The organism is Nocardia sp. SYP-A9097 (assembly GCF_009649815.1).
In the GTDB taxonomy this organism is placed as follows: Bacteria; Actinomycetota; Actinomycetes; order Mycobacteriales; family Mycobacteriaceae; genus Nocardia.
In genome coordinates, this window is sequence record NZ_WJIC01000043.1 from 1 (window position 1) to 44,534 (window position 44,534).

Sequence of the window (44,534 nt, forward strand, 5' to 3'; positions counted from 1 at the left end):
ACCCCAAATGTGTTGTGATATAAAGTGATTCAGAATATCGGGCCGTTCGGTTCGATCCCTTTGTCTCTGCGAGCTTTCCGGTCTCTTATTCTTGTTTTTTCATGTTTTGTCTGTGAACGTAACCACAGCCTGCCAGCCAGGCTGGAACGAGAGATGACGGCACCCAATGGGGGAGCTAAAGCCGGGTATGGCACCCAGGGTTCCCACACCTCTTCTTTGTCGCATGCACGCCACAACCGAACACAGTCCAGATCGCACCACGCCATTGGTTCGGCCACCCCCGGCAAATGCCCGACTAGCGGTGCGCGCGCGGGTCCGCCAGCAGATATTGAGCAGCCGCATAAGTCCCGAGAATGAAACCTTCGGTAACACGGCGCGACCGATCACTCCGGGCAAATATCTTACGCAACACAATAAGCCCATCGGAAACGGTGAACAGCAGAGCACCGAGACCCAGCCGACTGCGTGGATCACTACCCGGAATATTCAGCCCCGCAATGTTTTTCGCACCAGGCGCAATGCCCGGATCGGAGGCGAGCGTCGCAGCCGTCCCCAGCGTCGCGCCATAGACGGTGAGCGGCAACGCGACTGCGGGAGCCTTGGCCCGCATGAGTACGGCCGCACCCAGCCAGGCGACGAGACGCTGCCCGGCGATGGCAGGCTGCGGTCGTCCACCGCGCCGCCACCACAGCCAGGAGTACCCCGTCTGCATCACGGCGAAAGATGATGCGCCAGCGATCAATCGGCGGTCGTTATCCGGTTCGATGAGCAGGATGTCGCCCACCGTCGCAGCGGCCAGCGCGCCGAGAAGTACTGTGCGATCCGCGGATTCGAGGCCGTCGTCATTCAGAGCCACGTCCGCCGCCAGCAGCGGCATCATGAAAGGCTTTGCGGCCCATTGCAATTTGTCGCGGCCGGTGACAGCGCCGAAGACTGTCACGGCCGCCGCGCCGACGAATGCGGCGCGGAAGGGCCGCGGCATCAGAAGGAGGGTTCGGCCGGGGCGGGCGGGAGCACCGCGACCTGACCGGCGTAGGACAGGCCCGCGCCGAAGCCGAGCAGCAGCGCCAGTTGGCCGCCCTTGGCCTTACCGGTCACCAGCATTTCCTCGATGGCGAGCGGGATGGACGCCGCCGAGGTGTTACCGGTGTTCTCGATGTCATTGGCCATGGGGAGATCGTCGGGCAGGCCGAGGTTCTTCTTCATGAGCTCGTTGATGCGGGCATTGGCCTGGTGCGGGACGAACACCTCGATGTCCTCCTTGGCCACACCGGAGAGCTCGATGGCGTTCGACAGCGCGCGCGGCAAGGTGACCGCGGCCCAGCGAAAGACCTTGGGGCCCTCCATATGCAGGGAGATGCGGCCGATCGGCTCCTCCGCGTGCTGCAGCTCCTGCGCACGGTTCATGAAGGCGAGGAAGTCGATGTCCTGGACGATGGCTTCGGCGTTCTCGCCGTCACTGCCCCACACTGTCGGCGAGATGCCGTTCTCCTCGCTGGGGCCGATCACGACCGCGCCCGCACCGTCGCCGAAGATCATGGCGGTGCCGCGATCCTTCGGGTTCAGGCCGACGGTCATCGTCTCGGCGCCGATGACCAGGATGTACTCGGCCGAACCGGCGCGAATCATATCGGCGGCCACACCGAGGCCATAGCAGAAGCCGCCGCAGCCGGAGACCAGGTCGAACGCCGGAATGCCGTTCATCCCCAGATCCGATGCGATGGTCGGCGCGCCGTGCGGGGTGAGCTTGAGCCAGCTGGAGGTGCAGAGCACCAGCGCGCCGATCTTGGAGCGATCGATGCCGGTGTTCTTCAGCGCGCGTTCGCCCGCCGCCACCGACATCGATCGGATCGTCTCGTCGCCGCTGATCCAGCGCCGGTTGTGGATACCGGTGCGGTCGTAGATCCACTCGGGAGTGGAGTCGAGGACCTCGCACACCTCGGCATTGCTGACGATTCGTTCGGGCCGGTAGGCGCCGATGCCGAGCATCGCAATATTTTGAGAACCCTTGTTGATTGCAATGCTCACCACAGGTGACTCACACGACCCTTCACAACAGCACTTCGACAACGTTGTCGGACATGAAACCAGCCCCCAGGCTAACCCAGGGCACCGGTTCAGCCCAGCGCCAGATCCTTCAGTCCCAGAATCGAGCGGTACTCCAGTCCCTCGGCCGCGATCACACCGTCCGCACCGGTTTCCCGATCGACGACGGTGGCCACGCCGACCACGATCGCGCCCGCTTCGCGCAGTGCGCGCACCGCGGTGACCGGTGAATTACCGGTCGTGGTGGTGTCCTCCACCACCAGCACTCGCTTGCCCACGATGTCGGGGCCCTCGATCTGGCGCTGCATACCGTGCGACTTGGCGGCCTTGCGGACCACGAACGCGTTGATCGGTCGCCCGGGCGCGTGCATGACCGCGGCTGCCACCGGGTCCGCGCCCATGGTGAGCCCGCCGACGGAGTCGAAATCCCAGTCCGCCACGAGTTCGCGCAGCAGTTTGCCGATGAGCGGCGCCGCCTCGTGTTGCAGCGTGGCCCGGCGCAGGTCCACGTAGTAGTCGGCTTCCTTGCCCGAGGACAGGGTGACCTTGCCGTGCACGACAGCGAGTTGGCGTACCAGTTCGGCCAGTCTGTCCCGATCGGTCGTTGTTACCTGCATTGCTGTGTCTATATCCTTCCGCGTGCGTTGAAAAGGCCCCGATTCAAGCGGGTCACCAGGGACCGCGGGATCAGTCCGGCGACCGCGGCGATCGCTTTGTACTGCATGCCGGGCACGCTGATCACCCGGTTCTTCTCCAGATCCGCCAGCGAGCCGGCGACCACCTCGTCCACGGTCAGCCATAGCGGCCGCGGCAGCGAATCGGTCGGCAGACCGGCCCGCTCATGGAATTCGGTGTGTACGAAACCCGGGCACAGGGCCTGCACTCGGACTCCGGTCCCGGCCAGCCCACTCGCCAGCCCTTGTGAGAAGGATACGACGTATGCCTTGGAGGCCGAATAGGTCGAGCCCCTTCCGGGTATCAACCCGGCCATGCTGGCGACATTCACCACGGTGCCGTTGGCGGCGTGCAGCATGGGCGGCACGGCCGCGCGGGCCAATCGCACGACCGCGGTGACGTTCACATCCAGCTGGGCTTGCAGGGTGTCCGGCGGGGTCTCCCAGAATTCCCCGGAAAGCCCGAATCCCGCGTTGTTGACCAGGAATTCGACGCCTTCGGTGAGCCGGGCGGCCACCTTCTCGCGATCCCGGGCGAGCGCCAGATCGGCGGGCAGCACCTGCGACCGCGCCCCGAATCGCACCTCGAAATCGTGTGCCAGCGCCGTGAGCCGGGGCACGTCACGCGCCACCAATACGAGGTCGTAGCCGAGAGCGGCGAGCCTGGTGGCGTACGCCTTACCGATACCGGAGGTCGGCCCGGTGACCAACGCCACCGGCCGGATGGCACCGGGCAGGCGGACGGTCGCATGATCAGCAGAGCTCTCGCTCATCGACAACCCATCACTCGCACAACTGGGAAACGGTCGGCGATGACCGGGACTGCGCCACCATTCTGGACCCTCGCGCCCCCGGGTGCGGGCAGTACACGCACAAACGGCGTGCCCATACCGCCGCCGCGCCGCACGAGACCGGACACGCCGGATACCGCGGCCCTCAGGGCGCTGAGATTCACCTCGGTGTCGGCCCCTGATACGGCCGGAAGCCGGGGTGGAAGGGGCCGCCGGGCGGGGCACTACGGCCCTGGTCCTTGCGCCAGCTCTCCTCGGGCTCCTCGTCGCGGGGGTTCTCGGGTTCGCCGTCGGCGGGGCCGGGCGGGCCGTCCTGCTCCTCGTCCCAGTCGGCGTCCTCGTCGGCGGGCGGCCAGTTGCGGCGCGGGCGGTTACGCGGGTCGGGGACGACTTTCAGTGCGGGACGCCAGTTTTCGGGCTCTTCCTCGCCCTCGCCGTCGGCGTTATCGCCGAGTACGGGATTGAATTCGTCATCCTCGTCGGCGGCGGGGCGGGCCCGTTCGGGCTCGTAGTCGCCGTCCTCGTCGTAGCCGTCGTAGTCGTCATCCTCCGGAACCGGGTGCGAGCGACCGGGTTCGGGCAGCTCGTCGCGACCACGCTCGGAATTGATCACCGGTGGCAGCACGTGCAGCAGCCCGGACAGGCGCAGCACGGCGTCGATCGCCATCTCCCAATCCTTGGCCACCGAACCGACATGCAGCATGCCGAGCGTCCAGTTGCCCTCACTCCAGAGCTGCTGCACGGTATCGGGCAGCGACTCGATGAAGGCCACCATGCGCTGATCCACCGCATGCCGGGCGATATCGGGATTGGTCGCGAAGACCACCCGATCACCAATGGCGCCAAGCATTTCCAGATCGTGGTCCTTGGGCGGGGCCGCGGTCTTCATGCGCAGATCGATATCGATGTCCGAGCCGATCTGACGGCGCACCGCGACCAGGGTGGCGGCATCCTCCAGATCGAAGAGCACAAACTTCTCGCCCTTGCGATTACCGGACACCACATCCACCGCGGACAGGTAGCCGAGCTTGGCGAGCGCGCCCCGCCGCCAGGTGGAGGCCAGCGCCGGTTCCACCGAAACATAGGTGTACCCCTGGGATTTCGCCCAGACCTGGCGCACATGCCCCGTACGCTGCCGTTGCAGTCGATCGAAATACAGCAGCACGATCGCACCCACCAGCGCGATCGCCGCCAACCCGAACCATATAGCCGTCATCGCCGCCTACCCTATCCAGCCGGGCGCGCACATGCCCGGTGCCGTGTCTAATTTGCCCTCCGCTTCGCTACGGGCGGGTTCGCGGCCCTGAGAGATGTTGTCTCTCATCGATTTCCGCCGGGTAGCGAGGTGCTGATGATGAGCTTGGCTTGGATCGAGCCATCGGCGGATTTATCGCCCTGCACCATCACCATTTCACCCACCGGCAGATCCGCCACCTTCGTGCTGCCCAGCGAAATCACCTGTGTCCGTTCGTCGGTGTGCACGGTCACCGTAGTGCCGGAGAGGTTGGTCATGGTCAGGGTGGTGCCGTCATTGCTCGCGAGGGTGCCCATATTCGCACCGAGCGAGTCGATATCGCCGAGGCCCGGGATCTCCGGGATCCCGCTGGGTAGCGGAGATACGGAGGTGTTTCCGGGCAGGCCGGGGAGAGCTGGTCCGGTATGGGTGATGGTGCCGGCGGCGGTGGTGTCGGACGAATCCTTGTTCGCCAGTAGCACTCCCGCCAATATCCCGGCTAGGGCGACCAGGACGAAGGCCGCGAGGCCGACGCCGATCCACATGCCGGTCTTGCGCGGTGGCTGCGGGAGGCCGGGCTGCTGTGGGAAGCCGCCGGGCTGATAGCCGCCGGGGCCGCCGGTCGGCCCGTAGCTCAGGCCGCTGTCGTTCCCGGGCATCTGCCCGTATCCGGCGGCGCCGCTCGGTGTGTAGCCCTGTGGATAACTCGCGGTCGGCGGCGCGTACCCGCCGCCACTCTCGTACCCGCCCCAGCTCGCGTCGTACGGCGGCAGCACCCGGGTGGCCTCGGGCCCCTGCTGGTGCGCGAAGTACTCGGTGGGGGAAATGGTTTCGGCAGGTCCGTGCGGATCGGCGACTTCCGAGGGGTACCCGACCTGCTCGGTGGGGTGCGCGACCTGTTCTGTCGGACCCTCTCCCGGTTCGGGTTCGGGCCGCCGCGACCACGGATCGCTCGGGTTGGTCATGGCCTCCAGCCTAAGCTGCCGGACTCCCACGAGGCTTGAACTCGACCGAGCGGTTCCGAATCGGCCATCGACCGGCAAATGAAAATGCCGCACTTCCCGGATCGAGAAGTGCGGCATTTCCGGTGGACTACGGCCTACCGGCCGACGATCAGCGAGTCACCGTCCGCGGTGACATTCACCTTCACCGTGTCGCCATCCTGCACCTCACCGGCCAGCAGTTCCTTGGCGAGGGTGTCGCCGATGGCCTGCTGGATCAGCCTGCGCAGCGGACGCGCGCCGTACGCCGGATCGTAGCCACGCACCGCGAGCCAGAACCGGGCCGAATCGGAGACCTCCAGCTTCAGGCGACGCTGCTGGAGCCGCTTCTGCAACTGGTGCAGCTGGATGTCGACGATCTCCTCCAACTGCTCCTCATCGAGCGGATGGAACATGACCACATCGTCGAGCCGGTTCAGGAACTCCGGTTTGAAGGCCGCGCGCACGGCATTCATGACCATCTCGTGCGAGCCGCCCGCACCCAGATTCGAGGTGAGAATCAGGATGGTATTGCGGAAATCGACCGTGCGGCCCTGACTGTCGGTGAGCCTGCCCTCGTCGAGCACCTGCAGCAGGATGTCGAACACATCCGGGTGTGCCTTCTCGATCTCGTCGAAGAGCACCACCGTGTACGGCCGCCTGCGCACCGCCTCGGTGAGCTGACCACCCTGGTCGTATCCGACATAGCCGGGGGGCGCACCGACCAGGCGGGCCACCGAATGCTTCTCGCTGTACTCGCTCATATCGATGCGGACCATGGCGCGTTCATCGTCGAACAGGAAGTCCGCCAACGCCTTTGCCAGTTCGGTCTTACCGACGCCGGTGGGTCCGACGAACAGGAAGGAACCGGTGGGCCGATTCGGGTCGGCCACGCCCGCGCGGGCGCGGCGCACCGCGTCGGAGACCGCCTGCACCGGAGCCTTCTGGCCGACGACGCGGCTGCCCAGTTCGTCCTCCATACGGAGCAATTTCTGAGTCTCGCCCTCCATCATGCGGCCGACCGGAACACCGGTCCACGCGGAGACGACCTCGGCGATATCGTCGGGGCCGACCTCCTCCTTGAGCATGAGGTCACCGTCGGAGGAGCCCTTGGCCTTGGCTTCGGCCTCGGCGAGTTCCTTCTCCAGCTTGGGGATTCGCCCGTACCGGAGTTCGGCGGCCTTGCCCAGATCGCCGTCGCGCTCGGCGCGCTCGGATTCCCCGCGCAGGCTTTCCAACTGTTCCTTGACCGCGCTCACCGAGTCGATGGCCTGCTTCTCGTTCTGCCAGCGGGTCATCAATTGATTGAGTTGTTCGCGGTCGTCGGCGAGTTCGGAGCGCAGTTTCTCCAGGCGCGCCTTGGAAGCCTCGTCGGTCTCCTTGGCGAGCGCGACCTCCTCGATCTCGAGCCGGCGCACGGCCCGCTCCACCTGATCGATCTCCACCGGACGGGAGTCGATCTCCATGCGCAGCCGGGACGACGCCTCGTCGACCAGGTCGATGGCCTTGTCCGGCAGGAACCGGGAGGTGATGTAGCGGTCCGAGAGCGTGGCCGCGGCGACCAGCGCGGAGTCGGTGATGCGCACGTGATGGTGGTTCTCGTAGCGCTCCTTGAGCCCGCGCAGAATGCCGACGGTGTCCTCGACGGAGGGCTCGCCGACCAGCACCTGCTGGAAGCGGCGCTCCAGCGCCGGATCCTTCTCGATGTGCTGACGGTATTCGTCCAGGGTGGTCGCGCCGACCAGGCGCAGTTCACCGCGGGCCAGCATGGGCTTGATCATGTTTCCGGCGTCCATCGCGGATTCGCCGGTCGCGCCCGCACCCACAATGGTGTGCAGTTCGTCGATGAACGTAATGATCTGTCCCGCACTGGATTTGATCTCTTCGAGCACAGCCTTGAGCCGCTCCTCGAATTCGCCGCGGTACTTGGCACCGGCGACCATGGCACCGAGGTCGAGCGAGACGAGCTTCTTGCCGCGCAACGACTCCGGGACATCGCCCTCGATAATGCGCTGGGCCAGGCCCTCCACGATGGCGGTCTTGCCTACGCCGGGTTCGCCGATGAGTACCGGATTGTTCTTGGTGCGCCGGGACAGCACCTGCACGACGCGTCGAATCTCGGTGTCGCGCCCGATAACCGGGTCCAATTTGCCGTCGCGGGCGGCGGCGGTGAGATCGGTGGAGTACTTGTCCAGGGCCTGATAGCTGCCTTCGGGATCGGGATTGGTGACCCGGGTATTGCCACGCACAGCCGTGAACGCCTCACGCAGGGCGTCGGCGGTCGCGCCGTACTTCAACAGGAGCTGCGAGACGTCCGAGTCTCCGGCGGCGAGGCCGACCATGAGGTGTTCGGTGGAGACATATTCGTCGCCCATCTCGGTGGCCAGATGCTGTGAGGCGGTAATGGCCGCGAGCGCTTCCCGTCCGAGTTGGGGTTGGGTGGTCGCTCCGGTGGCGCGGGGCAGCCGGTCGACCATGTCCTGGGCCTCGCGCCGGACCGTCGCCGGATCGGATGCGACGGCCTTCAACAGGGGTGCGGCGATGCCGTCGGTCTGATCCAGCAACGCCACCAGCAAGTGCGCCGGACGGATCTCCGGGTTTCCCGCGGCGGAGGCCGCCTGGAGTGCGGCGGTCAGGGCCGCCTGGGTCTTGGTGGTGGGATTGAACGAGTCCACGTTCACCTTCCTACTAGTCGCTTATTCGATCCAACGCGACGAGAGTTGAGTCTGTTCCGCTCAAGTCTGACGAATTTCCGGCGCGACCACCAGTGCCGAAGGTCCCCGGTAAGGCTACTCGCCACGGACAAAACCGAATGGCCTGAATGACACCGGTTTCGAGGCCCTTCTGCCTACGATGAGGCGGGTTCGTTGACGCATCACCCGCTCATCCCAAGCTCGGACATCCGGACGAATGGAGCAGCAATGCGTGCGATCGTGGTTCGAGAATTCGGGGGACATCCCCAGGCGGCCGATATGCCCACCCCCGAGGCCGGACCCGGCATGCTGAAGATCGAAATCGAAGCCGCGGGCGTCAACCCCTTCGACCAGCGCATAATCGACGGCTTCCTGGACGGCAAGCTGCAACACGACTTTCCGCTCATTCCGGGCGTGGACGGTGCGGGCCGGGTGGTCGGCATCGGACCCGATGTCACCGATATGGAGTACGGCGAACGCGTGGTCGGCAAATTCCTCAATCCACCGCTCGGGCACGGCACCTTCGCCGAGTACATCGTGGTGCCCGCGACCTCGATCATCGCCCGGATTCCGGACGAGGTGACCGCCATCCAGGCCGCCGCACTGCCCACCGCGGGGATCACCGCGCTCGATCTCATCCACGCCGCGAAGGTGGGCGCCGGGCAGCACGTACTGATCGTGGGCGCTTCGGGTGGAGTCGGCTCATACCTCGTGCAGTTGGCCGCGCTCGCGGGCGCACATGTCATCGCCACCGCGCGACCGGACGACACCGACCGGATGATCCGGCTGGGCGCCACCGAAGTGGTCAACTACGGACGGATACCCGTCACCGATTCGCCCACCCACGCCGAGAGCTCACTGCTCACCGTCGCCGATTCGGTGCGGATCACCCTGCCCGCCGGAGTCGACGTGCTCTTCGATCTGGTCAGTCCACCGCCTGCGTTCGCCGACAACGCGAGCGTGGTCAAGGCCGGCGGCGCGGCGTACACCACCACCTGGGCCGCCGACGAGGAGACCTTGAAAATGCGCGGCATCCGCGGCGGAAACTTCGAATCCACCGGCGGCGCACCGGAATTGCGAGAACTGCTGCGCGATGTCGGCAATGGCGATCTGGTGGTCCCGATCGACAACACCCCGCCCCTGGAAGCGGCCGCCGATGTCATCGGCGCGTCCGGCGCACGTGGCAAGACGGTGCTGGTTATCTGAACCGCCGTTTACGTAAATCCACCGGCTCCGGCTATATCCGTGCGACCACCGGTTTTTCAGGGATACTTGACGCGGAGGACCGCCTGGAACCGGGCGCGTCCGGGGTAGTAGCAAGGAAAGGAAAGCTCGACGTCGTGGATGCGCGTTCAGCAGCGCTGGTCCGCGCAAACTTCCGGACAGTCGTCGAAGCCCCGCACGGGCCGGAACGACTGATCAGCGCGTTCTACGGACATCTTTTCGCGGAGATCCCCGCCCTGCGGGAACTCTTCCCCTCGGCCATGGATATGCAGCCCAAGCGGCTGGTCACGGCCGTGCAGTTCGTGCTCGACAATCTGGAGGATTGGGACCGAGCGCAGCGATTTCTGGAGCAGCTCGCGCGCGATCACCGCAAGTACGGAGTAGAGGCGGCGCACTACGACATTGCCGGTCGTGCGCTACTGGCCGCCTTCCACTCGTACAACGGTGTCGGCAGTTGGAGCCGTGAGCTGGAGGCGGGGTGGCGCGATATCACCATCCTGATCTCGGCATCCATGGCCATCGGCGCGAATTCCGATACGTCGCAACCGTATTGGGAGGCAACCGTGGTCGGGCACCGGCGGGTGGTCGACGATCTGGCGATCGTACGACTGCAGTCGGATACGCCGATTCCCTATCAGGCCGGGCAGTACGTGCCGGTGGCGATTCCGCAGCGGCCGAAGATGTGGCGGTATCTCTCACCCGCGATTCCCGCCAATCAGTACGGCGAGATCGAATTCCATGTCCGCAAGGTGCGCACCGGCTGGGTGAGCCCCGGCATCATCAATGAGACCAAGGTCGGCGACCGCTGGATGATCGCGTCGCCACTGGGTGGGCTGCACGTGGATCTGCGCAGTCGCCGGGATGTGCTCATGATCAGCTCCGGTACCGGGATCGCGCCGATTCGTTCCCAGCTGATCGAGATGGGGCGGCGCGGTATCAATCCGCGCGTGCACCTGTTCATGGGTGGGCGCTATCCGTGTGATCTGTACGACGTGGAGAACATGTGGCAGCTGTCGCAGAGTAATCCGTGGTTGACGGTGATTCCGGTGTGCGAGAACGAAACCAACCCGTGGTGGCATCCGTACCCGCCCGCCGATCCGCCCTTCGGCATGCACCGGCGATTGATCGGCAACCTGGGCGCGGTGGTGGCCAGCTTCGGCGCGTGGGAGGACCGGCAGATCCAGATCGCCGGCTCGGCCCGCATGATCGCCGACACCAGACGCGCATTGCTCGCGGTCGGCACCCCGGAGTCGGCCATCAACTCGGACCCGGTGTGAACCCTCGCCATCCGGGCTGACCAGGGCTGTTGTGGACAGCTAGTAACGTTGCAGAGCAAGGTTTTTCGATGAGCAGGAGTGTGGTGTGACTCTCGACCCCGATCAGACCGGGCCGATTCGGATCGGCGAGTCGAACGAGTGGCCCGCCACGGTGGTCGGGGCACATCGGCTGCGGGAGGATCTCACCGTGGTGCGGTTGATCGGTGAGTTCGTGCCGTTCGCGCCCGGGCAGTCGGTGGAGGTGCGCACGCCGCAGCATCCGAATATGGTGCGGCGCTTGTATCCCGCGCTGCCCCCGTCACTGGATGGCAAGCTGGAGTTCCATATTCGAACCGTGCCCGGCGGTTGGTGCAGCGGTTCCATGGTGGCCGACACCCGCACCGGCGACGAGTGGAAGATCCGCAATCCTGCGGGCTGGCTGGCGGTCGACGAGGACGCCACCGAGGTGGTGATGATCGCCGACGGTATCGGCCTGGCCCCGTTACGCGCTCAGCTGCTCGACCTTTCGCGTCGCGAGCAGCCCCCACGCACCCATCTGTTCGTAGCGGGCCGCTACCCGCGCGACCTCTACGCCGCGGACATGCTCGCCCTGCTCGGCAATGAAATGCCGTGGCTCACAATAATTCCCGTGGTCCTGGACGAGGAAGATCCGGACTGGGCCGACGACTGGTACGAATCGTGCCGAGTCGAAATCGGCTTCCACCCAGAGGAATTGATCCAGGGCACCCTCCCCGAGGTGGTCAGCCGCTTCACCCCGCTCGACCACCAGAACATTCTGGTCTGTGGTGCCGCGGCCACGGTCCACAACACCGTGGAGATGCTGGTGGCCACCGGCACCCCGCCGGAACTCATTCGCTACGAAGGGTTTTGAGCCGACTGGTTCGCGCCCGGCGAGGTAGATCGTTTGGTGCCCCGCGCCGCTGCCGAGCGACAGGCAGCGGCGCGGGGGTCTGCGGGGTGGGTCAGAAGAGCGGGTCGTGGCGGATATTCGCGGTGGGTGTACCCGCCGCCATGAGGCGGAACTTGGTGGTCTGCACCATCGAAGGGGAGCCGACGATTTGGACGTCGCGGTCGTCCCAGGGGCCGAAACCCGCTACCACCTTGCCGATTTGGCCGACCAGGCGGGGTTGCAGGCCCGGATGTTCTTTGGGCTCACCGGAATTGGTGAGTTGCCACCAGGGGTCCTCATTGCTCTCGGTGACCGGGGTGATGGTGAGCCACTTGTTGGCCAGGGCGAGTTGGCTGAGGATCTCCAAATCGTAGAGGTCACAAGGGTAGTGGCCACCGACGAAGAGATCGACCTTCGGGTTGGAGCGGCGCTGGGTCATGGCCATGAGCTGGGCGCGCAGGGGGGCGATGCCGGTGCCGCAGCCGATCATGAGGAGTTTGCGCCGGGTATTGCGGGGCACGCCGAGGCCGCCGAGGGCTGAGCCGATCAGCCACTGTTCGCCAACCTTGGTGTGCCCCACCATGGCCGGGCTGACCCAGCCGCCGGTGACGCCGCGAATATGGAATTCGATCTCACCGCTGGGATTGGCGGGGATGGCCGGGGACAGATAGCGCCACATGCGCGGGCGGGACGGGATCTGCACGCTCATGTACTGGCCGGCCGCGTACTGGATGGGCTGGTCGAGTTTGAGTCGCACGATGGCGAGATTGCGCAGTACCTCGCGGTGTTCGATGACGGTGCCGGTCCACACCGGCGGGGTGGTCTCCTGATCGGCGGCGTCCATCATGGTGCCGGCGATGACGGCCAGGCCCTCGTCCCAGGCGCGGCCGATCTCATCGGTCCAGAGTTCGGTGCCGGCGTATGCCTCGAGCGCGGCCTTCAGCGATTTGCCCACGGCCGCATAGTGTTCGGCGACCACACCGTATTTGCGGTGATCGCGGCCGAGCTGGGCGAGGAAGGGTAGCAGCTTCTCCGGTTCCTCCAGCCGGTCGACCACGTAGGCGATGGCCTTCACCAGCCGATCACGCTGGGCATCCAGGGCGGCGGGGAAGAAGTCGCGAACCTGCGGGTACTCCGTGAAGAGGATGGCGTAGAACGAACGAGCGAGTTTTTCGGGGCCACCGTCTTCTGCAGCAACCGACTTGAACGTCGTTCTAATCAATGCGACGGTCCGCGAATCCATTTGTGTCACAACCCCATTTCGCACTCGAACACAGGCAGATCGGCGAGTGCAGTGCTGCGGGACACTCGACAGCGGCCGTTGGTGAGCAACTATAGGCGAGGTTTGCCAGCAACGGAACGGGACCTTTCAACAACACGCCTACAATTCCCTGAAAACGAGCACACAGCAAGCAATCACCCCCGAAAACAGACTGCTCAACCGGGAAACACCGGGCGAGACCGGGTCCAGCCCGGCGATCTTGGGTAATTCGTTTTGCAAGCTTCAGATATCGAGCGACTCTGCCGCAACCCTGACGGGGTGTGAATTCCCTTGGCACATAAGGACAAAACTCTCAATCGGCAAATAATTCTACCGAGCGGTCTGTATGTAATTCATGATCGACCCCACCGCGGAATCATTGCTTCGCATAATGAAACGCAGCACATACCCTGCAACAACGAAAGCAGCGCCCCGGAAACCGGAGCGCTGCTTGTCGTTTCACCTACCGACGGGACCTACTGCGTCCTGCGGTGCCGCGGCTGCCAGACCACGAGCGCCGTACTGCGCTGCGGCGGAGTCAGATCCGGGCGGTACCCCGCACGGAGCCGATCCACCTCACCGGCCAGTTCGGCCACCCGCTGCTGTAGCTCCTCGACCTGATTGGTGAGTTCGATGATCCGTTTGATGCCCGCCAGATTGACGCCCTCGTCCTGGGACAGTCGCTGCACCTCACGGAGCAGCTCCACATCCCGGTCCGAGTAGCGCCGTCCGCCGCCCGAAGTACGTTGCGGCGAAACCAGACCCAGCCGGTCATAGGTGCGCAGCGTCTGGGCGTGCATGCCCGCCAGCTGCGCCGCCACCGAGATCAGGAAGTACTGGGCCTCGGCGGCTTTCTTCGGATCGGAACTCATCACGCACCTGCCCAGCCGGCACGCGGATCGAAGCCACTGGTCTTCTCGGCCTCCGCATAGCGCCGCAGCGCTTCGGCGGCATTGTCGTCCAGCTTCTGCGGGATCGCGACCTTGACGGTGACGAGCAGATCGCCCGCGCCGCCGTCGCGCTTGGGAACACCGCGCCCGCGTACCCGCAGGGTGCGGCCGTCGGCGGTACCCGGGGGCACCTTGACGCCGACGCGTCCTTCGAGGGTGGGCACGGAAACTGTTGTACCCAAAACCAGTTCGCTGTAACTCACCGGCAGTACCAGGGTCAGATCGTCACCATTGCGGCCGAAGACCTTGTCCTGGCTGACGTGCACGGTGACGAACAGATCGCCGGGCGGTGCGCCCCGCAGACCCGCTTCACCCTGCCCCGCCAACCGGATTCGCTGACCGTCCCGCACGCCCGGGGGAATGCGCACGGTAATCGTGCGGGTCCGATTCTGGATACCCGAGCCGTGGCAGTCGACGCACGGGTCGTCGATGATCGACCCGGTGCCCCGGCAGTCCTCGCACGGCTCACTGAAACCGAACGCGCCCTGATTCCGGCTGACCACGCCGGAACCGTTGCAGTACGGGCACACTCGCGGTGAGGTGCCCGGCTTGGCACCGCTGCCGTGGCAGGTGGTGCAGGCGGCCGGGCTGGTCATACGCAGTGGAACGGTCACGCCCTGGGCGGCCTCACGGAAGCCGAGGGTCGTCTCGGTCTCCACATCGCTGCCGCGCCGCGGCCGCGAGGAGGTGCGGGTGCCACCGCGGTTGAACAATCCGCCGAGCAGATCGCCGAGCCCGCCGTCACCGGCGTTGGCCTGCTGCCCGCCGAAGATGTCACCCAGGTTGAAATCGCCGGAGAAGCCACCACCGGGCTGGCCGTAGCCCGCCCCTGGGGTGAAGCCGCCGCGGCCGAAACCGCCGCCCGCGAAGAGCTTTCGCGCCTCGTCGTACTCCTTGCGCTTCTCCGGATCGGAGAGTACGGCGTGCGCTTCGCTGACGAGCTTGAAGCGCTCCTCGGCCTTGGCGTCGCCGGGGTTCTTGTCCGGATGCAGATCGCGGGCGAGTTTGCGGTACGCCTTCTTGATCTCGTCCTGGCCGACGCTGGAGGTGATACCCAGCTCCTTGTAGAAGTCCTTTTCGAGCCACTCCCGATTCACCGGGCATCTCCTCCTCTCGAATTGTTCAGCGCCGCGGCCTCATTCGAGACCGCCCGATCGGCCCCGGTAGGGGCCATCGGGGTGTTACCCGTTACCAGCGGCATCGGGGTCGGCGTTCGTCGTCTCTGATGCGGCCGAGCCATCCAGATCCTCTGTCCGATCGGTGACTCCGACCAGCGCGTGCCGCAGCACGCGATCGCCGAAGCGGTACCCCTTGCGCATGACCATGCCGATGACCGGATCGTGTCCGGAGCCTTCGTGTTGCACGGCCTCGTGCAGTGTCGGGTCGAACGGGTCTCCCGCCGAACCGAATTCCTCCAGGCCCTGCTTCTGCAGAGCGGTGGCGAGCTTGTCGGCGACCGCCTTGAGCGGTCCCTCCAGGTCGCCGTGTGCGCGGGCGCGGTCGAGATCGTCGAGCACACCGAGCAATTCGCTGACGACCGTCGCCTTGGCATTGTCGATGGTGGCCTTGCGGTCCCGTTCGACACGGCGGCGGTAGTTGGCGTATTCGGCGGTGAGCCGCTGCAGATCCGAGGTGCGCTCGGCGAGTTCGGCGGTGATGGCATCCGCGAGCGAATCCTCGCTCAGGATGTCTGCGGCCGAAGCCGCGGCGAAATCCTCCACCGCGGCCTCGCCGACGTCACCCGTGACCGGTTCCTGTTCCGGGTTCGGGTTCGTCACTTCTTCTCCGGCTCCTCGACGACCTCGGCGTCGACAACGGTGTCATCGGCGTCGGGCGCGGCCTGGCCGTTGCCCGAGGCAGCCGATTCGGCGGCCGACGCGTCGTAGATGGCCTGGCCCAGCGCCTGCGACTCGGTGGCGAGCTTCTCCACCGCGGTCTTGATGACGGCGATATCGGCGCCCTTGAGGGCCTCGTTCGCCTCGGCGATGGCCGCCTCGACCTTCTCCTTGATGTCCGCCGGGACCTTGTCCTCGTTGTCCTTGATGAACTTCTCGGTCTGGTGCACCAGCGATTCGGCCTGGTTGCGGGTCTCGGCCTCTTCGCGACGGGCCTTGTCCTCCGAGGCGTGCGCCTCGGCGTCCTTGACCATGCGATCGATCTCCTCCTTGGACAGGCCGGAGCCGTCCTGGATCTTGATCGTGTTCTCCTTGCCGGTGCCCTTGTCCTTCGCGGTCACGTGCACGATGCCATTGGCGTCGATGTCGAAGGTGACCTCGATCTGCGGCACGCCGCGCGGAGCCGGCGGGATGCCGGTCAGCTCGAAGGAGCCGAGCAGCTTGTTGTGCGAAGCGATTTCGCGCTCACCCTGGAAGACCTGGATCTGCACGGACGGCTGATTGTCATCTGCCGTGGTGAAGGTCTCGGACCGCTTGGTCGGGATGGTGGTGTTGCGCTCGATGAGCTTGGTCATCACGCCACCCTTGGTCTCGATACCCAGCGACAGCGGGGTGACATCGAGCAGCAGGACGTCCTTGACCTCACCCTTGAGCACACCGGCCTGCAGGGCGGCGCCGACGGCGACGACCTCGTCCGGGTTCACGCCCTTGTTGGGCTCACGGCCACCGGTCAGTTCCTTGACCAGGTCCGAGACGGCGGGCATACGGGTCGAACCACCAACGAGGACAACGTGATCGATGTCGCCGACGGCGATGCCCGCGTCCTTGATGACGGACTGGAAGGGCTTGCGGGTGCGGTCCAGCAGATCGGAGGTGATCTTCTGGAACTCCGCGCGGGTGAGCTGCTCATCGAGGAAGAGCGGGTTCTTGTCCGCGTCGACCGTGATGTAGGGCAGGTTGATCGAGGTCGACTGCGAGGACGACAGTTCGATCTTGGCCTTCTCGGCGGCCTCGCGCAGACGCTGCATGGCCATCTTGTCCTTGGTCAGGTCGATGCCCGAGGACGCCTTGAACTTGTCGACCAGCCAAGCGACGACGCGCTCGTCCCAGTCGTCGCCACCGAGGTGGTTGTCACCGGAGGTCGCGCGGACCTCGACAACGCCCTCACCGATCTCCAGCAGCGACACGTCGAAGGTGCCGCCGCCGAGGTCGAAGACCAGAATGGTCTGTTCCTTGTCGCCCTTGTCCAGGCCGTACGCCAGCGCGGCCGCGGTGGGCTCGTTGACGATGCGCAGCACGTTCAGGCCCGCGATCTGCCCGGCCTCCTTGGTGGCCTGGCGCTGCGCGTCCTCGAAGTAGGCGGGGACGGTGATGACCGCGTCGGTGATCTCCTCACCGAGGTACGCCTCGGCATCGCGCTTGAGCTTCATGAGCGTGCGCGCGGAGATTTCCTGCGGGGTGTACTTCTTGCCGTCGATCTCCACGGACCAGTCCTCGCCCATGTGGCGCTTGACGGACCGGATGGTGCGATCGACATTGGTGACCGCCTGGTTCTTCGCGGGCTGACCCACGAGAACCTCGCCGTTCTTGGCGAAGGCGACGACGGACGGGGTAGTGCGCGAGCCCTCCGAATTGGCGACGACGACCGGCTCACCGCCTTCGAGAACGGCGATGACCGAGTTCGTGGTCCCGAGGTCGATACCGACCGCACGAGCCATGGTGATTCCTCCTGGTTGACGTACTTATGTGTCCTAGCGGCGGGATCCTGCCCCGAGCGGGGGCAGGATCCTCAGCAACACTGAGCGGGGTCGGCTCAATCCTGCACCCGTTATCCGATCGATGCAACTTTAACTTGAGTCGAACTCGCTCAACCTTGTCTGACATGCACCAACGGGCGACTCACGACATCTATTCCAGGGAGCGCAAAAAATTTCCCGAGTGCGAGGTTACTGCGGCAGGTTGAGCTCCACGGGCTCACCCTTTGCCGTGACGGCCAGGCGTCCACTCTTGGGGCCGTTGTCCACATAGATGCTGACAACCGGATCCTGGCCGGGCTTGCACTCGATATTGATATGGGTGATCTTGCCGCCGGGCAGATGCAGGGTCTGCGGCGCGCCCGCCAACAACCCTGCCAATTTCGGCAGGTCGAGCTTCGACAGGTCCACCTGCTCATTGCCGGAGCTGCGCGAGGTATCCGAAAGTCGCTGGAAAGAACCGTCGTAGTGCAGGTAGTCGTCGCGTTGCGCTCCGGCCACGCGCCGATCGACCACCACGTACTTGGGGAACGCCGACACCTGATCGGCGAGGCTATCGCCGTAGTGATCCTGGTATGCCGCAATGAAACTCGCCAGCCCGGCGCCGGTCGTCGGGTCCGGGATATCGGGTTTGGACACCGTATTGCGGGCGATGCAGCCGCCCAGCGCGCCGACCAGAGCCGCGATCGATACTGCGGCGATCACGATTCGCCAGCGCCGCAGTTCATTTCGCCGCTGCGGGCGCAATAGCGGGGTGCCGACGAGGTTCTTGGGAATCTGCAGATCACCGATGAGCTTGTCGAGATCACCGAAGGTGCGCGCGGTCATCGCCGACGCGGTGCGCCCGGCGTGCTCGGCCTCGGTCAATTCGCCTGTGGCGCGGGCATTGTCGAGCATGGTGCAGGCGTCGACGCGATCCGCGTCGCGGGCCCGCAGCCCTTGGTTCCGGAAGTCCGCCATATCCGTCCTATCCGCCGAACGGGTATGTGCGCGTGACCACGCCCGCCGGGGTCAGCTCGAGGAAGCCACTCTCACTGGCCTTGTTGGTCACATAGATTCGCACAATCGGCACGCCCGGGAGACCGCGCGCGGCCGCTATGGCATCGGTCTCGAACATGACGTGGCTGATGGTTCCCTGCTCGACCTTCAGGGTGGTCGGGGCGCTCGCGAGCAGCCGCCCGAGCGCCGCCAGATCGACCGTGCCCAAATCGAATACGGGCAGATCCTGCTTGCGCGTGGTGGGTTCGCGATCGCTCTTGAAGCCGCCGCGATAGGTGTAGTCGACCTGGCGATTCGCCTGCCCCGGCACCGCCCGCGTCAAACTGGCGTATTTGCCGTACAGGGTCAGCTCGTCGACCAGGACATCACCGAACTTGGCGCGATACAGGTCCAGGAAGACCGAAATCCCCTCCGCGGTAAAGAGATCCGGCGTCGGGACGACAATCGGCTCGACCACACCATTCAGCACCACCGGCGCCCCGGCCGGAATAGCGGGCGGCCGATCGACCGCGATGAACCCGCCCGCGAACACCGCCGCACACGCCGCCAGCACCGCGATCCCGAACCCCCGCCCCCGATGCGCCTGCCGCGGCGGCTGTGCCACCCCGGGCGCATCGGCTGCTCGCTGCAGATCGGCGGTGATATCCGCCAGCTCCCCCAAAGTCCGTGCTTCCCCGGCCAATTCGGTGAGGGCGTGATGATCCGCCTCGCTCAACTGCCCGTCGGCGAGACCAGCATCGAGTAGCAGGCAGGTTGCCGACCGATCCCCATCCCGCGCCCGAGTCCCCGCCGGATACCGACTGACCTCCGCCTGACTGGTAGTCGGCGCGGCAACCTCCACCGCCACCTTCCCCGGCTGCAAATCCCCCACCAGCCCCGCCAGCTCCCCCAGCGTCCGCGCCCCCTGCGCCCGCTCCGACCGCTGCTCATACTCGTCAGCCCCCAACTGACCTTCCTCATAAGCAGCATCGATCCGAGCCCGGGCATTGACACGATCGATATCCCGCGCTCGCATCCGCCCGGCGCTCCCACTCCCCGCCGCATCGGACGATCTCCCACTCACACGCGGATCGTATCCGCCCGGCGACCGCCCGGACGGATGAAGCGGACATACCGCATGAAAGACTATTCGCTGCATATTTGCCAAAGGAATTTTTACCGAGTGGCGGCCGGTGCACGCGAGGCCCGACGGCGGTGATATCACCGCACTGGATCTGCCGACCGGCTCTGGACGGGTATTGATGGATATCGGGGGCACCGCGCATAGCGCGGCCTACGAGTCCCGTTATGCGGTGGCCTTCGACGTGCCCTGAGCGGTAGGCAAGACCGGCGGTGATCGGGGTCCCTGGACACGCTTGATGTCCGAAATAACCGGTTATTGCTGGTTGGCGGGCCAAGATCGAGGTCTTGGACCCTGCGGCTGAGGAGGCTTGATGGGAGTGCGATTCGGCATCTCGATTCCGCCCACCGCGGCGGCACTGGAAGACGTGCTGGATATGACGAAGGCCGCCGAGGATGAGGGCCTCGATCTGGTGGGGATTCAGGATCATCCGTATGCGCCGGAGTTCGGGGATACCTTCGCGGTGCTCGGGGCCTGTTTGAGCGCGACCGATCGGATCAGTGTTTATCCGGGGGTGGCGAATATGCCGTTGCGGCGGCCGTCGATGCTCGCCAAGCAGGCCGCCACCTTCGATCTGTTGAGTGGGGGCCGATTCGAACTCGGGGTGGGGGCGGGGGCTTTCGAGGACGGCATCGTCGCCATGGGCGGACCCGTATTGAAAGGCCGTGCGGCGCTGTGCGCGCTCGAAGAGGGGATCGAGATCATTCGCGCCGAATGGCGGCCGGGCCGACTGGTCTCGGTGCAGGGGGACGAATACACCGTGCAGGGCATCGCGGGTGGTCCCGCGCCCGCCCACGAGATCGGCATCTGGATCGGGGCCATGGGGCCGCACGCCCTCGACCTCATCGGCCGGGCCGGCGACGGATGGGTTGCGCCACTACCGAATTGGCTGCCCTGGGAACAATGGCACGGCGCACAGGACCGCATCGACACCGCCGCCCGCGCCGAAGGCCGCGACCCGCGCACCATCACCCGCATGGCCGCACTGCCCGGTGTGATCAGCGATCAATCCCTGCGACCCCGGCCGCGCGGCAGCGACCCCATCAACGGCTCCGCCCGGGAGTGGGCGGAAATCATTGCGGCCCTGCACAGGAACGCCCGCTTCGACACCTTCATCTACTGGCCGCCCGGCTTCGACGTGGACCAGGTGCAACGCTTCGCCCGCCGCGTCGTGCCCGCCGCACGCGAACTACTGGACGCGACCTGACACCGAGGCCGGCTACATACCGCTCAATCCCCGGTCACCCCCGGCGCGAACCCTCTCGTGACGGGCCGGGGTGCGAGGGGTTCAGTCGAGCAGTGGGAAACGGCCGGAGGCGATGATTCCGGCGATGGCGTCCATTTTCGCTTGTGGCGCAGCGTAATCCGGGTGTGCGCCGAGTACGGCCGCGGCATCGTGTAGCCGAACCATCTGCCGTTCCGCCGCTACCACGCCGCGCCCGCCGAGGGTGACGGGGTGCGTGGCGAAGGCCGGGCGGTTCGGATCGATCCGGCCGAGTTCGACAGCCTTGTCCACCCGCCGCGAGCAGCGGCAGAACGCCTGCGGGTTCGCCAGTCCGCAGCTGGTGGTCAGGAAGTTGCCGAGCCGTTTCTTGGCTCGCTCCAACCGTTTCCGGTAGGCGGCCGGAGTGACACCGGCGATCCACGCCGCCTCGGGCGAACTGAGCTCGAAGATATCGGAGAGCACGAAGGCGATGCGCTCCTCCCGCGCCAGGCACTGCAGCATGGCCTGGCTGCAATTGAGTCGCGTCTCCTGGGTGAGCAGCTCGGCTTCCGGACCGCGGTAATCCGCGTCGGCCAGACCGTCTTTCAAGCCCCGCGAGTATTCGTCGAGACTGAGCTGCTGCTGCTCCTGCGGCGTCTGGCGGCGCAGATTCAGCAGATAGTTCACTCCGATCCGGTAGGCCCACGTGAGCAATTTGGCTTCACCGCGCCAGGACCCGAGCCGGCCGAGCACCCGCAGCAGAATCTCCTGGGTGGCATCCTCGGCGTCCGCGGGCCGCCATACCATGCGCAGCGCCAGCCGGTAGATCGGATCCTGTAGTAGCCGAATCACTTCGGCGACGGCCGCGGGTTCGCCGGCGACGGCGCGCGCGACCAGCGCCAGTTCGTTCATGTCCGGACCGCGCGGCGCGGTGGCGCGATCCACAGGAGACTCGGTCCGGGTATACGGCGGGTGATCGGGTGCGGCGGAACCCGCGTCGATCTGCATGCCCGACAGCTTGGGCCTCGTGACGGCGAGACGCAACCGCTGCCGGAGATCACGGGGCGCGCCCACACCCCGTGATCGTTCCTGCCACAGCGAATTCAGGCGACCGCGCGGGCGGTGGTGAGGGCGTGGCGGCGAATCCAGTCGGCGACGGCGGAGCCGATGGCGTCGGGCTGATCCTCGGGGCAGTGGTGTCCGGCGGGGCCGATATTCGCGATTTCGGTGGCGGCGAAGGTTTTCGCCGCCCACTCCATCGCCTCGGGCGAGCCGAGGCCGACACCGTTCCGCACGGCCATGACGAGCTTGGGCACCTCCGGGCTGCCGGCCATCCAGCGGTCGTAGTTCTCGATAATGGCGACCACATCGGCGGGTTCGCCGTCGAGCGGGAATTCGCGCGGCCACACCAGCATCGGCTTACGGGATGCCGGGGTCGGGTAGGGCGCACGGTAGGCGTCCAGGGCTTCGGGGGTGAGGTTGTGGGTGGAGGCGGGCAGGTTGAATTCGATGAACATGTTCTGCTCCAGCACCATCTGCTCGCCTTCGGGTGACCGGAAGCGGCGGAAGAGTTCCGCGCCCTGCGGCGGCATCTCGGCCCAGTGCATGGGCCGCAGGAAGGTCTCGACCACGGCGATACCGCGCACGCGTCCGGGATGCCGTGCCGCCCAATGCATTCCGAGCGCACCGCCCCAGTCGTGGCCGACGATGACGACCTGCTCCGGTTCGAGTGCGTCGAACCAGGCGTCGAGGTAGCGGGCGTGGTCGACGAACCGGTAGTCGCTGTCCGGCTTCCCGGAGGCCCCCATTCCGATGAGATCCGGTGCCAGCACCCGGGTTTCGCCGCTGACATACGGAATCACATTGCGCCAGATGTAGCTGGAGGTCGGGTTGCCGTGCAGGAACACCACGGGGATGTCCCCGGTCCCGGTGTCGCTGTAGTTGATGAACGAGTCGAGTACGTCGATGGTCGCCATGGCGATTGTCCTTCCGGGTGTTTTGCCTTCACCCGGTTGGACACGCTCCGGCACGCCCCTGTGACTACCCGGCAGAGTGATCCCCCTCACATGCCGCGGCCGTACCGGGCTGGGCGGTGAGACCGGGGTGAATGCCGGGAGTGAGTCCGCTGCCGACGGCGGCCCGCTGCAGTAACCGGACGATGACGGCCCGTTCGTCGTCATTCAGCGCGGACAGTATTTCCGCGTCCAGCCCCCGGGCCAAGGCGGTCGCCTCGGTGAGCAGTTCCCGGGCGGCCGGGAGCAGGTGCACGGCGTGCGCGCGCCGGTCGACGGGATGTCTGCGCCGTTCGACGAGTCCGCGTTTCTCCAGGTCGTCGACCAGTCCGACCATCACATTGCGGTGGATGCCGAGCGCCTCGCACAGCTGTTGCTGGGAGCGTCCGTCATTGGCTTCGAGAATGCGCAGGGTGCCGAACTGCGGGGGTTTGATGCCGAGCGGCGCCAGCAGTTCGGCGAAGCGGTATGCGGAGTGGGATCCCAACTGCCCCAACAGGAATGCGGGGGAATCGAACAGCCGCGGGTATTGGAGTTCGGCATCGCTCACCTCCCCAGAGTACATCAAGGCATAAATCATGATTGCCCTCTTGATTGATAATCACTTCAAGTGCATAGTTTGAGGTGTCGCACCTCCCCCACCGAATCGAAGAGAGCTCGCCGTGGAACCCGACACCGTGCCCCCCGATACCGTCCTCGACCCCCGCCGCTGGATCGCCTTCGCCGTCGTCCTGGCCGCCGGATTCATGGACCTGCTCGACGTGACCATCGTGAATGTCGCCGTCCCGAGCATTCAGAACGATCTGCGGGCCGAGTACTCGCAGATCGAATGGATCATCGCCGCCTACGTCCTGTCCTTCGCCGCGGTACTCATCACCGGTGGCCGGCTCGGCGATATCTACGGCCGCAAACGCCTGTTCCTGATCGGCATGACCGGTTTCACCCTCGCCTCCGCGGCCTGCGGTATCGCCTCGGATCCGAGCGTGCTCATCGGTTCCCGTTTCGTCCAGGGCGCCATGGCCGGGTTGATGGTGCCGCAGATCCTGGCGATCATTCGCGTCACCTTCCCGAAAGAGGAGCGCACCAAGGCGATTGCCATCTACAGCGGTGTCGGCGGCTCCGCCTCCGCGGTCGGACTGTCCCTGGGCGGACTGCTGGTGCAGTGGAATCTCTTCGATCTGGGCTGGCGGCCGATCTTCCTGGTCAATATTCCGGTCGGTATCGCCGCGCTCATCGCGGCGAGCATTGTCATGCGGGATTCGCGTTCCGCGCACGCGCCGAAGCTGGACATCATCGGTATGGTGCTGGCCATATCGGCCGTGGTGCTGCTGGCGTACCCGCTCACCGAGGGCCGTCAAAAGGATTGGCCGGCTTGGACATTCATCATGATGGGGGCGGCGGCGGTCGCGTTCGCCGCATTCGTGTTCTACGAGCGCCGGCGGGCGCGCACCGTCGGCTCACCGCTCGTCGATCTGGATCTGTTCCGCTCCCGCGCGTTCACCGTCGGCCTGGCGAGTTGGCTGCTGTTCTGGATCGGCATGGGCGGTTTCTTCCTGATCTGGACGCTGTTCATGCAGGCCGGTCTCGGCTGGTCGCCCATGCGGGCCGGACTCACCTCGGCGTTCTTCGCGGTCGGCGCGGGTATCGGCGCGGGCACCTCGGCGAGCGTGCTGGCCCCGAAACTCGGCCGCTGGGTGCTCATGGCGGGCGCGCTCGTCACCGGTGCGGGATTCGGTTTGTACGGCTGGCTGGCCACGCATTACGGCAGCGATTTCGCGTCCTGGCAGATGGTGTTGCCGCTCATTGTCACCGGCACCGGTTTCGGAATTGTGGTCGCGCCGACCATCGATATGCTGCTCGGTCAGATCCCGGAGCGGGAGGCTGGCGCGGCCTCGGGGCTGCTCAATACCGGGCAGCAGCTGGGTATCGCACTGGGTGTGGCCCTGGTCGGCATCATCTTCTTCGCGCAGCTGGATCATGATTCGGCGCGCGGGGTGGACGCGGTGGCGGCGCAGACCCGCACCGAACTCGCCGCGACCGGACTGCCGGGTCCGGCACAGGATGGGATTCTCGCGAATTTCCGTGCCTGCGTACAGGATCGGTCCGCCGCGGTGGATCCGTCGGCGGTGCCGGACAGCTGCCGTAGCACCGGCGGCGATGCGACCGTCGCGGCCACGCTCGGCGCCGCCGGCAAGGAAGCCAATGCGGTCAACTTCGCGCACACCTTCAACTACACGCTCACCTGGGGTATCGGGCTGATGATGCTGGTCTGCCTCGGCTTCGCCGCCCTGCCCAGGGACGTGAAACTGGAGCAGCACGAGTTGCCGGACCTGGACGACGAACTGGTACAGGTCTGATCGATACGCCCGCGCGGCCCACGGGTCCGGCCGAAACGCCGGGTCTATGGGCCGTTTTCATTCCTGCGCCGCCGCGGGCGAGAACAATCGGACACTGTCATCGTCTTTCGACAGGAGTGAACCATGCGGGCGGCCACGGTTACCAAGGGCGAATTCCGAGTGCGCGAACTACCCGACCCCACTCCCGGACCGGGGCAGCTGGTGGTGAATGTGCTGCGCTGCGGCATCTGCGGATCCGATCTGCACGCGCGCGTGCACTGCGACGAACTCGCCGATATGGCGGCGGCCACCGGGTACGAGCACTTCATGCGCTCGGATCAGAGCGTGGTCATGGGGCACGAATTCTCCGGCGAGGTGGTCGATTACGGGTCGGGCACCCGCCGCCGGTGGAAGCCCGGCACACCGGTGGTGGCGCTGCCCATCCTGCGCAGCGGCCGGGAACCGCATTTGACGGGACTGTCCGTGCAGGCGCCCGGCGGTTACGCGGAGCAGGTGGTGGTACAGGAATCCATGACCTTCCCCATCCCCAATGGGTTGTCCGCCGAGCATGCCGCGCTGACCGAACCGATGGCGGTGGGCTGGCACGCGGTGCGCCGAGGCCGGGTCGGGAAAGGCCAGACGGCCTTCGTAATCGGTTGCGGCCCCATCGGTCTCGCGGTCATCTCCATGTTGAAGGCGTCCGGTGTGCGATTGGTTATCGCCAGTGACTTCTCTCCGCGCCGCCGCGAACTCGCCGCCGCGTGTGGCGCGGATGTGGTGGTCGATCCGGCCGTGGACGCACCGTGGACGGCGTCCCCGAAGAAGTCCCGTATCACCGGTGCCGCCGATGTGCTCAACCTCGGCTTCGACGCCATGGAACGCCTGCGCCGGCTACCGAATATCCCGTGGTGGTACGTCTTCCGGCTCGCGCACACCCTGAACAAGGGCCCGGCCGGACCGGTCATCTTCGAATGTGTCGGTGTACCGGGCATTCTCGACCAGCTGCTGACCGCCGCCCCGCCCATGTCCCGCATTGTCGTGGTCGGGGTGTGTATGGAATCCGATCGGATCCACCCCGCCACCGCCATCAACAAGGAGATCGAACTGCGCTTCGTCCTCGGCTACGATCCGGGCGAATTCCGCGACACCCTGCATATGATCGCCGATGGCAAAGTCGACCCGAGTCCCCTGATCACCGGCACCGTCGGCCTGGACGGTATCGACACCGCCTACACCACTCTCGCCTCCCCCGACCGGCACGCCAAAATCCTCATCGACCCGCGCAGCCTCGCCACCACGCCCTGATCACGCACGGGTGATTCGGGCGAAGGGAGTGGTGGGGGGTTCGTGCAGGATTTCCAGGAGACCCTCGGCGCTGCGAGCGGCGGTGTGGCAGGCGCTCGCGGTGAATTGGTCGGCGAGGGGGTGACGGGCGCGGGTGCGCCATTTGTTGACGGCCGCCAGGGCCACCTCGCGCTGGGTGGCGATATCGGTATGTGAGGGCAGGCCGAGGCGGCGGTGGGTGGCCACGCCCGTGCCACCGACCAGGCGTTGCAGTTCGGCCAGATCGGTTGGGGGCAGCGGGGGTTCGTCGGCGCGCAGGTGGCCGAGCAGGCGGAGTTCGGTGAAACCGTGCACGTCCGAGAGCAGGGTTCGCACCCGGGGTAGCAGGTTGTCGGCCTCGGTGCCTGGGTTGGCGACGAGAATGCGCGCCAGTGCGGTGAGCGCGGAGTGTGCCTTCAATTCCTCTGCGCGCTGGGCGAATTGGATATCGAGGACGGCGCGCAATTCATCCAGGCCGCTGCGCCGGGTAAGTTCGGCCGCGAGCGTGGCGGAATCGCGGACGCCGAGTCGAATCAGGGTGACGGCCAGGCGAATACCGAACAGGCCGAAGCGGCCCGCGAGATGGGCGCGCAACTCCGGAGGGACCGGTAGCGGCAGCTCGGGGCGGGCGAAACGATCCGCCGACAGCAGGGCGGCGGAGAGCGTATCCGTCGGCACACCGGCGAGCGCCTCGAACGCCTGATATTCGCGCTGGCGCAGGGTGGCGGCGGCGAAGGCGAGCAGACCCGCCACCGGAATCACCGACTGGCACAGCCCCGTTCGCTCCAGCTCCCCCGCGAACCGGGACGCCACATCGCGCGCGGAGTGCAGTGCGTCGATCCGGCCCGCGCCTATCTCGTCGGCGCGCGAGACCACTCCGATCACGCCGAGCGGTCCACCGGCCCCACCCGGATTACCGTGCCGCGCACCGGCCTCCGAGGTACCCGCCGCGCCGCCGATCTGTTCGAGGAAGTCCACATCCGCGGTATCCAAGCGCCGCAGCAGGTACACCACCGCATCGGCATTGGGCAGCTCGACACCGTTCCCGCCGGGCGCGAGCAGGCGTGAGGTACGCGCCGACACATCCCGCGACAGGGAGGAGATTCCCGGCGTATCGATAATCGTGGTCTGCGCCAATTCCGGCGAAGGCCACTCCACTTCCAGATGCTCGACCTCCCGGGGCGCACCCGAATTCCAGCGCAGCGCCGACAGATCGAAGGTCAGCCCGTGCGCGCCCGGCGGGCCCTCGGCGCCACGCCCGCGCCGCACCACCACATCGGCGCGCGCGCCGTCCCCGGCGAAGGCGGTCACCCGGGGCGCGGCCCCGCCGCGGTACCAGGTCACCAATCGCGTGCACTCGGTGGCGTCGGTGGGCGCGATGTCCTGCCCCACGAGCGCGTTCAACAGTGTCGACTTGCCCGCCTTGAGCTGGCCGGCCAAGGCCACCCGCAATGGCTGATCCAACCGCCGCGCGCACTCCTGCACCTGCTCCCGCACCCGCGCATGCTGCGCGAAGGTCCGCCGCGCGGCCGCCAAAAGCCCGCGAGTCTCGGCCCCCACCCCGTATCCGGCCGCGCTCACGTCGTACCTCACCGGTCCGAGTTCCGGAACCACTTCGCACCTCCAAGCATCGCCAACTCTTCGCCCGAACAGCGGCGCGCGTTAGCACCCGGGCATTTCCGGCGACCGTGCAACGGTGGCGGCAACACCCCGACACCCCGACAGCCACCGCCACCGGTGCATACTCGTCGATCAGTGTGCGGGGAGGGCGGGCTGGGCAGGGGCGGGGGTGAGGATCAGGGTGGCGCGGCGGCGGAGGTCGGCCAGGATGTGCAGGCGGCGTTCCAGGACCGCGGTGCGTTCGGCGCGGCGGGTGGATTCGAGGGTGGCGGCCTCCTGTGCGGCGCGCAGGGATTCGTCGAGGGAGCGCAGGGTGCGTTCGGCTACGGCGGTGAAATGGTCGCGGAGCAGGCGGTGGATGCGGTGCAGGCGATCCTTGGTCTCCTTGCCGGTGTGGAAGGCGATATCGTCGAGGTAGCGGCGGACGGCCATCTTGGCGTCGGCGCGGCGTTTGGCCAGGCGGGCCTGTTTATCGTCGCGGAATGCCTTGCCGCCCAGCAGCACTCCCGCACCGAGCGAGAGCGGGTTGATCAGCGACAGGCCCGCGAGCGTGCCCACCATGCCCGCCATGATCACGCCGCCGTAGGAACCGCGCACACCCACCAGCAGTTTGTGGCCGAGGCCGAGGTCCGGTTCCAGATCCGACAGGGTGCAGGAACCGGCGCGAGAACCATTGCCGTCCAGGCTTTCCCGCACATCCGGTAGGTCGACCGCACCCAATTCGGTGAAGTGCGTCGCCACCTTCTCGGCGAGTTTCACCGCGCGGGTGCGAGTCCACAGCAGGTTGTCGCCGACGGCGGTGCCGACGGTGCCGGTCAGCCACTCCTCCATACGCTCCCAGTGCCGCCCGGGGTCGTTCTCGTCGATCCACTCCTCGGCGGTGCGGGAGATATCGCGCAGTCGATCACGCAGGTCATGGTCGACATCACCGACCAGATCGGTAATGCCGTCACTCAGCGTCTGCTGCCACACCGAGGTCCGTCGATGCAATTGCTCGGCGGCCGTTCTGGCGGACTGCAATTCGCGTACCGCGGCGGCGGCGCGCTCCGGATCCTTCAGTGCCACCAGCTCACTACCCAGTGCGAGTGCCAAATGCTCTGCGGCGGAGCCGATATCGACGGCGACGGCGCGCTGTACGGCCACCTGATCCCGGGCCACCACATGATCCCGCAGGAATTGGAAGACCCCGCCGAAACCGGATTCCTGCCCGAGTTGGGCGTCCTGTAAGCGCAGCGCATGCGACCGCAGCACCGAGGAGACCGCGAGCATCGGCACCTCGATGCCCGCCCGCCGCAGATGCTCCGCATTCGCCTCGAACACCTGCCGCCAGTGCGGATACAGATCGATCTTGCCGATCAGCACCGCGACCGCCGGGCACAATTGCCGCACCTGCCGCAGGAATTCCACCTCGGGATCGGTCAATTCGGTGGAGGCGTCACTGATCACCAGCACCGCGTCCGCCGTCGGCACCACCCCGAGCACACCCGCCACCGCGCTGTTCCCATGTGCCCCGAGTGCGGGCGTATCGACAATCACGATCCCGTCCGCCAGGAGCTGATTCGGCACCCCGAGCTCCACCCGCAGCACGGCCCGCCCTTGCGCGTACCCCGACCGTGCCACCCCCGGCCCGATCTCCGTGAGCGGCACCGCGACCCGCGAATCCTCGCCATCACCCGCCACCACCAGGACCGCGCCCGCCTCGGCCGCATACGCCAGCGTGGTCGTCACGGTGGTGGTGGCGTCATCCCCGACGGCACAGATCTCGACGTTGACCAGTGCGTTGACGAACTGGCTCTTGCCCTGATTCCCCAACCCGCACACCACGATTCGCCGCCGCGGATCCCGTACCCGGCCCGCGACCCCCTCCAGCCGCTCGGCCAGATCCCCCCGCTCGGCCTCGCGCGCGACCGCGACGGTCTCCGCCAGCATCGACAACAACGGCTGCGCCGCCACCATCCCGGCCATCGCGATCCTCACTGTTCCTCATCCGTCGCACCTGTGAAAGACGCGTCCTACCAACAGTATTCATGCCCGGACCGGGCCTCGGGTCACGAGTGCAGCATGTCCGCGATGATGTCGCCGCCCGGATGGGTCCCCAACTCCATCCCGCCGTGCACGCCGCCGTCCCCGAACAGCCCGGCGTCGACGCCTCCGGCATGCACCCCTTCCCCGAATGCCTGCGAAACATCCACCCCCGCCCAAGGATTCGCCCCCACACCGACCCCCACACTCCCCGCACCATGCACGTCCGCGTCCAGTCCACTCCCCACCTGAGCCCCCACTCCGCCGACGCTCTGCACCCCGGCTCCCACTCCGGCCCCGAGATCGGTCCCCGCATTCACCCCAGCCCCCACCGCCGAATCGATCCCACTCGTCAGCCCCGCCCCAACCTGCGACCCCCCGTGCAAGCCGGCATCCAGTCCGGACGACAGCCCCGCCCCGACCTGCGAACCACCGTGCACCGCCGCATCCAGTCCGGACGAAAGCCCCGTGCCGACGCTGCCGACCCCCTGCGTCGCAGCGTCCACTCCGCCGGAAAGCCCTGTCTCCAAACCACTTCCGACCTGCGCACCGAGATTCCCCACGGTGCCGATCCCACTGGAGAAACCCGCCCCGACACCATTGTTCAAACCCACGGCAAGGTCACCCCCGCCGTACACTCCCGCGCCGACCGCCGAGTCGATCCCACTGCTCAATCCGGCGCCCAACTGCGCGCCGCCGGCGGTGACACCGTTCAGCGCACCGGAAAGCCCGGTCTCCAAACCGTTTCCGACCTGTCCACCCAGACCTGCTGCGGCACCGGTACTTCCGGACAGTCCCGTCTCCAGTCCGCCCACCGCTTGCGCGCCCGCGTTCGCCGCGGCACCCAGACTCGTCGCGAGTCCGGCACCGAGGTCCCCGCCGACCTGCGCACCCGCGCCGAGGTCACTGCCGAGCTGCGCACCCAGGTTTACCGCACCCGAGAGCCCAGTTTCCAGACCCGCGCCCGCACCGACAGCTGTGTTCACGGCACCGGACAGATCGGCGCCGAGGTTCACTCCCCCACCGAGGGCCGCGCCGACCGTGGTGCCGAGGTTGGTTTCGAGGTTGGCGGCGGAGTCGAGGGCTCCGGTGAGGCCGGTGGTAAGGGCCGCGCCGGATTGGGCGGCGGCGGATACCGCGGATTGGATGCCCGCTTCCAGGCCCGCGCCCGCGGTGAGGCCGCCGGTGAGGGCCGAGGTGAGGTCGGCGGCGGCTTGGGTGCCGAGGACGCCGGAGAGGTTGGCCTGCAGGCCGGTCGCGGCATCGGCGGCGGTGGAGACCGCGCCGCCGATACCGGCGGAGAGGTTGGTGCCGAGATCGGTGGCCGCGCCCACCGCCGCGCCGATACCGGTGGAAAGGCCCAGTTCCAGACCGGATCCGGTCTCACCGGTGAAGCACACCTCGGTAGCGGTGGCGGTGCCGAGGTTCACGCCGAGCGAACCATTCAGGCCGGCGGCATTATTCACACCGCCACCACCGTTCACGCCGGCACCAAGATTCACCCCGGCCGCCTCGCCCGCGCCGCCGCCCGCCGCGACTATGGCGGTGAGCTGCGAACCCCCGGCTACCAGGGCCGATTCGGCGACCATGGGGGCCACGGCGGCAATGTCCTCGGGGGTGACGTTCTCCAGGCCCGCGTCGGTGAGGGCCTGGGCGGGGTTGGCGCAATAACCGACGGCGGCTTCGTGATCCCGCAGCAGGTTGAGGATGAACTCGAGAATTGCGTTGGGGCTCATGGTGAATCGCCTCCTGGGTGCGGCGGGCCCGGATGGCCCGCCCTGCTCGACTTGCTTTTCACGTTAGGAACGCGACCCGTTACGCCGAAACGGGGTGAATCCCCCCGGTTTCGCGTGTCGCCCCGATAGGGGGTCCGTGTCCATTAGGGGAATTTCCCCGCACCGGGGCGGAAATCGGTAACGACGATCCCCCAGCAACCGACAGCACCCATGGGACACGAGCCCGGCACCACCGCTTTCGCACATATCGGACTGAACAGCTTTCGGGCAGCACGCGCATCCACCCGACGCGTGTTTCGAATCGACAGGGGATCTCGAATGAGTCAGGGGATGGCGCTCGGCATTACCGTCGGGTCGTCGAATACGGTCGCCGTGACGACTTCGGAGGGACAGCGCAGACTACATGTCCGGCCGAGCCTGCTCGGCGCGGAGAAAGAGGTTCCGGAGAGTGTGCTGACGCGGGTGGGAGACCCCGTCGACATCCGGATGCGAGACGGATCCGCTGTGCGCGCAGCGGATCTCGTGGCCGCGGCGGTCGGCCGAGCCGTGGACGACTCCGGCCCCGCCGCGGCGATGGTCGCCTGCTATCCCGCCTGGTGGAGCCAGCACACGGTGGAGGTACAGCGCACCGCGCTCACCGCCGCCGGACTGGACGGCGTCGCCCTGGTGCCGGAGCCGATGGCCGCCATGCGCTGGCTGCAGGAGGTGCACGAATCCACCCACGACGGGTCGATGATCGTGTATGACTTGGGCGAGACGGGTTTGACCGTTTCGCTCGTACGCACGGGCACACTCTCCGGACTACTGGGTGAACCGGTGCGCGCGGCAACGGTGGCGGGCGCGGAATTCGATCTGCTGATTACCCGCTATGTACTGGCATTCGCAACGGGCGAAAAGGATTTCGATCCTTTCGATCCGGTGGTGGAACAGGAATTGTCCACCCTGCGGGGTCTTTGCAGAATTGCCAAGGAGACCCTGTCCAAGAATACCGCGACCATGGTTCCGGTGCGTTTGCCCGGAATCGGGGGAATCGACGTACGTTTGGTGCGCGACGAGGTGGAGGATCTGTTCCGCGGCCCGCTGCTCGCCTCCGCCGACCTGGTCCGTGAGGCCGTACGCCGCGCCGGAGTCGATATCGGCGATGTGGACGGCATTCTGCTCACCGGCGGCGGGGCGGCGATTCCCCTTGTCACCGAAGTGCTTTCGACCGAATTCGGCATTCCGGTGGCCGCCGCCACCGATCCCGCACACCTGAGCGCACACGGCGCGGCCCTGCTCGCCGCCGATCTCCTCGCCGATATGACCGCGACCGAACCTCATCCGGCCGTGCTCGAGCTGCCGCGGCTGAAATCGGACCGCGTCACACCGCCGTCGGCCCGCACACCGGACCGCGTGGACGCGGATGGTGTTGCGGCCGAACGGGTTCAACTACTACCGGAGTTACCGGCGACCGAGGAACGCAGCGGTTTCGCGCACTGGCGGCGGGTGGCCGTGGTCGGTGCGGTGGCGGTCGCGGTGGCCGCGCTCGCGACGGGGACGCTCGCCATGGGTACGGGCGTACAGTCCGCGCCCGCGGATTCCCCCGCACCACAGGCTCCCTCGACCTCGGTAGCGGCGCTCGCCAATGCCGAGGCGGCACCGAATACGGGTGGGCAGGCGGTGCCCGCGCTGCATCCCGGCACCACACAGGCGCGTGCGAGCGCCGCCCCGGCACCGGGTGCGCCCGCATCCGGCACTCCCGCGCCGGGCGCGACCACCGATGCCGCGGCTCCGGCCGCTCCCGCCGCACCGGCCGCGGCGCAGGATTCACCCGCACCGCAGACGGTTCCGGCAACGCAGCAGCAGCCCACGATTCAGCCGGTGATCGTGGCACCGCCGGTCGTCCCGCCACTCCCCGATCTGGGCAAGCTCGGCATCCCGCCAGTGCCCAAGGTCCTCCCGAATTAACGGCGCTGAGAGTTGGTACTCCGTGATAGGCAACCCACCGGTCGCGCTCGACTCACTGCCGTGCGCGCGAGAGATCTTCCGGGAACTGGACTCCGATGATCCGGCTCCCCTGCTCTATCTGCTCCGGGGCCGATCCGGCACCGGTAAATCCACCCTGCTGACCGCCATCCGCAATCGGCTGCGTGCCCACGGCGTGCCGCTGGTCGACAACCCGGCGGACGCGCTGCACTCGAGCCGGACCCCGATGGCGCTGGTGGTCGACGACGCCCAGGGCCTGAGCTCGGCGGAGCTCGAGATGCTGTATGCGGCCGCCGAATCCGGCCGCTGCACGGTGGTCGTGGCGACCCTGCCACAACCGCACGACGTGCGCCTGCGCGCGCTCGCCGAGCTGATCGGCCGCCGCGGCCGCGTGGTGGACCTGCGCGCCCTCGGGGTATCCGAGATCGCGCCGTTCGCACGGGAATTGGGCATGATGGTGCCGCGCGGGCTGGCACAGCACATTCACCGCCAGACGGCCGGAATACACGGCGGTGTGGTGGCCGCGCTGACCGCCGCCTGCGCCACCCGCCTGGACGCCGGAATCACCGCCGTCGACGCTGCGGTCACGGCCTGGGCCCGCGCCCGGCTCGACGACGCGGACCCCGAGCTACTGGACACCTTCGTGGTGGCGGCCATCGGCGCGGGCCTCGACACCGGCGAACTCACCGAGGTCCTGGACATAACCCCCACGGCCGCACAGGATCTGGTCGACCGCGCCCGCGGCAGCGCCCTCATCACCGATGCGGACCTGCTGCTGTCCCCGGCCATCGCCCCGCTGCGCACCCTGGTCGGCGACCGCCGCCTGCTGTCGGTGCAGCGCCGCCTGCTGCACGCCCGACTGGACGCGGGGCTACTGCGCGACCACACCGCGCTGCTGCTGGCCGAATCCGGTGTCCGTGATCCCCGCCTCGCCGAATTCCTCAGCGCCACAGCCGAAAAAGCCGGCGACGAGACGGTCCGCCACTACGCCGCCGCGTACGCCGCCGGGGCCGACCTCGACTCCATCGCGCTGCGCTGGGCCGATGCCGCCGCCCGCGCCGGCGACTGCGATACCGCCCTGCGCCTGGCCGAACCGGTCCTGGCCCGTCCTACCGCCCGCACCGATCCGAGGTCCGGCACCCACACCTCGACGGCTACGCACGGTTCCGCCGGCTACTCCGCACCCGCGGACTTGGCCGCCGCGGTTCGCATCTGCGCGGGTGTCTGGACCCGCCGTGGCCTGGCAGCCCGAGCCGCCCAGCTCTACACCTGGCTCGGCGCGGACCGGGTCGGCGCGGACTGGGCGGTGGCCGCCACCGTCCTGCACCTGGCCGGTGATGCCCGCGCCGCTCGCGCCCTCTCCGCCTGCGCCGCGCACTGGCCCCCCACCGAGGCCACCGCCCGGGCGGCCCTGATCGCCGGCGCCCTCGGCGGTTCGGTCGAATCTCCCAAGTCCCCAATCTCTTTCACTCATACCGAGCACCACGCCCAGGGCAATGCCGCGGCGGCCGGCGCACTTCCGCCGGCGGCCGCGTCGGCGCCCTTCTCACCACCGAGCCGACGGCCCGACGGCTCGGTGACAGCGGCCTTCGCCGCACTGAGCAGGTTCGGCGCGGACGCCGACATCCCGCAGGGCATCCGACCGCACGGCGGGAGCCCGGCTCCGGCGGCCGACTATCCGGTCGGCTCCGCTCCGCACGGCGCACGGCCGGCTCTCTCCGGAATGGGAATGGATACAGCGGGTTTCGCGGCGCTGAACCCCGCCGCCACCGTGCGGCGGTCACCGGTGCGCGGGGCCGAACCCACGCGCGGTGCGGCGGTGGCCGCCGCATCCGCGTTGATTCATGCCGCGCACTCCGGGATCGGGCCCGGTGCGGATGGCGGGGATCGGTTTCTGCCGTGTTCGGCGGTGTCGATCGCGGTATTGCTCTGTTTGAGTATGGGTGAACCACGCAGGGCGGCAGACGCTTTGCGGGGTGCCGGGCGGGATCCACAGACCTCGGTGCTGGCCGCGTGGGTCGCCATGCTCGGCGGTGACGAGCAATCGGCGGCGGCGGTGATCGGCGGACTGGATGTCGCGAAGCTGGATGCGCGGGATCGGCTGCTGGCGCACGGGGTGATTGTCGGATTGGCCAGGCGCAGTGGTGATCACACCGCATTGGTACTGGCTTGGCAGGCCGCCTATCCACTCTTCGACGAGGTGGGCGCGGATCTGCTGGCGCTGCTGCCGATCGGCGAATTGTGGCTCGCCGGAATCCGATTGCGCGATGAGGGGCGGGTCGGCGCACTGGTGGGCGCGGCCGGGCAACTGTTGCGCGGACTGGGTGATCCGCCCGCGTGGTCGAATGCGTTCCACTGGTACGCGATTCAGGCCGCCCTCGCGCAGGAGAGCCCGAACGCGCTACTGCCGCACGCACATCGGCTCAAGGCCGCCGCCGCGCTGGGCGATCCACAGGCCGCCGCGCTGGCCGACGCGGGCCGCACCTGGGTGCTGGTGCTGCGCGGTCAGGTCGAACGCGATCAGGTGGAGGCGGCGGTGGCCCGGCTGGCCGCGCTGGGGCTCAGCTGGGATGCCGCCCGGCTGGCGAGTGAGGCCGCACTCGCCGCCGACGATTCGGCCACCGCGACGGCGCTGCTGAAGCTGGCCCGCACGGTCCGCGCGCAATCCCGGCCGCCGGAGCCGGTCCACGTACCCGCTCCGGCCGCCCCGGCGCCACGCCCGGAACCGCACACCGATACCGTCCTGAGTGAACGGGAGCGGGAAGTCGCCGAGCTGGTACTTCTGGGCTTGACCTACCGGGAAATCGGGGCGCGCCTCTATATCTCCGCCAAAACGGTGGAGCACCATGTCGCCCGGATACGGCGTCGGATCGGTGCGAGCTCGCGTTCGGAGTTATTGTCAATGCTCCGCGCCATGGGTCACGGTTCCCTCCTCGTATGACCCGGGCGCGGCGAGTTCCCGGAGACACCGAGTGAGGTAAAAGACGATGGCCACTGGGGTGGGTCTGCGGATAGCCGACGACGAATCGGTCGTGGCCGTCGTGACCGGCGATGACGCCACACTCCCGGTGCACTACATCGTGCGCGAGTCGATCCTGCACATGTCCGATGACGGGGACGCGGTGCTGGGCGGCGACTCACCGGACGAGAACGCGCACTCGATCCGTGGTTTCGTGACGGCCGTCGGCGATCCGGCGGGTATGCCGGTGGACGAGGGCGAGGCGTACCGCGCCGAGGATCTGATGGCGACCGCCGCCTTCTGCCTGATCAATCTGGCCGCCGATCTCCTGAACGGCCCCGCCGAGTTCTATGCCACGCATCCCACCGGCTGGCCGGAGGCGAATGTGCAGGCGCTGCGCGAGGCCCTGGACTATCTGGGGCTGAAGGCGGTGGTGCTGGTCAGTGAGCGCGATCTGCCGCAGTCGGACGGTGATACCGGAAAGTCGTTCGCGCACAACGCGGCTCGGGCCGCGCTGGCCGCCGTGCTGGCGACGCCGGCGGGTCTGACGCCGCCGGATCCGGACGCGGGCACCCAGAATGCCGCCGATGTCACCGATATCCTGCCGGCGCTCTCGACTAACCCGCAGCTGCTGCAGGCGTACTCGGCCGCCATTCCCGCGACGGCCACCACGGTCGATCGCGCGGTGGGTCCGGTGACCGCCGAGCAACCGGTGGTTCAGCTACCCCGCCGGCGTGCCAATCGCGGTCCGTACCTGATCGCCGCGGCCGCGGCGATCATCGGTTTGCTCCTGGGTGGCCTCGGGGTGGCGGCGGTGTTGCGTCAGGACGATTCCACGCCGGGTCCGCCGCGCGGCGAGGTGGCGAATCAACCGGCCGCGACCGCGGGTGCGGCGCCGCTACTACTTCCGCCACCGACGGTGTCCTCCTCCGAAGCGCCGCCACCGCCCGCCGATTCGGTCGATTCGACGACCACCAGTCCGCCGACCACCACACCGCCTCCGGTCACCACCACGGAGCCGCCGCCGACCACCACGGCGCGTGCCACCACACCGCCGCCGACAACGGTCACCTCACCGCCGTACTACCGCTACCCGCCGGTACCCACCTGGAGCCTGCCGACACCGCCGGTCTTCCAGGATCCGTGGCCGCAGTATCCGAATTGATTTCGTAGCGCTCAGATGTGATTGATGCCCTAAAGTGGTGCGCTGACCGATGTTCCGCAAAGTAACCGGACCGTCGGTCTGCTGGTGCACTACGAAGGGACTCCATGCGCAAGTTCATGGCGCGCCGCGCCACGGTCCGAGCAGCAACCATCGCATTTGCCTCGACCGTACTGGTCGGCCCCTTGTTCGCAGCGATCCCAGCGGGTGCGGAACCGGCCGATCAGCTTGCCGCGGACAAGCTTCCGGCCGAATTGGTGCAGGCCATCCAGCGCGATCTCAAGATGACGCCCGCGGAGTACCTGGACCGCGCCGCCAAGGCACAGCAATTACGGGACTACGCAAGGGAATTCCGCTCCGAGCGCCCCGAGGACTTCGCCGGCGCCTGGATGGGCACCGACGGTAAGCCGGTGCTCGCGGTGACCTCCCTGGACGCCGCCAAGATCGCCGCGGCCGACGGCTACCAGACCCGGCTGGCCCCGATCAACGCCGACAATCTGGAGGGCTCGGTCGATCAGCTGAACAGCTGGATCACCAGTCTCCCGCGCGAAATCTCCACCGCCATCAATTCGGTCGCCATCGATTTCCTCAATAGCCAGTTGGTATTGACCGTCGCCAACACCCCGGCCGGACATCTGCTGAATCTGCCCACCCTGATCGCGAATATCAAGGTGGTCCTCTCACCCGACAGCGGCGGCCCGGTGGAGCGTCGCCCGATGGGTGGCGACACCTATATCAGCGCACCGACCTCACTCACCGATTCGTCGCTGCAGAGTGTCGATGTCTGCTCGTTCGGATTCAACAGTGTCGATGCCGCCGGCAACGCACTCAACATCAGTGCCGGGCACTGCAATCCGAATATCGGCAAGTCGAATGAGCAGGCCGATGTCTACCTGCCCAATATTCGCAATCTGACCGCGAGCCCGCAGCTGGGCAGTTTCGTGCGCTCACAGCTCGGCGGCGGCAATGCCCTCGACTACTCGGTGATCAAGCTGAACGACGCCGCGGTGAAGGCGGGGATGGATCAGCCGTCGGTGCGCGGCTCCAACGGCACCACGCTCACCATCACCGGGGTGGCCGATCCGATCACCGGTGCGCCGATCTGCAAGTCGGGCCAATCCTCCACCTTCACTTGTGGTTTCGTGATCGCCGATCGCGTGGAGACACAGCTGTTCACCTCCGAGGGCCAGTCCAAGACGGTGCGCGGCTTCGCCTCCAGCGCCTGCACCCTGGGCGGCGACAGCGGCGGCGCGATCGTGTCCGGCACCCTCGCACTCGGCATCACCAGCGGCTCGAATGCGGCCGACGCGCCGAATTGCAATGAGGCCAATACCCAGCTCGCGCAGTACGGTGGAACCGCGACACTGGGCATTCCGGTCCGCGCCATCCTGGCCGATATCGACGCGAATTCCAGTGGTGCGCTCGGCAGTGGCATTCGGGTCCGGACTCGTCCGAATACGAACTAAAGCTGAACTTCCAGCAAATCTTCACCCAACCCGACTCGGCCGCGAACCCCAAAGGTTCGCGGCCGTCCCGTTTCTGGACTGAGTGGAGCGGGGGAGCGCAGCGGAGGAGCGGAGGGAGGGAAGAAATGGGACTTTAAAGGCCGCGAACCCCGCCGAAGCGAAGCGGAGGCAGACAAACAGAGCCCCGAACCCATATAGTCGGGCTCATGCTCCTGCCACGTATGCGCTATTCCTCGCTGCCCGTGGGCCGCAGGCCACGGTCCCTTGTCCGTTCGGCAGCGATCGCGGCCAGTGCGCTGCTGATCGCCGGACCGGTGGCGGTAAGCGCACACGCGGAGCCGGCGGCTCCCAATCTGCCCGCGGAACTCATCACCGCCATCACGCGCGATCTCAAGATCTCGCCGCAGGACTACCTGGACCGCGCCACCCTCGCCCAGCAGGTGGCCGCCTTCTCCACCACCGCGCAGCGCCAGTTCCCGCAGGTCTTCGCGGGCTCGTGGCTCGACGAGACCGGTAAGGCCGTCATCGCGCTCGCTGACGGACCGGGTATCGACACCGCCCGCAAGGCCGCCGCCGACGCCGGTTTCACCGTCAAGGATGTCGCCAAGAGCGAATCCACGCTGCGCGGCGAGAAGAACGCCTTCCAGAAGTGGCTCGAGGGGCAGCCCGAGGTCGTGGCCAAGGCCGTACGCGGCGTCGCCATCGACACCATGAACAACAGCATCGCGGTGCGCGTGGACCAGACCGGTCCGGCCCTGCCGAACTTCGTCGACCCGGCCCGGGTCATCGTGATGGCGGTGCCGCCGACCGGCAGCGAGGACGCGAACCTGCCGCAGGCGAGCGCGATCGCCGGTAACGGCACCGGCCCGCTGGCCGCCGGTGAAGCCTACGCGTCGGTGGCCGGTCGCATGTCGCTGCGCTGCTCGCTCGGCTTCAACGGCCTGGACCGCAATGACAACGTCGTGAATATCACCGCGGGACACTGCAATCCGAACATTCCGGCCACCGGTGGGGCGAACTCGCCGGGCGTGTTCGAACTGCTCGGCACCGATCGCGTCGGCAACCAGATCGGCAGCTTCGCGAAGTCGATCCTGGGCGCGCAGGACTACTCCATCGTCTCGGTGGCGGACGGTTCACGGGATCGCCTGTCCAACAACCTGGTTCGCGTGCCGAACGCCGCCCCGGTCGCCATCACCGGTGTCGCGGTGCCGGTCGTCGGCGCGCCGGTCTGCAAGTCGGGTTCGCGCACCGGCTTCAGCTGTGGCGTGGTGAACGCGGTCGATCAGACCGTGCAGGTCGGCGATCACCAGCTCACCCAGAGCTTCTCCGCCAATATCTGCGCCCTGCCCGGCGACAGCGGCGGCCCGATCGTCACCGGCACCCTGGCCCTGGGTATCTCCAGCGCCTCCTCGGTCGCCGACTACCCGATCTGCGAGATCCCCAACCTGATCGGCCTGATCACCGGCAACACCCCCCAGCTGTTCGCCCAGCCCATCAGCACCGTCCTCTCGGACAACCCGGGACTGCGCGTCCGCACCAACTGAGTACCACCGAACCGAGCAAGAGCCTGTAGCAGGGCCGGTAGCCATTGCGCTACCGGCCCTTTCGCATGCACTGGGCAGCACCCGGGGTGTCTCGGGCAGCATTCGGGCCGCAGTGGCGGGACTGAGGCGCGCCAAGGCGTGGGTAGGGCCGGCGATCTTCCGGCATGCTGGGGGTATGTGTTTGGTGTTGCTCGGGTGGCGGGCGCATCCGGAGTATCGGTTGGTCGTCGCCGCCAATCGGGACGAGTTCTTCACTCGCCCAACAGAATCGCTGCGGTGGTGGGATGAGGTGCCCGGCCTGCTCGCGGGTCGAGACCTGGGCGCGGGCGGTCCGATTCCCGGCACCTGGCTCGGATTGACTCGGGAAAAACCCCGATTCGCCGCGGTCACCAATGTGCGCGGGCCGAACGAGGGGCGCACCGACGCGCGGTCACGCGGGGCACTGCTGCTGGATTTCCTGCGCGGTGAGCAGGATTCGGAGAAGTTCGTGCGCGGCGCCGGGGCGGCGCTGGATGATTACAACGGCTTCAACCTGCTGGTCTCGGATCTGGAATCACTGTGGTGGCACGGTAATCGCAGTGGCCAGGGCCCGCACGAACTCATGCCGGGCTTCCACGGCCTCTCCAATGGCGCACTCGCGGCATCCCTGCGGCCCGATGGCGAGGTGTCCACCGGAACCGATACTCCTGCCTGGCCCAAGGTGCGCGCGGGCGTGCTGGGGATGCACCGGGCGGTGCAATCGCATCCCGCCGATGTGTCCGGTTATCTGGCGGTTCTCGCGGACCGGCAACGCGTGGCCGATGCCGAGCTACCCGACACCGGCATGGACCTGGAAAGCGAACGCGCGGCCTCGTCCCGCTTCGTCGATCATCCGCTGCACGGAACCCGATGCAGCACAGTGCTGTTGGTGCGTGCGGACGGCCGCTTCGAGATGACCGAACGCACCTTCGGCCGCTTCGCCCGGCCCGAGGGCACCGTCTCGTTCCACGGCCGACTGGAACTACCTGCCTGACCTACCCCTGCAAAACACAACCGGCCCACCCCGACGAGGCGGGCGGGCCGGTACGAGCGGTGCTAAATCAGTTGGCCCACTTGGAGGTGCCATCCGCCGCCTGCATGGTCTGCATGAGCTCCAGACCGGCCGCGATCAGCGTCGGACCGCCCACGGCGATGGTGCCGAGGATGCCGCCGATACCCGCGCCCGCGAGCAGACCGGGCACACAACCCGCGATGGCGGTGACCAGGCAGCCGATACCCGCGCCGAGCGCGGTACCGACGAAGGTGCCGACACCGGTGGCCAGCGCGAACTGGGTGGAGAAGTTGCTCATGGCCTTCTGGTTCTCGACCGCGGAGGCGATGGGCTTGACGGCCAGCGGCGCGGTGCCGGGCTGGAAGTCGGCGGGCTTCTCGGGAACGATCTCGAGAATCTTGCCGTCATCCTTGACCGTCGGCTTGACCTGCACATCGGTGCCCGCGACATTGAACAGCAGCGGGAAGGAGATCGCGGTGGCACCCTTGACGTCCTTGACGTTCACGAACGTCACCTTCGGGTCTTCCGGAGTCGCCCCATCCTGCTCGGCGAGCTCGAAGGTGCCGTTCTTGAGCGTCGAAACGACGGTCTTGACGTCCTTGTTGTCGACCTTCTGGTCGATGAGCTTGGTCGAGTAGGAGATCCCCGCGGGCTCCGTGCTGGCATCGGCGTGGGCAGAAGTCATCCCAATGGTCATTGCGCCGATGACCAAAGCAGCCGCCGCAGTGGTGCTGCGAAACTTCATTCGGTTTTTCCAATCCGTCATCAGGTGATCCGCTGTCCGCATCTTCGCCACGCGAGGCCCTGGCTTCCCGCGGGCCCTGCCTACGCGCTATACGGCGAACTCTCCCCGAGCATGTGAAGATGCGCACAGACTTCGGACGACGTGATCTTAATCGAACGGTGTCCTTTTGGCGACATTGCTTTCACTATGAACCACAGCGTGTTTCGAAGTAAGCCTGCCCTTTGTTACGCGCGTGATTTGCCGGGATTTACGGTGTGGGAAAACCCTGGACAGCTAAGTTACCGGCGGGTAACTTACTGTCCGTTAGGATACGAGCCAACCAAGGCGGACCAGGCCGTCCTCGGAGAGCTTGTAGAACCGGTCAGAAAGGTCGCGACATGAATGCCCTGACAGTGACACTGGGCACGATTGGGGCGGTGTTCACAGTCTTCTGTTGGGCATCGTTCATCGGAGGCGTACGGAATATCGTGCGCACCGTCATGGTCGGACAGTCCGCACCCGATCGCTGGCGGCCGTTCTTCCCCCGCTTCAAGACCATGCTGGTGGAATTCCTCGCGCACACGCGCATGAACAAATTCCGCACGGTCGGCTGGGCGCACTGGCTCGTCATGATCGGCTTCCTCGCCGGATTCATCCTCTGGTTCGAGGCCTACGGTCAGACCTTCGACCCCGAGTTCCACTGGCCCATCATCGGCTCCTGGGGCATCTACCACCTGATGGACGAAATCCTCGGCATCGGAACGGTTGTCGGCATCCTGGTGCTGATCGCCATCCGCCAGCTGAACCATCCCCGTGTGCCGGAACGCCTTTCGCGATTCAGCGGCTCGAAGTTCGCGCCCGCCTACGTCATCGAGGCGATCGTCCTCGTCGAGGGCCTGGGCATGGTCTTCGTGAAGGCCGGCAAGATCGCCACCTACGGCGAATCCCACACCTGGAGTGACTTCTTCACGCAGGAAGTCGCCAAGCTGCTGCCCGCCAGCATCACCATGGTGTCCATCTTCGCGTTCATCAAACTCTGCTCGGGTGCGCTCTTCCTGCTGCTGGTCGGCCGCAATGTCACCTGGGGTGTGGCGTGGCACCGCTTCGCCGCCTTCCCGAACATCTACTTCAAGCGCGAGGACGACGGCACCGTCGCACTGGGCGCGCTGAAGCCGATGATGTCGCAGGGCAAGCCGATCGATATGGAGTCCGCCGACCCGGACAACGACACCTTCGGTGTCGGCAAATTCGAGGATCTCTCCTGGAAGGACATCCTCGACGTCACCACCTGCACCGAGTGCGGTCGCTGCCAATCCCAGTGCCCCGCATGGAATACCGGTAAGCCGCTCTCGCCCAAGCTGCTGATCATGTCGCTGCGCGACCACGGTTACGCCAAGGCCCCGTACCTGCTCGCCGGTGGCCGTAAAGATATGGGCGGCGACGAGATCGGTCTCGTCGATGCCGAGGGCAAGCCGAATGAGCGTGCGCTGGCGAACATCTCGGAGGCCGCACGTGCCGAGGCGGAGCGTCCGCTGGTGGGTGGCGAGGATGTCAACGGCATCATCGATCCCGAGGTGTTGTGGTCCTGCACGACGTGTGGTGCGTGTGTGGAGCAGTGCCCGGTCGATATCGAGCATGTGGATC

35 protein-coding genes are annotated in these 44,534 nt (G+C 67.0%); 14 read left to right on the forward strand and 21 right to left on the reverse strand.

The annotated features are described in order from the left end of the window. Window positions 1-295: 295 nt before the first annotated feature. From GFY24_RS38050 to clpB, 7 genes are all read right to left on the reverse strand, one after another. Entirely contained in the window at window positions 296-982 is a 687-nt protein-coding gene (locus GFY24_RS38050) for a lysoplasmalogenase (protein ID WP_153809978.1), read from the reverse strand. Next, window positions 982-2,031 carry a beta-ketoacyl-ACP synthase III gene (locus GFY24_RS38055; protein ID WP_309231833.1) on the reverse strand — a complete coding sequence of 350 codons (1,050 nt, stop codon included), beginning with the start codon at window positions 2,029-2,031 and terminating at the stop codon, window positions 982-984. Before GFY24_RS38055 ends, GFY24_RS38050 begins: the two co-directional genes overlap by 1 nt. Window positions 2,032-2,117: 86 nt before the next feature. Next, entirely contained in the window at window positions 2,118-2,663 is a 546-nt protein-coding gene (gene pyrE, locus GFY24_RS38060; protein ID WP_153809980.1) for an orotate phosphoribosyltransferase, read from the reverse strand. 8 nt (window positions 2,664-2,671) lie between these two features. Continuing rightward, on the reverse strand, window positions 2,672-3,493 hold the full coding sequence (locus tag GFY24_RS38065) for an SDR family oxidoreductase (RefSeq protein WP_153809981.1): 822 nt from the start codon (window positions 3,491-3,493) through the stop codon (window positions 2,672-2,674). A 178-nt stretch (window positions 3,494-3,671) separates the two neighbouring features. Continuing rightward, the gene (locus GFY24_RS38070) at window positions 3,672-4,727 is read right to left on the reverse strand and encodes a hypothetical protein (protein WP_153809982.1); all 1,056 of its coding nucleotides are present in this window, start codon (window positions 4,725-4,727) and stop codon (window positions 3,672-3,674) included. 104 nt (window positions 4,728-4,831) lie between these two features. Beyond that, a complete protein-coding gene (locus GFY24_RS38075; protein WP_153809983.1) occupies window positions 4,832-5,710 on the reverse strand; it encodes a DUF5666 domain-containing protein in 879 nt (292 codons plus the stop codon). Window positions 5,711-5,844: 134 nt separating this feature from the next. Continuing rightward, a complete protein-coding gene (gene clpB / locus GFY24_RS38080) occupies window positions 5,845-8,400 on the reverse strand; it encodes an ATP-dependent chaperone ClpB (RefSeq protein WP_309231834.1) in 2,556 nt (851 codons plus the stop codon). A gap of 246 nt (window positions 8,401-8,646) precedes the next feature. On the opposite strand from clpB, the gene GFY24_RS38085 reads away from it, so the two are divergent. From GFY24_RS38085 to GFY24_RS38095, 3 genes are all read left to right on the forward strand, one after another. Further along, window positions 8,647-9,624, forward strand: a complete 978-nt coding sequence (locus GFY24_RS38085) for an NADP-dependent oxidoreductase (RefSeq protein WP_153809984.1) — start codon at window positions 8,647-8,649, stop codon at window positions 9,622-9,624. A 134-nt stretch (window positions 9,625-9,758) separates the two neighbouring features. Beyond that, complete coding sequence (locus GFY24_RS38090) at window positions 9,759-10,919, forward strand: FAD-binding oxidoreductase (RefSeq protein WP_309231835.1); 1,161 nt, start codon at window positions 9,759-9,761, stop codon at window positions 10,917-10,919. Between the two features lie 85 nt (window positions 10,920-11,004). Beyond that, window positions 11,005-11,790 (forward strand): FAD-binding oxidoreductase, encoded by a 786-nt coding sequence (locus GFY24_RS38095; RefSeq protein WP_309231836.1) that lies wholly within the window; start codon window positions 11,005-11,007, stop codon window positions 11,788-11,790. A 91-nt stretch (window positions 11,791-11,881) separates the two neighbouring features. Here the strand turns inward: GFY24_RS38095 and GFY24_RS38100 are convergent, their stop codons facing one another. The 7 genes from GFY24_RS38100 to GFY24_RS38130 form a co-directional block, all read right to left on the reverse strand. Beyond that, window positions 11,882-13,051, reverse strand: a complete 1,170-nt coding sequence (locus tag GFY24_RS38100) for a globin domain-containing protein (protein WP_153809986.1) — start codon at window positions 13,049-13,051, stop codon at window positions 11,882-11,884. Between the two features lie 494 nt (window positions 13,052-13,545). Further along, window positions 13,546-13,941, reverse strand: coding sequence for a heat shock protein transcriptional repressor HspR (locus tag GFY24_RS38105; protein WP_153809987.1), 396 nt, complete (start codon window positions 13,939-13,941; stop codon window positions 13,546-13,548). Continuing rightward, window positions 13,941-15,116 (reverse strand): molecular chaperone DnaJ, encoded by a 1,176-nt coding sequence (gene dnaJ, locus GFY24_RS38110; protein ID WP_309231837.1) that lies wholly within the window; start codon window positions 15,114-15,116, stop codon window positions 13,941-13,943. The genes GFY24_RS38105 and dnaJ overlap by 1 nt, the downstream gene beginning before the upstream one ends. Window positions 15,117-15,200: 84 nt before the next feature. Continuing rightward, window positions 15,201-15,797 (reverse strand): nucleotide exchange factor GrpE, encoded by a 597-nt coding sequence (gene grpE, locus GFY24_RS38115; RefSeq protein WP_309231838.1) that lies wholly within the window; start codon window positions 15,795-15,797, stop codon window positions 15,201-15,203. After that, window positions 15,794-17,632 (reverse strand): molecular chaperone DnaK, encoded by a 1,839-nt coding sequence (gene dnaK / locus GFY24_RS38120; protein WP_153809988.1) that lies wholly within the window; start codon window positions 17,630-17,632, stop codon window positions 15,794-15,796. The genes grpE and dnaK overlap by 4 nt, the downstream gene beginning before the upstream one ends. A gap of 228 nt (window positions 17,633-17,860) precedes the next feature. After that, window positions 17,861-18,628, reverse strand: a complete 768-nt coding sequence (locus tag GFY24_RS38125; RefSeq protein WP_153809989.1) for a DUF1707 domain-containing protein — start codon at window positions 18,626-18,628, stop codon at window positions 17,861-17,863. 7 nt (window positions 18,629-18,635) lie between these two features. Further along, window positions 18,636-19,805, reverse strand: coding sequence for a DUF1707 domain-containing protein (locus tag GFY24_RS38130; RefSeq protein WP_375336160.1), 1,170 nt, complete (start codon window positions 19,803-19,805; stop codon window positions 18,636-18,638). A 34-nt stretch (window positions 19,806-19,839) separates the two neighbouring features. Between GFY24_RS38130 and GFY24_RS38135 the strand changes: the two genes are divergently transcribed. Both GFY24_RS38135 and GFY24_RS38140 read left to right on the forward strand, forming a co-directional pair. Next, on the forward strand, window positions 19,840-19,980 hold the full coding sequence (locus tag GFY24_RS38135; RefSeq protein WP_153809990.1) for a hypothetical protein: 141 nt from the start codon (window positions 19,840-19,842) through the stop codon (window positions 19,978-19,980). Window positions 19,981-20,100: 120 nt separating this feature from the next. Continuing rightward, the gene (locus GFY24_RS38140; protein WP_153809991.1) at window positions 20,101-20,994 is read left to right on the forward strand and encodes an LLM class flavin-dependent oxidoreductase; all 894 of its coding nucleotides are present in this window, start codon (window positions 20,101-20,103) and stop codon (window positions 20,992-20,994) included. 81 nt (window positions 20,995-21,075) lie between these two features. Here the strand turns inward: GFY24_RS38140 and GFY24_RS38145 are convergent, their stop codons facing one another. The 3 genes from GFY24_RS38145 to GFY24_RS38155 form a co-directional block, all read right to left on the reverse strand. Beyond that, the gene (locus tag GFY24_RS38145) at window positions 21,076-21,999 is read right to left on the reverse strand and encodes an RNA polymerase sigma factor (protein ID WP_228567061.1); all 924 of its coding nucleotides are present in this window, start codon (window positions 21,997-21,999) and stop codon (window positions 21,076-21,078) included. 95 nt (window positions 22,000-22,094) lie between these two features. Next, window positions 22,095-22,967, reverse strand: coding sequence for a haloalkane dehalogenase (locus tag GFY24_RS38150; protein ID WP_153809992.1), 873 nt, complete (start codon window positions 22,965-22,967; stop codon window positions 22,095-22,097). A 64-nt stretch (window positions 22,968-23,031) separates the two neighbouring features. Beyond that, the gene (locus GFY24_RS38155; protein WP_309231839.1) at window positions 23,032-23,553 is read right to left on the reverse strand and encodes a MarR family winged helix-turn-helix transcriptional regulator; all 522 of its coding nucleotides are present in this window, start codon (window positions 23,551-23,553) and stop codon (window positions 23,032-23,034) included. 112 nt (window positions 23,554-23,665) lie between these two features. Here GFY24_RS38155 and GFY24_RS38160 point away from each other — a divergent pair, with 112 nt between their 5' ends. Together GFY24_RS38160 and GFY24_RS38165 are read left to right on the forward strand one after the other, a co-directional pair. Then, complete coding sequence (locus tag GFY24_RS38160; RefSeq protein WP_309231840.1) at window positions 23,666-25,360, forward strand: MFS transporter; 1,695 nt, start codon at window positions 23,666-23,668, stop codon at window positions 25,358-25,360. Between the two features lie 123 nt (window positions 25,361-25,483). Next, on the forward strand, window positions 25,484-26,644 hold the full coding sequence (locus GFY24_RS38165; RefSeq protein ID WP_153809993.1) for a zinc-binding dehydrogenase: 1,161 nt from the start codon (window positions 25,484-25,486) through the stop codon (window positions 26,642-26,644). On the opposite strand, the gene GFY24_RS38170 is transcribed toward GFY24_RS38165, so the two are convergent. From GFY24_RS38170 to GFY24_RS38180, 3 genes are all read right to left on the reverse strand, one after another. Next, on the reverse strand, window positions 26,645-28,243 hold the full coding sequence (locus GFY24_RS38170; protein ID WP_309231841.1) for a dynamin family protein: 1,599 nt from the start codon (window positions 28,241-28,243) through the stop codon (window positions 26,645-26,647). Window positions 28,244-28,414: 171 nt separating this feature from the next. After that, window positions 28,415-30,247: a dynamin family protein gene (locus GFY24_RS38175; RefSeq protein WP_153810008.1), complete on the reverse strand. Its 1,833-nt coding sequence runs from the start codon at window positions 30,245-30,247 to the stop codon at window positions 28,415-28,417. Window positions 30,248-30,330: 83 nt separating this feature from the next. Continuing rightward, complete coding sequence (locus GFY24_RS38180) at window positions 30,331-32,040, reverse strand: IniB N-terminal domain-containing protein (protein WP_153809994.1); 1,710 nt, start codon at window positions 32,038-32,040, stop codon at window positions 30,331-30,333. Between the two features lie 318 nt (window positions 32,041-32,358). Between GFY24_RS38180 and GFY24_RS38185 the strand changes: the two genes are divergently transcribed. From GFY24_RS38185 to GFY24_RS38210, 6 genes are all read left to right on the forward strand, one after another. After that, on the forward strand, window positions 32,359-33,987 hold the full coding sequence (locus tag GFY24_RS38185) for an Hsp70 family protein (RefSeq protein ID WP_194853182.1): 1,629 nt from the start codon (window positions 32,359-32,361) through the stop codon (window positions 33,985-33,987). A gap of 22 nt (window positions 33,988-34,009) precedes the next feature. Next, a complete protein-coding gene (locus tag GFY24_RS38190; RefSeq protein ID WP_309231842.1) occupies window positions 34,010-36,946 on the forward strand; it encodes a LuxR C-terminal-related transcriptional regulator in 2,937 nt (978 codons plus the stop codon). A gap of 46 nt (window positions 36,947-36,992) precedes the next feature. Next, complete coding sequence (locus GFY24_RS38195) at window positions 36,993-38,129, forward strand: hypothetical protein (RefSeq protein ID WP_194853183.1); 1,137 nt, start codon at window positions 36,993-36,995, stop codon at window positions 38,127-38,129. 104 nt (window positions 38,130-38,233) lie between these two features. Beyond that, a complete protein-coding gene (locus GFY24_RS38200) occupies window positions 38,234-39,592 on the forward strand; it encodes a S1 family peptidase (protein ID WP_153809996.1) in 1,359 nt (452 codons plus the stop codon). A 206-nt stretch (window positions 39,593-39,798) separates the two neighbouring features. Continuing rightward, a complete protein-coding gene (locus GFY24_RS38205; protein ID WP_375336161.1) occupies window positions 39,799-41,136 on the forward strand; it encodes a S1 family peptidase in 1,338 nt (445 codons plus the stop codon). 175 nt (window positions 41,137-41,311) lie between these two features. Beyond that, window positions 41,312-42,148: an NRDE family protein gene (locus tag GFY24_RS38210; RefSeq protein WP_153809997.1), complete on the forward strand. Its 837-nt coding sequence runs from the start codon at window positions 41,312-41,314 to the stop codon at window positions 42,146-42,148. Between the two features lie 67 nt (window positions 42,149-42,215). On the opposite strand, the gene GFY24_RS38215 is transcribed toward GFY24_RS38210, so the two are convergent. Beyond that, window positions 42,216-42,851 carry a hypothetical protein gene (locus GFY24_RS38215; protein ID WP_228567062.1) on the reverse strand — a complete coding sequence of 212 codons (636 nt, stop codon included), beginning with the start codon at window positions 42,849-42,851 and terminating at the stop codon, window positions 42,216-42,218. Between the two features lie 437 nt (window positions 42,852-43,288). On the opposite strand from GFY24_RS38215, the gene GFY24_RS38220 reads away from it, so the two are divergent. Continuing rightward, window positions 43,289-44,534 (forward strand): (Fe-S)-binding protein (locus tag GFY24_RS38220; RefSeq protein ID WP_153809999.1); only part of this gene is annotated, 1,246 nt, incomplete at its 3' end.

What these genes read in the sequence shown, in the direction of transcription:
- GFY24_RS38050 (WP_153809978.1), bottom strand. Translation starts at nt 982, where the DNA reads ATGCCGCGGCCCTTCCGCGCCGCATTCGTCGGCGCGGCGGCCGTGACA.
- pyrE (WP_153809980.1), bottom strand. Translation starts at nt 2,663, where the DNA reads ATGCAGGTAACAACGACCGATCGGGACAGACTGGCCGAACTGGTACGC.
- GFY24_RS38065 (WP_153809981.1), bottom strand. Translation starts at nt 3,493, where the DNA reads ATGAGCGAGAGCTCTGCTGATCATGCGACCGTCCGCCTGCCCGGTGCC.
- GFY24_RS38070 (WP_153809982.1), bottom strand. Translation starts at nt 4,727, where the DNA reads ATGACGGCTATATGGTTCGGGTTGGCGGCGATCGCGCTGGTGGGTGCG.
- GFY24_RS38075 (WP_153809983.1), bottom strand. Translation starts at nt 5,710, where the DNA reads ATGACCAACCCGAGCGATCCGTGGTCGCGGCGGCCCGAACCCGAACCG.
- GFY24_RS38085 (WP_153809984.1), top strand. Translation starts at nt 8,647, where the DNA reads ATGCGTGCGATCGTGGTTCGAGAATTCGGGGGACATCCCCAGGCGGCC.
- GFY24_RS38100 (WP_153809986.1), bottom strand. Translation starts at nt 13,051, where the DNA reads ATGGATTCGCGGACCGTCGCATTGATTAGAACGACGTTCAAGTCGGTT.
- GFY24_RS38105 (WP_153809987.1), bottom strand. Translation starts at nt 13,941, where the DNA reads ATGAGTTCCGATCCGAAGAAAGCCGCCGAGGCCCAGTACTTCCTGATC.
- dnaK (WP_153809988.1), bottom strand. Translation starts at nt 17,632, where the DNA reads ATGGCTCGTGCGGTCGGTATCGACCTCGGGACCACGAACTCGGTCATC.
- GFY24_RS38125 (WP_153809989.1), bottom strand. Translation starts at nt 18,628, where the DNA reads ATGGCGGACTTCCGGAACCAAGGGCTGCGGGCCCGCGACGCGGATCGC.
- GFY24_RS38130 (WP_375336160.1), bottom strand. Translation starts at nt 19,805, where the DNA reads ATGCAGCGAATAGTCTTTCATGCGGTATGTCCGCTTCATCCGTCCGGG.
- GFY24_RS38140 (WP_153809991.1), top strand. Translation starts at nt 20,101, where the DNA reads ATGGGAGTGCGATTCGGCATCTCGATTCCGCCCACCGCGGCGGCACTG.
- GFY24_RS38145 (WP_228567061.1), bottom strand. Translation starts at nt 21,999, where the DNA reads ATGCAGATCGACGCGGGTTCCGCCGCACCCGATCACCCGCCGTATACC.
- GFY24_RS38150 (WP_153809992.1), bottom strand. Translation starts at nt 22,967, where the DNA reads ATGGCGACCATCGACGTACTCGACTCGTTCATCAACTACAGCGACACC.
- GFY24_RS38165 (WP_153809993.1), top strand. Translation starts at nt 25,484, where the DNA reads ATGCGGGCGGCCACGGTTACCAAGGGCGAATTCCGAGTGCGCGAACTA.
- GFY24_RS38175 (WP_153810008.1), bottom strand. Translation starts at nt 30,247, where the DNA reads ATGGCCGGGATGGTGGCGGCGCAGCCGTTGTTGTCGATGCTGGCGGAG.
- GFY24_RS38180 (WP_153809994.1), bottom strand. Translation starts at nt 32,040, where the DNA reads ATGAGCCCCAACGCAATTCTCGAGTTCATCCTCAACCTGCTGCGGGAT.
- GFY24_RS38185 (WP_194853182.1), top strand. Translation starts at nt 32,359, where the DNA reads ATGAGTCAGGGGATGGCGCTCGGCATTACCGTCGGGTCGTCGAATACG.
- GFY24_RS38195 (WP_194853183.1), top strand. Translation starts at nt 36,993, where the DNA reads ATGGCCACTGGGGTGGGTCTGCGGATAGCCGACGACGAATCGGTCGTG.
- GFY24_RS38200 (WP_153809996.1), top strand. Translation starts at nt 38,234, where the DNA reads ATGCGCAAGTTCATGGCGCGCCGCGCCACGGTCCGAGCAGCAACCATC.
- GFY24_RS38205 (WP_375336161.1), top strand. Translation starts at nt 39,799, where the DNA reads ATGCTCCTGCCACGTATGCGCTATTCCTCGCTGCCCGTGGGCCGCAGG.
- GFY24_RS38210 (WP_153809997.1), top strand. Translation starts at nt 41,312, where the DNA reads ATGTGTTTGGTGTTGCTCGGGTGGCGGGCGCATCCGGAGTATCGGTTG.
- GFY24_RS38215 (WP_228567062.1), bottom strand. Translation starts at nt 42,851, where the DNA reads ATGACTTCTGCCCACGCCGATGCCAGCACGGAGCCCGCGGGGATCTCC.